Genomic DNA, 56,706 nt, shown 5'->3' on the forward strand with positions numbered 1-56,706 from the left:
GCCGTGTCACGAAAGATCTCGACACCGCAATTCGCGGTTTCACACTTAATCATGAATCGGCAGCGCTTGCTTTCAAAGAAATATGCACAGTAGCCATTGATGATGGTTTATCTTTTGAGGTGATTCGCTCAGAAGATATTCGTGAATTTGACGATTATCAAGGTATTCGCATATTTCTGAAAGCCCACTATCCGCCAATGAAAATACCGATTAGTATCGATGTGACCACGGGAGATGTGATTACTCCCAGTGCAATCACATATGAATACCCGCTTCTCTTTGATAACTACACAATCAGTTTAATGGCATACCCGATAGAAACTGTGCTCGCAGAAAAACTTGAAACTGTACTTTCACGAGGGATTGCCAATACCAGACCCCGCGATTTTTACGATATCTATATGCTTTGGCAAACCAAACGCATGCAGTTGATATGCCGACTTTGAGGTTAGCACTAGAAGCAACGTCAAAGAAACGTGGATCTTTTGGTGAAATCAAGACGTTTCCAGAAATACTAGAATCTATAACTCGCGATTCTAATATGCTGGCACGCTGGAAAATATACGCGCAAGAATACACATACGTAAATAATATTTCACTAGCTGAAACCTGCCTCACCGCACTCACAATTATGGAGAAAATCGTAAATGAAATTTAAAAATGAACAGAAAATTCTCTATAAACACAATCTAATACCGCGTTTGAGAACAGCGACGATTGGGCGTAGTGAAAGCGGCAAAACACATTCTCCTTGCCTGCGATAAAAGTGCAGCAGCAGATCGGAACATATTTCGCCCGGCTTCACATCCCTGATTACGCTTTTATCGGCGTAAGTTTTATCAGCACAAGCTTTATCAGCGTAAGTGTTATCAGCGTAAGTGCGAAAGCTGTTTAAAGATATTTTAATGTACGTAAAATACGGTGTGCGCGCTGTATCTTTCTATAAAATCTGCATCAGATGTATGAAATATAGATTATTTCTATTTTGGGAATTAATGTCGAAATATGGATGCGAACATGATTCTTGGTCGAGAGTATATGCCGCGCGTTGTCGATTCGCGGTTGCAGCGATTTCTTGGCGGGGGCAGGAGCTGTCATTATCGAAGGGGGCGCGGGCATGCGGAAAAACAATGACGGCATTACATCATGCTCGTTCTCATGTTTTTCTCGACTCGCTAGAAGCACAAAATATTGCAACTTTTGCTCCTGAAAATTTACTTGCAGGCGATACTCCGCGATTGCTTGACAAATGGCAGCTTGTGCCTGCTATCTGGAATCTTGCAAGAAGAACCGTGGATGCGAACCCGGATCCGGGTCTGTTTATTCTCACCGGTTCAGCAGTTCCGCAAGCAGACCCGATTCGGCATACGGGTGCCGGGCGTTTTCTGCGAATTAGGCAGCGCACTATGACTTGGGCTGAAAAATCAGGCTTACTTGCAGATCCGGGGGTCAGTCTTAATACGCTATTTAAAACTGGCAATATCAGCGGTTTTTCTACTTCGATTAATCAAGACGCCGTCGCTTTACAGAAGATTATCTACAACATTCTTCAGCCTGGTTTCCCTGGAATGCTCACCCTGGATTCTGATATTCAAATGGAGTTTCTGAAAAGTTACATTTCCGATATCGCATCTTCAGATGTGTATCGAATTTCAAAAATACGCAGCGAGCCTGAAGTTATAAAGCAGTTAATTATTTCTCTTGCGCGTTTGACGGCGAGTGAAGCTAGCATTGCTGCTTTACGTAAAGATATTTCAAGAGTGCTGCCAGAGCCTGATCCGCGCACTCTGGCGAAACTGCTTGAATTGTTACGCCGCGTATTTTTGTGGAAGAAATTCCAGCTTGGAGCGCGGCATTACGTTCTAAGGCGCAGTTACGAAAAGCCGCTAAATATCATTTAGCGGATCCTTCTCTCGCTGCAGCTGCGCTCAACGCTACATCGGTATCTTTAGCTAAAGATTTTGAAACTCTTGGATTGCTTTTTGAATCTGCCGTAATTCACGATTTGCAAGTATATACAGAAGCATTGAGCGGGAAAGTGGTGCATTATCGAGATTCTAACGGTAAAGAAATTGATGCTGTGCTGCTTTTTCCAGATGGTTCATGGGCTGGAATAGAAGTGAAACTAGGCGCTGCCCCAATTCTTGAAGCATCTGAAAAACTAAAACAAATCGCGCAAACAATAGATTTACCAGAGCCAAAATTTCTCGCTGTGATAACCGGAACTGGGCCAGTAGCGCAGCTAGATAATAAGGTACTCACTTTCCCTCTTAGCGCATTACGGCCATAAACCAACACTTGGGGAGAATGTGAGTCGGAACTAATCGCTGTTCAAAGTTCGCGGTTATCTCAACTGCGGGCTGCGAATTGTTTTGCCGCACTTGAAGATTCCGTGTCAATATTTCGAAAACGACGGCATGACCATCCGAAACAGCATTCCCGCGGTGAATCAAGCTCGTAAGCTCGGGGATTAGAAACTGCGGTGAATCGAAACTGCAGGGAAGCAGCAGAGCAAAACGTGTATAAATATTACGGCAAAAATATAATTATGTGTGCGCAAAGCATCAACGCAAAATAAATGAGCAGCACGGCGCCGCAAAAGCGTGAAACTAAATCCGCGGTAAAAGCGCAGTCTCCGGCACAGCAGAACGAAAACACGCGGTACCGCAAAACGTACCGGAATTTTCGTGTGAAATCCGGAAAAGATAAGCGGAAATTTAGCGGTGAAATTTGAACTGTATCGGTGAAACGCGAAATGTGTGTAAAGCGAGGAATATGTGCAAAGCAGAGGCGTAGAATATTAACGACGGAAAACAATAAACCCGTAGTGCGCGGCAAAATTGTTAAACAAGACGGACACGTCGAACGCCTTAAAATACTGCTGCCTTAAAATACTGCGAAAAATAAAACAAAACTTAATACAGCGCTGTTCGGCAATTAATTGCAAACCGAAAATAAACCTGAATTTTCAGCCTGAAAAATCTGGCTGAAAATTCAGACTGAAAATAAGTCTGAAAATTTAGCCCGCGAAACCGCACAGACAAAGAAGACTGAACAGACAAAGAATACCGAAAATAGCAATCCGAGAAAGAAAAGAGAAGAAATGCCAAGTTTTGCTGCCATAATTGCCGGAGCCGGAGCCGGAGCCAGGCTTGGCGCGAATATGCCGAAAGCGCTCGTCTTGCTGGATGGCGAAGCGCTGATTGTACACGCCGTGCGCGGAATGCTGGCTGCTGGTATTGCCGATATCGTCGTGACCGTACCGGAAGAATATACGAACACTTTCGCGAAAACGCTGCAAACTGCAGGTTTGTCGGCAAAACTCGTGACGGGCGGAGCAACTCGGCAAGAGTCCGTCGCTAATGGTCTTGCTGCGTGCAATGCAGACTATGTGCTCGTACATGATGCTGCCCGCGCATTGACTCCGCCGGAAATGATTCAGACGATAACTGCTGCACTGAAAGTGGGAAGTAATGCGGTTATTCCGGCAGTTCCCGTCGTAGATACAATCAAAAGCGGTACTATTGCGGCAGACTCTGCCGGCAGGGAAAAACTTTCCGTCGCCAAAACACTCAACCGTTCCGAACTCTACGCAATACAAACCCCGCAAGGTTTTTCCCGTGAACTTCTCCTGCGTGCGCATGAAGCCGGACGTTCACTTTCAGCGACGGAAGCAAATGCAGCACCTGACGACGCGGCACTTGTGGAATTACTCGGGGAGCGCGTCGAAATTGTGCCAGGGCACCCGAACGCGCTAAAAATCACAACACCGTTCGATTTGCAGGTTGCGGAGTTGATGGTTTGCGGGCGGCGGAGTTGATGGTTTGTCAGTCGCGGGATTGATATGCTGTTCGGTTTGTCGGTAGCTGGGTTTTTGTATCGCGTTTGGTTTTTCAGTCATAAGGTTTATCTGCCGACGGATATCGTTGGGTATTAGTTGCGTGTTGGATAAGTGCCAGTTCGGTGTTGGTTAGGTGATTAGCTGGTTGCTGCTGGGTGATGGCTGGGTATGGCTGAGTATTAGTGCGCTGTGAAACCTTGGCAAATTGCTGGTGCCGCAGCAGGCGGCGGAATCTCGTAGATTACGAAGTTTGCGTAAATAATGAAGTTTGCGTGAAGTTTGTACAAAGTAGAAGTTTGCGCGAAGTGTGAAACGCAAAATATTGAACAAAAAGTATTAAATAAAAAGTGCGGAACTGACTAGCGGTCCGAAATGCTCCGTGCTGCAATATTGCAGTAGTATTGCAGTGAAGCTGCGGTGATGCTGCAGTAATATTGCGGTGTTTGCACAGAGAGTGCTTTCCGGCAGCGGCCGCTGAAAATACGGCATAGCGCACCGCCGAATAAGCAATCATTGCGGCAATGATTGCGGTACATCTTGTGACGAACTTGCAGTGAACCTGCAATAACAGTGTATCTGTAACAACGGCGTATCTGGAAAAAGTGCGCCTGGAACAACAGTGAACTTGGAACAAAAGAGACGGAGTAAGCAATATGGAGATTCAGGATTTACGTACCGCTACGGCAATTGATGTCCATGCTTTTTCCCCAGTTTCGCCGGATTTTCTGGATTCTCCGAATTCTCCTGATTCTCCGGCGACTGCTAATTCGCTCAAGTCTCCGAGGGTGCCCGATTCTTCAGTTTTGCCCGATTCTCAAGGTGCTGCAAATTCTCCTGATTCCCGGCGTGTGCTGTGGCTTGCCTGCCTGCCGTGGGAGGGTGAACGTCCATTAGCGGGGCATTCCGACGCAGACGCAGCAGCACATGCAGCTGCAGATGCGCTGCTGATTGCGGCAGGTGTCGGAGAGCTGGGAAGCGTATTCGGCACAGATAAACCAGAATGGGCCGGAGCTTCCGGAGCAAGTTTGCTTGGCGAAGCAGTGCGCCTTGTGCGTGAAGCCGGATGGAAAATTGCGAATATTTCGGTGCAGATTATCGGGGAGAAACCGCGTTTTGCACCGCGTAAAGCTGAAGCAGAAGCTGCAATGACGGCAGTGGTTGGCGCGCCGGTCAGTGTTGCTGCCACCAGCACCGACAAACTTGGTACTCTCGGACGTCAGGAAGGGATTGCGGCAATCGCTACCGCACTCATCTGGAAATAGCCTGTTTATTTCGAAATGGCTTGTTCGTTTCGGAATATTTTTGTTATTTGGAAATGCTTGTTTATTTCGAAATTGTTTTCCGAAAATGTTTTCAGGCAGATTTTCTAAGCACTTAGTACTTATCGGATCAAAACTTGCCTAACGCCGTGTTCGACGGTTGCAGCTGTGTTCAATGATTATTGCTGTGCCTAGTAATTAATATTATTCCTGGCGGTTGATATTATGGCCGGTGGTTAATGTTGCGCCTAGCGATTAATGTTGCGCTGATGGACGGCGAATCCTGCGGAATTGGCAGCAGGAATCCGGTTTCGCCATACATTAACGACGGCTCTCCCGTCGTTAATTAAAAATGCTCATTTCGCCATCAGTTACGTGGCCATACAGGGAATTTCGCCACTAGTTACGTATGCTCGCGGGGATTTTGCCGCCAGTTACGTTAGTTGGGTCGATTTTTAGCGGGTTCCAAGCGGTGTTTTTGCACAGCGGTCAGGCTTGATCTATGCAAAAATACCGCTTTCCACCCAAACAAACACCGGCTTTTTATTCCGCTAAGCCGAACAAAAATGTGAAGAGCTGTCAAAGCAGATTTCGCCACCAGTTACGTAACATGCAAAGCATTCCGTCGTTACTTACGGCGCCCAGTGCCCGAATTCTGCCCGTATTGATTGGATTTGGTCTGCTGCGGGAGGGGGCGAATTAGCAGCCGATCCCGCCCCGCAGCCCGCATCGTTTTAAGCCGCGACTAAATATTGCCTTGAATCTCGGCCAAGTGTTGCCTTGGATCTTGATCGAATATTGCTTTGCATATCGGCCAAGCGTTGTTTTGAATCTCGACCGAATACTGCCTTAAATCGCAGCCAAATATCGATTGAATAGTAAGCGATTAGTCTTCGACTTCAGTTAAATCAATCTTTGCGAATGGATCGCTAATCTCATGCAGTCCTTGTACCGTGTATTGCACACGGCGGGCGACGGAAACTGCATGATCGCCGTAGCGTTCGAGATAACGTCCGAGAAGTACGATGTCAATAATTTCTTGACGATTCAAACTAATGTTTTCATCAAGTATCAGTTCGAATGTTTTCTCATGGAGGTCATCGAGCACATCGTCTTCGCGTTCAATCTCCAACGCAAGATCAAGATTTTCAGTTTCAATCAGCTGCGCCATCTTTTGCCCGGCATTACGCGCATGTTCTGCCATCATCAACAAGATTTCACGCACTTCTCCGGATACCACTTTCTCCGGATACCGCCCGCGAGCGATGTATGCAACGTGCCGGGCAAGATCACCCATCCGCTCAAGCGTCGACGAAAGACGCAATCCGGAAACGACTACACGCAAATCCGTCGCCACAGGAGTTTGGCGGGCAAGCAGCGACACACCCATTTCGTCAATCGCCCGCTCAAGAAGATCGATGTGCTTATCTGCGTCGATAACTCTTTCGGCTTTTGTGAGGTTTGCGTCGGCAAGCGCTGTTGCTGCACGATCCATTGCTTTCGCTGCTGCACGTGCTTCAGCGATAATAGTTTCATTCAATTGACCCATTTGAGCCTTAAATTGTTCACGCATTGGTACTCCTTTTTGAACTGATTAAACTGGTTTTGAATCGGAACTGGAACTGGTTTCTGGAACCAGGTTCTGGAACCGGAACCGGGTTTTGGTGAAAATTGTTCCGCCAACTGCTTTCTGAAATCCCGATACTTAATCCCAATACTTAAATTCCGGCATTCCGATATTTGCGGGGTGAGGCTTCGATTGCCGACGGTATCGGGATGTTAGTGATCTCAGAATATCGACGGTATAAATCGTCTGCTGCTTATTGCTATTAGGTACTGTCATTTTGCTATTGGGTATTGTCATTAATTATCGCATTATCGCCGGCGCCATTTTGCTGTTTTGCCATCTACTGTTTTACCGTTTTGCTGTTTTGCCGAAAGTAAAACGGTTTGCGGTCAAAATCATTTGCGGTCAAAATCATTTGCGGTCAAAAGCAAAAGAGTTTGCGTCAATAGTGATAGTGCCAAAATCAATCCATTTCTATCTCATTTTCTAACTGGCCCGTGTTCCGGGGTTAATCTTTGGTTCCGTGTTCCAGGTTCAATGTCTGGTTCCGTTTCCAGGGTTAATGTTTGGTGTTTATTAAACGTTAGCTTAATAAAATGTTCATTAAACCGTGTTCGTTAAACATTCTCAAAGTCTATTGAAACACATGAATTTAAACTTTTTCCCTCATGAAAGTTAATAGCAGGTGTACAAAACGCGGAACAAATATGTTTCCATTGCGGCAAGTTGTAGGCTAAAACCATGCACCCTGCATTACTCTTCTTTTTAGGTCTCTTCATTGGCGTAGTAACGATTTCTGGTATTTGGTATTCCGAATATTATATTCGTCATGCCAAAGAACGACGGAAAATCGAGCAGTTGAAAGAGGAAACTCAAAATCATGTGTTTCTGATGCTTGACTCGCTTCCTGAAGGCTACATTGTGGTAAATGGCGAAGGTGAGATTTTACGTGCAGCAAAGCTGGCGAAATCTTTTGGGCTAATTGTTGAAGATTCGCTGCGCGCTAACATTGCGGAAATGGTTCATTCTGTGATTGTGACCGGGAAGAGCCGCGATGTGGAATTTGATATGGTGAAAACTTTGAAGCGTGAACGGCGTGCACGGCGGATTTGGGTGCGGATCGCAAAAGTGACGGAGAATCGCGCAGTGATCTTTTTGAGGATCAGACTGAAAAACGCCGGCTTGCAGAAACCCGTCGTGATTTTATTGCAAATATTTCTCACGAATTAAAGACACCGATTGGGAGTATTAAACTTCTCTCTGAAACGTTGATACAGGTGAATGAAGAACCGGAGTTAGTGCGGAAATTTGCGGGAAAACTTGAGGAGGAGTCGGCGCGGCTTTCCGATTTAGTCCAAGAGATTATTCAACTTTCACGGCTGCAAGAGACGGATGCGCTTTCTGATCCGCAGGTTGTTTCAATCGACGGCGTGGTAAATGAAGCGCTTGAACGAATGGATGTGGAAGCGAAAGCACACAAGATTCATCTGAGCCGGGGCGGTGAGCGCGGACTCGAAGTTTATGGAGATTACTCACTGTTGGTGACGGCTGTGCGGAATCTGCTCGATAATGCGATTCGGTATTCGAAATCTCATTCTCGGGTTTCGGTTGGTGTTTCAAGCGCTAATGACACAGTTTCAATTGCGGTTGTTGATGCTGGGCAGGGAATCCCTGAGGAAATTCAGGGACGTGTTTTTGAACGTTTCTTCCGCGGTGACGCTGCCCGCTCACGGGATACTGGCGGCACTGGGCTGGGATTGAGCATTGTGAAACATGTGGTGCAAGATCACGGCGGAAAAGTTCGGCTTTGGAGTGAGGAAGGGCGCGGTTCGACGTTCACAATCGTGCTTCCAAAGGCTTATGAACAGCTTCGACAGCAAGCTGGAAAATCGCAGAGTGCTGATTCGGGTGATGAAGCTGGGGCGGCTGCGATTAGCCTGACGCAAACTGCGGAATCGCAGCAAGAGGAGGCGGATGGCACGATTGACTGATTTCGGATAAGTGCGGATGTGTTGGCTGGTCTGTTCTGGTTTGTGCTGGTTTGTTCTGTTCTGGTCTGTGCTTGACTGGTGTTGAATGTGCTGGTTTGTTCTGGGCCGGGATGTGCTGGTTCGGTTTGTTCCGGGTTGGCTGTTCGGAACGGATAACCCTGGAAATGGTTAACAGATAACCCGGAAACAGGTTGTCTGAAAAGATAGGAAAGATAGAAAAAGATAGAAAAGGCAGAAAAGACAGTTTGAAACGCCAGCCTGAAAACCGAAAACACAAGCCTGAAACAACTCGATAAAACAAAAAAATAAAATCCTGATAAAACCAACCCGAGAAAACTAAAACGCGAAAAGAGAAAAGATTTTTTAAAAATGACTACGCTCATGCTTGTAGAAGACGAACCGACGCTCCGTGAAACACTTGCCTTTAACCTTGAGCGTGAAGGTTTCACAGTGGTGCAGGCTGCCGACGGCGCGCAAGCCCTGGAAAAATTCAACTCGACAATTAACTTAGTGCTGTTAGATGTAATGCTGCCAAAAGTTTCTGGTACTGAAGTTTGCCGGCGCTTACGCCAAACTTCGCAGGTGCCGATTATTATGGTGACAGCGAAAGATTCCGAGATTGATAAAGTTGTCGGTCTTGAAATTGGTGCCGACGATTACATTACTAAACCGTACTCTTACCGTGAGCTTCTTGCCCGTGTACGTGCTTTGCTTCGGAGAAGCGGGAATGTGCTTGTTGATAAAAATGAACCCGCACTTGAGGCGCTGCAGGTAGGGCCGTTGGAACTCGACCCCGTCGCACATGACGTTCGGCTAAATGGTGTATCGATTACGATGCCCTTACGTGAATATGAATTGCTTGAATATTTGATGGAAAATCCTGATCGGGTGCTAACACGGTCGCAAATTCTTGACCGCATTTGGGGAATTGACTATATCGGTGATTCGAAAACGCTTGACGTGCATGTAAAACGAATTCGTTCAAAGATTGAAGCAGATCCGGCGAATCCGACCCTGTTGGTAACTGTGCGCGGTTTAGGGTATAAAATTGTGACGCGGCGGCATTCAGCATAGCGGCATTGGCATAGCTGATTTGATTAATTTTTGCTCGCTTTTGAATGCTGATAGTGGTTTTGGCGTCGGAAGTGCTTGCGTTTGCGCTGGTCACAGGATTAAGGTGGCGACGGCACCCCCGTCGGAAACACACTAGTTTTGGGTGTAGGACGCAGTCTCCCGCGCAATCGTAAATCCGTCGCCCGTCTTTTCACTCCAACAGTCCACACCGTTTTCGCTGACACTGCACGCATATCCGTTATTTTTCATCGAATTTCCGTAGGCAAGATCAACATTCGAGCCGACACGGTTTGCACAGTTCGCATTCGTGCCGTCGGAGTTGACCGTAAAAGTAATCGGAGAATCGGTACAATTTTCCGGAGCTTTGAAAGCGTATTCGTAGATTGTACAGCTCACGCCGGCGCTGAATTTACAAGCAATATTTCCCGACGGCGCCCGGAATTCGGTTCCCTCTTGAGCGTCGGCAGGAGCTGGGCGAAGGAGCCGCGCAGCCGAATCTGCTGCAGAATCTTCCGCGGTTTGCTGATTAGTCTTTTCGTTATTTTCCGGATTATTTTGGACTCCTTGCGAATCTTGAGTCTCTTTTTCTTTACTGAAAGAAATCGATTCTGTAGAGTTTTTGCCATTAACAATCTCAGAATTTGTGCGGAAAAGGAACGTAAAAGCGAGAATCAAGGCAACCGCACAGAGTGTGCCGGTAATTACTGCGAGAGTTGGAATCGAGACAATGCCTGCCTGCTGACGAGTTTTCTTACGCATTTTTGTCCTTGTTTTCTGAAAGCTGAGTGTGTTGATTGACACGGCTTACGCTGAACCAAATCAGTACAATAATAATACAGATAATACAACGCGAAGATAGCGATAATCATATTGTTCTATTTATTGTTATCGGGAAATTATCGGATTAATCGTCAGAAATTTACCGTATCGCGAAAATATCTGCTGGAATATGAAAATATCTGCTGGAATATAAAGGAAATAAGAAATAAATCAGAATGAAAATAAAGGAGGGAAGATGATTTTTGATGTTCCAAATCCTCCCTGCTTGATTGTGCCGATAACTGGCACTACCAGCGCGCAGCTGGTTGCGGAGGCGCTTGCAGCTGAGAATGCGGGAGCAGACGTAATTGAGTGGCGGGTCGATTTTCTTTTCGGCGCACATCAGAATTTGAGTTTCGCGGAAATCGGTCAAGAAGTCATTTCCCCAATTCTTGAACAAACAAAGCTGCCTTTACTCGTCACATTGCGCACCATTGAACAAGGCGGGCAGGCAAGGTTAAGCACCGGCAGGTATCGGCTGCTTTTTGCAGAAATGCTGGATACGCTAGTTCACTTGAACGCCGCCCCGGAACGGATTGGTGTCGATGTGGAACATCGCTTCACGCAAGCTCCGATGCTTGCGGAAAATGCGCGCGCGGCCGGATATACTGTGGTGGTTTCACATCACGACTGGAATGAGACTCCGGATGAGCTAATGATGCGGCTTATTTTTGAGGAACTGCTTGAAATTCCGGATGCGGTTGCAAAACTTGCTGTCACTGCAAATAGTGAGGATGACGTGACCCGACTATTAAAAGTGACACGGGAAACGGCGCAGATATCCGGGCGTCCGCTGATTTCGCTTGCAATGGGTGAACTGGGGAAGCGCTCGCGCCTTGTCGGATGGGATTACGGTTCCGTCGCTACTTTTGTGGCAGTAGGGAATGAATCGGCGCCGGGGCAGCCGCAGATGGAAGAAATAAAGGCAGCTCTCGGGCGTTTAGAATCCTAGCTGAACTCTGGGTTTGTTCCGGATTGTCGCTGACGCTGGATTATTTTTTAGTGTTGGTATCTGGTTCTGGCGTTGGCATGTTGATATGGCGGCGGGTTTGGTGTCGCTTCTGGTGCGGAAGTTGGTGTTGGCGTTGGTGTTGCGATGGGTCTGGTGTTGCTGATACGGGAGTTGGTGTGGCGGCGTGCGTTTGCGTGCGGGTGCGGCATATTAGAAAGCTTAGAAAGCGCGGAATAATGAAGTCTGTGAACGGGTGCAGGATAACTAAATCTGCGAACAGACGCGGAATAATGAAGTCTGTGGGCAGGCGCGGGATGATGAAAGCGGGACAATGAAAGCAGAAGCCGAACAGTTAACAGCCGAACGGTTAACAGCAGCAGGGATTAGCGCAGCGCAGCGCCGTGAATTTCTTGCAAAGCTGCCGAATTTGAGCGAAGAATATGGTTTTATCACGCAGAATGATGTTTCTGCGCAAGGTTTTCAAGCGCATATCGTCGGCGACAAATATATGCTTTGCTCACTGCCGGTGAAAGGAAATGCGCAGTATTACGGAATGTTTAATGGCGGATCGGCGGCATTGCTTGGCGAGACCACTGGCTCGATTGCAGCAAATCTGTTAGCGCGCGAAGGGACCGTCGCTGTTGGTATTGATATTAGCGTGCATCATTTGCTGCCGGCTCGGGAGGGGCGCGTCTACTGCCTGGCCGCTCGCTTAAACGAAGGGCGAATTGTGAATTATCGGCTCGATTTTTACCGCAGCGACGGCGAGCAAATTGCTGCCGGTTCACATTCATGTACTTTTGTGCGGATGCCGGAGTGAAATTAACTGGCGCAATCGCCGGTGTGATTTGTCTGGTCCGGCGCAACTGGCTGCAAAGTTCCTGCGAGGTTGCGTAACTGGCGGCAAAATGGATATGAACTAACGTAACTGGCGGCAAAATGTGCGGTTTTGATTAACGACGGAAATCTCGCCGCCGCAATCCCGTGACCAGCACAACTGCAATACAGACCGTACGTACAGAAGCGGGCGCGAATACGCTAAAGTAACTTATTTTTTGTTTTCTTTGGCGAAGAGAAAAATAAAACTCCGAAAATAACAGCTGCTGTGACACCTGCTGGCAAAGCAGTTCTGATCGGTGACGTTGTTGGAAATATATAATCAAGACTCCACGAAACAAGGAAAGTTATAACTCCGCCCAGTAAAGCAACAAGGAACGCAAGATATTTCTTATTCATAACTAACCAGCATCAAAATAGGGAACCTATCCCAGTTCCAATGCCGCCAGTAACAGCACCAACGCCTGCTCCGGTTGCGCAGGCAGCAGGCGTTGGTGCTAAATATCCTCCTACACAACCAGCTGCCGCTCCTCCAACTATTCCGCCAGCCATATTTTTGGCTACGCAATTGAAATAGTCACCCCAACCAGATCGGGAAAGCGGTACAGGATTAGCGGGGTTCGCGATGCTAAGGGCTGACGATATATCTGCATCTACCCGTAGTAGTGTTTTGTCGATAATAGAATATGTGAGTGCTAAAATCTTATTTGAGGAAGTTGTAATAGACATAGGCAGTACCTCAAGAATATTTCCCTGATTATCAAATGCTGCAACTTTTCCCGCGTGGTTATCAAAATATCCGTTGGTAATCGTAACTAAAGCCGAACCGTCGGCCTGTTTTACGGCTTTGTATGCTGCTGTATTTGCAGAAAAATTATTAGCTAATTCGTGATTAGCATGCAGATTGCTTTCTTGTGCGGAAGCAAAAGAAGATAAAGGAAACGAAAGAAAAAGACCGCTCAAAAGTGCGATGCCGGTTAATTTGCGAGTAATGCTCATAATTGAAACTCCTAAAAAGAAAGATTAATAATAAGAGTGCAAACGCAGAATAATGTCTACCGGCTGCTGTTAATGATAGCACTTCTTAATAATAAAAGTGTCGGCAACCAACATGAAACGATAAAAGATTTTCCAGTGCCTGTGAGTTCCCCTCCGGGTAACGTGAATATCCCTGAGCAACAAGGGTTCGGAAAGACGTTTGCGAGCCCTCATACGCATCGGTGAATACTTCACCATTCGCTAACGTATATTTCATGCTAATCTTTTTAAAGCTTGTTGTATTTTTTCCTCGTCTTTTTCGACGGTGAAAATCCTGGCCGGAGTTCTTTCCGCCAGTTGTGTGAAGAAATCTAGTTCTCGCCACCAGTTGCGTAATGAAAACGAGTCCGCACCATCGATCTTGCGATACTGCGGATTGATTGTTTGCGTAAGCACAACAAAGTCGGTGTTTATCTGGGTGGAAAGCGGTTTTTGTATAGAGCAAGTACACAGATCAAGCCTGACCGCTGTACAAAAAACCGCTTGGAATCGGCTAAACTGGACCCAAATAATTTGACCTCGGATAATATGCACCGCAGGAAATAGGAAACAACTCCTGTGTTCTGCTAAACGCATTCTGATTTTCTGCTAAGCACATTTCCGAGATTTTTCATTTTTTCTTCCTGCTAGCTCCTGCTGCTTCTTGTTTGTTGGTTTTCGGATTTACATTCTGGCAATGAATTAAGCTATCCAATTTTCATTCAATATCTTGTTCGTTAGATTGTTTATTAACTTGTTTTCTGTTCGTCAACTTGTTCAAAGACGGCAAGACATAAACCGCTATTGCTCTCATACAGCACATAGAGTTTTCCTGCGAAATAAGCAGCGTCGCTGTAGCCGAAACTTCCTGCAGGAAATTGCCCAAGAATTTTCGGGGATTCATGTACAGTTTTCGGCGGAAGCGAAGTTGACGAAAGTGAATTAACTGAAATTGAATCAACCGAAAGTGAAGTCTGCGAAAGCGAATCAACCGAAAGTGAATTCAGAGTCGGAACGGCGATAATTGCCCCATTTTCGCGCGCTGATATCGAATGCGGATGAATAAAAAGGTTTCCGATTTGTTTTGCATTGCATCCAGGATCGGCAAGATACCACGGAATTGGCTGCGAGAAATGTATTCCGTCGCTGCTTTCGGCAAGATAGCGGATTCCAGCTCCAACGCCGGCAAAACCCTGCACTCGCGAATTGAGATAGATTTTTCCGTCGAAAACTGCAAGTGCGGTTTCGTCCAGATTCGCATTATCGGCGTAGATTGGTTCAGAAACTGCGCTAATCGCGCCGTCTTGCAGGTGCACGACATAAATGAAAGTCTCGTTTGCCTTGCGCACAACATACGGAAATAAAGCCATCCCATTCCAGATAATTGAAGAACCGGAAGTTGCAAATATTGCATCCGGGCAAAGCGGTTTCCCTCCTGGATCTTTCAGGATTTCGTAAAGTTCAGTGAGTTCCCGATAGTCGAGTGCATGAAGATTTTTGCCGAAAAGCAAGGCGGGGATTAGCCGTTCTCCAGCGTAAGCAGAATCGAAATAGCCAATTTTGCTGTGCGCAGGAATCGTGGAAAAGGCAATATGAATCTCGCCATTTTTCGGATTTACAGCGACGGCAGCGTCACTTGAAATTTTTGGCATCTTGGGGTGCAGCGTGTGCAGAGGAGCGGGCGGTGAATCCGGGGTGAACTGGGCGGCGCAGGCGGTCGGATGGGTTTGGGCGGTTTGGATAGTTTGGGTAGTCGGGGAAAACAAAGCAGTCTGGGCCGTCGGGATTATCGTGCTCGTGCTGCGGGAATCGCTAATTTTGTTTTCGGTATTTTGGCGGTTGTGATTTGCGGTTTGACGTGCGTTTTCTATGCTGCAGTGTTCTTTTTCTGTATTCCGATATGTGTTTTCCGTACCGGGTTGGTTTTCGGTTGGGGCAGGCGTTTTCCCGGTTGGGGCAGATGCTTTCGCAATCTGATCCGCAGCGGGGTAATCCTCTTCCCGGGCAGACCAGTGACTAATTTTATCGGCTTTATTGCTTGTGTCGATTTCGCAGAAATAGATTTGATTCGGATTCGGAAGATCGGAGGCGAGAGTTTTCCCGTGAAAGCATCGCCGGCAAGCTCTCCCGCCGGTTGCGGGCGGACGTCGAAGAAAGCGTAAAGTTTGCCGGCAATTGGGGCGAGCGTCGGAATCCGCACTTCACCAATTCTCGGATTATCACAAAACGGCGGATTATTCGCTGCGGTAGGGGTGAGCGTTTGACTGAGATCTGGGATATTCGCTGCGGTAGGTATTTGTGCGGTAGGCGGGGTACGTGTGGTGTTTGGAGTTTGCGTAATGCTTGGAGTGTGCGTGTTGTTTGGGGTATGCGTGGTGTTTGAGGTGCGTGCAGTAATTTTTGCACGCTTTCAGGGCAGACCAGCTTCTTTGCTGAAAGGAGTGTAAAATTCAGCAGCTGATTAGGTTCTTCGCTCATAAATTAATCAAACTTTCGTGGCTCTTCGTGAATTGTGTGATTGCGTGCAATCTGGACGGGTAATATGACTCGCAGTGCAGTTTTTAGTGGCTATTATAGCTGGTGACAAAGCTGTTTTTAACGATTGCGCTCAGTGTTGGCTTCGCCGACGGTCTGCTGATTTCGCGGCATAATCTGCTCCCAATGGCGTAACCGACGGCAGAATAAGTCCGGGCATTACGTATGTGATGGCAAAGTGCTTGTGCGTCTACGTAACTGGCGGCAGAATCGGCTTTGACGGCTCTTCATATTTTTATCCGGCTTAGCGGAATAAAAAGCCAGTGCGTGTTCGGGTGGAAAGCGGTGTTTTTTGCAGAGATCAAGCCTGACCGCTATGCAAAAACACCGCTGGAACCGGCCAAACTGATCCAGTTCAATTGGACCCGGCTAAACTAGCCTAACTAAAAGAACTTTCGCATTTTCTGACTGCAGGACTGCATCCGTCGGCACTGAGATGGACACGAGCCTGCACGCGCAAATTACTCGGCGCATTCCGCACGCGCTATGCAGCATACTATTCTGCACACACTGTGCGACCTATTCCGCGCTTTCGGAACGGCAAAAATTAATGTAATCCTGATTCGTGGCGATAAGCGCTTCCAGCGGTGCATAATGCTGTTCAACTGCTTGAATATAGCTTTCTAAATCTCCAGCTTCAGCAGCTGCAAGCATTTTGCGGTGCGCGCCGGCGGTTGTCTGCAGCTCGCTGCCGTCGTTCCGGTTAATTTTCGTACTGCCGTCGTTCCGGTTCATTTTCGGAATAATTGTTTGATTAATTAACCACAGCGCAGACATTAACTGCTGCACTAAATCGTTGCGCAGGTAACAAAAAATTGCTGAATGAAATTCGATATCTTCTGCGAAATAAGACTCGCCGGTTGCGGCTTTTTCTGCCATCCGGTTTACGAGATCCCAAATCTCCGGATTTTTGGTGCCTTTCATTGCGTTTACGATTTCACGCGCAATTCCTAAATCCAATGCGCGCCGAACTGCGACCACTTCTGAAAGTGACTGGTCGCCAGTGGTGTGCTGCAGTGCAGTACGAAGCACAAGAGTTTCTACAAGCGGCTGCAGCGACATCTCACCGACAAAAGAACCGCGTCCCTGGTGCACGGTCACAATATCCAATGCTTCGAGTTTGCGGAGAGCTTCGCGTACCGAGGAGCGCGACACGCCGAGACTTTCGCAGAGTGCGGCTTCGGTTGGAAGCGGATCGCCTGGTTTTAAACCATTCGCCAAAATGTAAGATTTTATTGCATTCATCGTAGATTTTGAGCGATTTTCGTTACTTAATGCAACGCCGACATCTGAATGAGCTGCTAATTGCTGAGCACTCTTTGCGGCATTGTCAAAAAGTACTTGCAAATACTTGTCAGACAACATAGTCTTAATTGTACAAGTGGTGATGAATGAAATCTACCGCTTTTACTTACACTCAAAGGAGAGGAACGAATATGCGTTTGACTAAGCGCTGGGCAAAGGGAGCGGCAGTTCTTGCTGCTGCAGCACTCGCCCTTACCGCATGTGGCGGCGGAAATTCTGATAAGAAAGCAGATGCTCCGGAAGCAGGCGGACCAACTGGCACTTTGAATGTGTTTGCCGCTTACGACACCACAAACTGGCATCCATCCAACACATCTTCAGCTCTTGCCGTCGGTGCAAATCTGCAGGTTGTGGAAGGTTTGTACGAGTTTGATTACTCAACATTCAAAGCACATAAAGCACTCGCTACGGGAGATCCGAAGGAAGCTGGAGATCTTACCTACGAAGTGACATTGCGCGACGGTGCGAAGTTCTCCGACGGTACTCCGGTAACCACGAAAGACGTCGTGAGCTCCTACAAGCGCATTGTAGATGGCGAAAAGGATGCAAAAGGTAATGTGGTGAAGAGCCCGTATGCTGCCTTCATTACGTTCATTGAGTCAATCGAAGCTAAGGATGATTCCACAGTGACGATTAAGCTCAAGCACCCGCACGAATTCTTGAAAGAACGTCTGGCTGATATCAAGATTGTGCCAACCGGAAAGACTTTCGACGAGCTCACCGCAAAGCCAGTTGGATCCGGTCCGTACAAGTACGACGAAATCACTGACACCACGGTGGAAATGTCGGTAAATGAGAACTACAACGGCGATAACCCGGCAACCGTCGAAAAGATTCACTACGACTGCTCACGTGACGCTACCGCTCGTCTCACCGCAGCACTCGGCGGGACAACTGATGTTGTTGAATCTCTCGACCCGCAAGGCATTAAGCAGCTCGAAGGTGCCGGCTGGAAAGTTGATGCAGCTACCGCATACGGCATTGCAATGATGACTTTCAACACCACCAAAGCTCCATTCGATAAGCCGGCTGCCCGCAAAGCAATGCTGACCGCAATCGATACGCAGACGATGATTAAGACCGCGCTGAATGGCGCCGGTGAAGAACCAAAGTCTTTCCTTCCGGAAATGAACTCCATGTACAAGGAAGCTAAGACCCAGTTCGGTTACGACGTAGATAAGGCAAAGGCCCTGCTCGCTGAAGCAGGCGTAGCAGAGGGAACCACTGTAAACCTGCTCGTCACCACCGACAGCTGGATTGCTGCAATGGGACCGCAAATTAAGCAGAACCTCGAAGCACTCGGCTTGAAGGTAAACCTCGACACCCAGGCATCAGGCGATGTTTGGAGCAACTATGTGGCTCAGGGGAACTTCGATATCGTAGTTGCACCTGGTGACGCTTCCGTATTCGGCGCCGATCCAGGCGTACTTACCGCTGGTTGGTTCTTCTCGCCGCTTTGGATGAACGAGCGTTACCGCTTGAGCGAATCCGATCCGGCAGGTGCGAAAGCACTTGTGGATGCAATGACCGCTGCTGAATCTGCTACTGGCGACGAAGCCAAGGCAAAGTGGGGCGAAGTACAGGATATGATTGCAGATCAGGCTGCGCTCTACCCGCTCGTATTCCACACCTTGTACACCGCACACAATCCGAAGAAGGTTGAAAACCTGACCCCGATTGGCGTGACCGGTTTGCAGCTCATCGGCGCAAAAGTAAAGTAATCTAACTTAACTGTTGTTTAGCTGCTGCTAACTCCAATGGCGGGGCGAAGCACCCGCTTTCGCCCCGCCATTTTGCATTTCCCAATACCTAAAGGACTAACAGTGAATAACTTGTTAAGACTCATCGGGCGCCGTTTGATCGCCTTGCCAATTATGGCAATCGGCGTCACAGTTCTCGTATTCTTCTTGATGGAGCTTTCACCTACAGATCCAGCATGGTCCGCACTGGGCGATAATGCTGCAGATCCAAGCCAGGTGAAAGCCTTTAATGTCGCTCACGGATATGTCATTGACGACGGCAGTGCGACTGGACAGCCGGTACCGGTTCTGGTGCGCTATCTAAACTACTTATTGGCTCTCTGCCATGGTGATTTCGGTATTTACGGCGTGGGAACTTCCCACCATGTTACAGACCTGATTGTTCCGGCACTTCCAGTAACACTTCAGGTCACTTTCTTCGGATTAATTCTCGCAGTTCTTTTCGCATTCCCATTGGGCGTGCTTGCTGCACTATATCGTGATCGCTGGCCGGACCAGGTGATTCGCGTGCTTTCAGTAATCTTCATTGGCACCCCAAGCTTCTGGCTTGCGGCACTGCTTGTACTATTCGGTCTTAGCGTGGCAAAAGGGATTCCAGTATCTGGTCCGCTTCCCGGAATGTTTGACGATTTTGGCGGATGGGCGGCGCGAATGTTCCTTCCGGCTATTGCGCTGGCAACTCCGGTGATTGGGCAAATGACCCGTGTAGTTCGTACTTCCGTCGTGGAAGAGCTTGATCGTGATTACGTGCGGACCGCACTTGGCGCAGGTATTCCAAAACCAGTAGTTATTGGGCGCAACGTGCTGCGAAACGCACTCATTACCCCTGTTACCGTGCTTGGTTTACGAGTTGGATATTTGATGGGCGGTGCCGTCGTGATTGAAATTATCTTCGGCATTCAAGGTATGGGCAAGGTGCTTGTGCAAGGTGTGCAAAACAATCAGGTCGAGGTAGTGCAAGCTGCGGCGCTTGTAGTGGCGCTCGCCTTTATTGTTGTGAACATCATCGTTGACATGCTTTACCTGCTGATTAATCCACGTATTAGGTCTGTGTGATAGCCATGATAAATAAGACGAAAAAGTTGTAGCAGCTGTTGAAAGCGGGAAGAAAGTCCGTTTCAATCGCTGGAAGCATATGGGTATCGGATCGCAAACGGCGGTCTGCGTGCTCGCTCTGATTGCGCTAATTTCGGTTATCGCTCCATGGATTGCCCCGTTTAGCGCCGACTATGTGGATACGAATGCGATACTTTCAGCTCCAAATTCCGGTCATTTCTTCGGTACAGATTTTGCCGGCCGCGATGTGCTTTCCCGTCTGCTCTTAGGCGGACGTTATTCAATCGCGATTGGTTTATGTTCGGCAGTTATTGCGCTTGTTGTCGGTGCAATAATCGGTTCGATTGCTGCTGTTACCCGCAAATGGATTTCTGAAGTAATTATGCGCGTCATGGATATTGTGATGGCTGTTCCCGGCATTGCAATGGCTGCCGTAATGGTGCTTGTTTTCAGCGGACTTTTCGCAAAAGACAACAAGATTGGTCTGGTGACGGTAATTATTATCGCTATCTCGTTCGTCTACACTCCGCAGCTTGCGCGGATTGTGCGGGCAAACGTGATGGCGGCATACGGCGAAGACTATGTGCGTGCAGTAATCGTTTCCGGTGCGCGTGCTCCATGGATTCTGATTAAGCATGTAGTGCGCAATACGGCAGCTCCAGTGCTCGTGTTTGCAACCGTGCTCGTGGCAGACGCAATTATTCTGGAAGCGTCGCTGACTTTCATCGGTTCCGGTTTGAAGTCGGTGCTTGTCCCGACTTGGGGCAATGTTCTTTCGGACGCTTCCGCAAACGGCTCAATCATCTACGGTGCATGGTGGACCGCATTCTTCCCCGGCATCCTGATTATGATTACAGTGCTTTGCCTGAACATCCTTTCCGAAGGTATCACCGACGCAATGGTTGCAGCCCCGGCTTCTGTACCAGTGAAAGTGGAGCAAAATACTGCTGATCGTGAAGCTGACGCGCTGCTTCTTGACCCGCGCCGCGCCTATGCTGCACAAGCGCAGTCGCTGCAGGCACGTCTCGATGCATTGCGCAATGTCGAAACCCAACGCACCGACCGTTTTTCTGCAGACAAATTTGCTGCTGCCGCACCGCTGCTTGAAGTGAAGAACCTGAGCATTAAATTCCCGCGCCACGGGAATGTGAACGTGGTCGACAACGTGAGCTTCTCGGTCCGCCCTGGCGAGACAATGGGTCTCGTCGGCGAATCCGGCTGCGGTAAGTCAATCACTTCGCTCACCATTATGGGTTTGATTGATCCGCGTGCCGAATTCGAAGGCGAAGTACTCTATCAAGGCAAAGATTTGCTGAAGATGGGGGCGAAAGAGCGCCAATCGCTGCTCGGGCACGAAATGGCAATGATATACCAGGACGCACTCAGCTCACTGAATCCGGCAATGCTGATTAAGAGCCAGATGAAGCAGCTCACTTCACGCGGCGGCACCCGCTCGGCAGAAGAATTGCTGGAACTCGTCGGTCTTGATCCGAAGCGGACGCTCGAATCGTATCCGCACGAATTATCCGGAGGCCAGCGGCAGCGTGTGCTGATTGCAATGGCGCTGACCCGTGACCCGAAGCTGGTAATCGCCGACGAACCAACTACCGCACTCGATGTGACCGTGCAGAAACAAGTTATTGAACTGCTGAACTCGCTGCGGGAAAAGCTCGGTTTCGCAATGGTCTTTGTGTCGCACGATTTAGCGCTGGTGGCAGAAGTAGCGCATAAGATTACCGTGATGTACGCCGGTCAGGTGGTAGAGCAAGCACCGACTTCAGAGCTGCTCACGAATCCGACGCACGAATACACCCGCGGTCTGCTCGGAGCAGTGCTTTCAATCGAAGCTGGTTCAGGGCGTTTGCATCAAGTTCCGGGAACTGTGCCAAGTCCGAAAGATTTCCCAGTCGGCGACCGTTTCGCACCGCGCTCATCACACCCCGATTACGGTACCGATATTCCGCTCGAATTTGAGCTTGTCGGTCCGGAGCACGTCTATGCGGCATTGCCGGAGAAAGCCGGAGTCTATCAGCGTGCACCCCGCTACGTTCCGGCAGGAAAGGAGGCTTGATTATGGCACGACACAGTATTGCAGCTCCTGCGCCCGATAATTCCGGCGAGCAGCCAATCATTGAGTTAAAAGATGTGAAAGTTACATTCAAAGCCCGTACTGGATCAATTTTCAAACCAAACCACGTACATGCAGTACGCGGAGTAAACATGAAAATTCTGCCGGGGAAAGTTCTCGGAATCGTCGGTGAATCCGGCTGCGGAAAGTCCACAACCGCAAACGTGATGTGCGGTTTGCAGGTTGCCACTGCCGGTCAAGTGCTTTTCATGGGGAAAGACGTAACCAAGCGGACTGCTGAAGACCGTCGGCATATTGGAAAAGTAGTTTCGGTGGTATTCCAGGATCCGGCCACTGCTTTGAATCCCCGCATGAGCGTAGCAGATCAGCTTGCGGACCCATTGCGTGTGCATAAGATCGGTGATGAAGCTTCACGCGCAAAACGGGTTCGGGAACTGCTCAGCCTTGTCGGCTTGCCGCTTTCGGCGCTCGGGGCGCTCCCCGGGCAGCTTTCCGGCGGTCAGCGGCAGCGTGTGGCAATCGCGCGTGCCCTTTCACTTGATCCGAAAGCGATTATCGCTGACGAACCAACCTCCGCTTTGGACGTCTCGGTTCGTGCACAGATTTTAAACCTTTTGAGCGACCTGCGTGAAGAGTTAGGTCTGGCAATGGTTTTCATCTCGCACGATATCCAGACAGTTCGCTATATCTCCGATCGCATCGCCGTGATGAACAAGGGCCTTGTGGTAGAAGAAGGTCCAGCAGCTGAGCTACTGGCAAATCCAAAAGATCCATATACGCAGAAACTTCTGGGCGCTGCTCCGTCTTTGCTGCATCCAACACTCTAAGGAGAGAAAATGACTGCACCAATTCGTGGTGTTGTACCGCCATTAGCAATTCCGATTAAGAATGGCGAACTTGATGTTCCGTCACTTGAGAAGCATATTAACCGCATGATTGATGCGGGAATTCATGCACTCTTTGCTCTCGGTTCAAGCGGTGAGGTAGTGTTCTCGACGGCAGCGCGCCGACGGGAAATTCTCGAAAATACGGTCCGCATTGTCGACGGCCGGATTCCGGTAATGGCCGGCGTGATTGATACGGAAACAGAGCGCGTAATTGAGCACATCCGCCAGGCAGAAGAAATCGGCGTGGATGCTGTAGTGGTAACCGCTCCATTCTATGCGCTGCAAGGTGAAGCTGAGATTTACCGGCATTTCCGGGCATTGCATGCAGCAACAGAGCTGCCAATCTGGGCATATGATATTCCAGTGTGCGTTCATACGAAGCTTTCGCCGAAACTGCTGCTTGATTTGGCGCTTGAGGGCGTACTTGCAGGTGTGAAAGATTCTTCAGGCGATGACGTATCTTTCCGCTGGCTTGCTCGTGCAAATGCCGAAGCCGGACATCCGCTCCAGCTGCTTACCGGACACGAAGTTGTGGTCGATGGAGCATACCTCAGCGGCGCCGACGGATCCGTGCCGGGACTTGGAAACGTTGACCCGCACGGTTACGTCCGGATGTGGGATGCATTCCAGGCAGGCGACTGGGAGACGGTACGCAAAGAGCAAGACCGTCTCGCTGATTTAATGCGCATCGTCCAGGTGCAAGGAGTACAAGGATTCGGCGCCGGTATTGGTGCTTTCAAGACTGCTCTCCAGCTCCTCGGCGTATTCGAAACCAATGAAATGCCAACCCCGGTGCTTCCACTCGAAGGCGAGAACGTAAAGTGGGTTGAGAGCGTACTGCAAAATGCCGGAATGCTCTAAATCCGGAATGCGCTAAATATTGAATTGCGGTAAATGGTTCCGCTGCTTAGCGGAACCATGTGAAACATTTCAACTCTGCCAGGCATTTCAAATTTGAAGTCCGGGTTCGGATTCAGGATAAGGGTGCCGGCGTGAGCTGTTTTCAGCTTTGTTTTCAGCTTTCGCCGGCTCCATCCCTGCCGAAAACACGGCTTTTTTGCGGCAGAGATATTAATTTCAGGAAATATTCACGGGCGATAATCCAGGCACCGCCCGATTTTGAGCGGAAAAGATGCGCTCAAAACAGACAATAGACCAGATGGCAATAGATCAGATAGTAAAGACGGGAACAGTGAGCAACGTGGCTGAAATCCTTGCCCTAGATATTGGCGGTACAAAAATTGGCTGGGCAATTGTGCGGTATGTTGAAAATAACGGCACAAATCTGCAGAGTATTGCACCTTTTACATCACCGGCATCCGTCGAAACTATTCCCGACTTCGAAATTTTGCGTGAAGGATCAATTCCGACCTGTGCAATGGAAGGCGGCAGTGCGGTTCTTTCGCGGATAGTTGAACTTGCAGCACAAATACAAACCGAGCATCCGGAAATTGCCGGAGTGAGCGTAGCCAGTGCGGGGGTAATTGATCCGAATACCGGCGCAGTCATATCGGCAACCGGCACAATGCCTGGCTGGGGTGGTACTCCGCTTGGCGCCAGCTTGCAGCAAGCAGCCGGAATTCCGGTCGAAGTTATTAACGATGTGCATGCTCACGGTTTGGGTGAGGCAAAATGCGGCGCCGGAAAAGGCGCTGCCGGTGTGCTTTCAATTGCTGTCGGAACAGGAATCGGCGGCGCACTAATTACCGACGGAAAAATCGTTTTCGGCAATCATTTCCTTGCCGGGCATTACGGGCATATTCATCATTCATACGCTGCCGGGATGGAATGTTCCTGCGGGCGTGCCGGCCATATTGAAGCAATCAGTTCCGGTTCGGGCATTACTGCCTGGTATAATGCGCGGGCAAAAACAAGTTCCAGCACACTGCAGAACCCGATAGTTGCCAATGGCCGTGAACTGCAAGAACTTGCCGACAATGGGAACAAGCTTGCGAAAAAATGTTTTAAAGAATCTGCGTATGCGCTCGGTGAAGTACTCGGATCGCTCGCAAACTGTGCTGACCCGTCGATAATCGTTATCTCGGGTTCAATGACACGTTCCGGCAAGCGCTGGTGGCGGGCATTGGAAAAAGGATATGCAGCCAGCGCGATGGACGGTGTGGCGCAAGTTCCGCTCGTGCTTGGCGAACTCGGCGGAAACGCACCGCTGATCGGTGCAAGCATAAACTTTTTCCAAAAACATCTTTCCGTCGAGAATGAAATACTTTAGAAGTCCACGAAATACTTTAGAACTCAAAGCAACAAGTTTCAGAAAAGAGAGTTAGATGAATCCGATGAAAAAGAGTTATTGGAGAAACTGCGCGGGAAGCTGATTGTCTCTTCCCAGGCTTATCCGGGCGAACCAATGCGGCATCCGGAAACGATGGCGCAGCTTTCCCGTGCAGCTGAAATCGGCGGTGCTGCCGGAATTCGCTGTCAAGGTCTTTCCGATATTTCCGCAATTAAAGGCAGAGTGAAAGTGCCGGTGATTGGGCTGTGGAAAGAAGGCGACGAGGGAGTATATATCACTCCAACGCTGCGTCACGCCCGCGCATGTGCAATGGCTGGTGCAGATATTGTGGCAATTGACGCTACCGGACGCCCGCGTCCAGACGGCCGCACCTATGCGGAAACTGTAGCAAAACTCCATGAAGAAGGAATTATTGTGATGGCTGACTGCGGCTCGTTCGCAGACGCACAGCGCGCAGTGGACGCAGGTACCGATATCATCTCTACCACTTTGTCCGGTTACACCGGTGAACGCGAAAAACCGACGGGCCGGATATTGAACTGCTGAAAGAAATGATTGCGGCATTCCCAGATGTCCCGGTGATTTGCGAAGGGCGTGTGCACACTCCTGAGCAGGCTGCAGCAGTGATGGCAGCCGGTGCGTTTGCTGTTGTTGTCGGTACAGCGATTACACATCCGACTTCAATTACCGGATGGTTTAAGAATGCGGTAGAAAACGCGGCAGAAGGAGCAAAGGCCTAGCATTTTCGCAAAGAGAAGCGCACAATAGAGATAGCGAATGTGAGCGTGAAAACAGTTGGAGAATATTTCGGAATTATGCCGGAGGATTTTTCAGCAGCAATCGGTGAATCGCGGCGGATATTGTGCCGGATAAACACAATTTTCGCCCGCGGGAATCCGAACTCACAAACTAACTGACAAACAAACTCTCGCAAAGAAGCTGCGAACAGCAGTATCAGAAGTTACGAACAGCAGAAGTAAAGAACAGCACAAGAAACTGCACCGGCAGTCAGCAACAGAAAACAGTAAGACACAGAAAAGGTAGAAAAATGGAAGTTGGAATCTTCGCAACTGAATCAGAAGCAGCAGATGCAGCAGCTAAGCACCTCTTTGCTGCACTCAAAGCAGCAGACAACAAAGTGCTGGGTGTGGCAACTGGTTCCACTCCACTCCCGCTTTATGAACGGATGCGTGCAGCATACGCGGCAGGTGAATTTTCGCTCGCAGATTTTAAAGCTTTCGCACTTGACGAATATGTGGGTATCGATCCGGATCATCCGGAACGTTACCGCAATGTGCTGCGTGCTGAACTCGTCGGCGAAGACAAAACAGGTTTGAAAGATGAAAATCTTTTCACTCCAGACGGTAACGCTGCTGATCCGTCCGCCGCTGCAGATGAGTATGATGCAAAGATTAAGGAACATGGTCCGATTACGCTGCAGATTCTCGGCATTGGCGCCGACGGGCATATTGGGTTCAACGAGCCTGGGATTTCCCTTGTTTCCCGCACGCACACTGATGTGCTCACAGAACAGACCCGCAAGGATAATATGCGTTTCTTCGATGATGACATCGAAAAAGTGCCGGCAGGGTGTGTAACTCAAGGTTTGGGCACGATTATGGATGCAGCGGAAGTGCTGCTTATTGCCACTGGAGCAAATAAAGCTGCGGCAGTGCGGGAGCTTGTTGAGGGCGGAATTTCCGCACTGTGGCCGGCTTCGATTCTCCAGATGCATCCAAAGGCGACGGTGATTGTTGATGAAGCTGCGGCAGCTGAATTAAAGCTTGCTGAATTCTACCGCGGCCGCTGGGAAGCAGCACACAAGTAATGATTCGTTTAAGTGCACTCAAGGCGTGATGCGTGGGTGCACTTAATTTTCAATTTTAACTATTTGAATTAGGCGATGAAGAAAAGGCGTTTGAGAAATGACCACCTATATCGGAAAACTCTACAATGGCCGCGGTGAGCTTGTCGGCGGCGGCTTGCAGCTTGCAGCAGACGGTACCGTCGCAAAAATCCTGCCCGAAGATGAAAACACGCAAGGATATGTGATTCCTGGTGTGATTGATATTCACTGTCATGGCGGCGGGGAGCGTCGTTCCCAGACGGTACCGATCCGGAAGCAATCAGAACCGCAATCGCTGCGCATCTCGAAAAAGGTACGACGGCGATGCTTGCTTCACTTGTTTCGATGATTGATCCGCTGCCGGTGATTAAAGCACTCGTGCCTTTCTGTGAACGCGGCGAACTGCTGGGGATTCACATGGAAGGTCCGTATATTTCTCCGCATAAGTGCGGTGCGCAAAATCCGGCAGCTGTACGTAATCCCGACCTTGACGAGCTGCGGTCCTGGCTGGAAGCTGGTGCAGGCTGGATTAAGACGATGACGATTGCTCCGGAGGTGGAAGATGCTGCCGGCGCTGCGAAGCTGCTGCACGAGTATGGCGCTGTACCGTCGTGGGGGCATACTGCCGGTTTGAGTGCCGATACTTTGGCGCAAGTGCACGTCACCGCGGAACATGGGAAAGAAATTAAAATGGAAAAGGTGCCGCAAACGGCAACCCACCTTTTAATGCAATGCCGGCTCTTGCCCATCGGGAGCCGGGGCCGGTGCGTGAACTAATTCAGGCTGCCCGCCGCGGCGAATGTGTAGTTGAACTTATTGCCGACGGGGTGCATGTGAATCTTGATCTTGTTGGCGATGTGGCAAATTACGTGGCAGACGCTAATCCGAACGGTGTTATTTTTGTGACGGATGCGATGGCGGGTGCAGGGATGCCGGATGGTGATTATGTGCTTGGCTCGCTGCCAGTGAAAATCGTTGACGGTGTAGCGCGTCTTGCCGGCGGAGACAACAATATTGCTGGCGGTACTGCGCGTTTGGTTGAAGAAATTAAACACACAGTAAAGCGCGGAGTGATGAGTTTGCCGCGGGCAATTAATGCTTGTGTGGCTGCGCCGGCAGCTGCCATTGGCGCTGACGAGAGCGCATTGGGTGTAACCATCGATTTCAAGGTAGGCGAAAAGCCGAACTTGATTGTTCTTGACAGCGAGTTTGAAGTGCAGAGCGTAGTGCGGGAAGGTGAAGAGCTGACGTTCTGATTTGCGGTTGAGAGTTTTCGATATCGCCCTTCCCCGACTTTAACGGCAGGTACTTGTGTTTGCACAGGCGCCTGCCGTTATCTGTATCAGGTTTATTATGTAAGTCAGAGCGGATTCTGAAACTACTTACGTGAACGCACGAGCACTTTGCCGCCAGTTACGTGAATCCGCGGACACTTTTCCGCCAGTTACGTAAGGTAAGTCAGAGCAGATTCTGCAGTCAGTTGCGTGAAATGCTGAAGAACTCACCTCTGCTTATGCATGATGAGGGGAATCCGAAAAAATGTTAATTTGTTATTTTGTCCTGGATGTTATTTCATCCTAGATTTACGTATTTTCTTCGGGTAGCGGAAATCATTTCAACGATTCAGATTTTATAGATGATTGCTGGGAATTGCAGCTGAGACGCTGACGGATGAGCTATTCCGTCGCTTAATTACTAACGGCCTGAATGTGTCAATTTCCGGCACCGGTTTTCTTCCGGGATTTCTTCGCTGCGGTGCGATAGAAAATCGCAAGGAAGCCGGATGGGTGTAAATATTAGGAGTTTGCTTCCCCGCAGCCCGAAACGACGAGATAAATGATGAGATAATCAGGAAGTTTTAGGCTGGTTTTAGGTATGCTTCTAAAGCGTCTCGCATAATGCTTAGCTCTGAGGTTCCTTCTTCGTTTGCCCTGAGTCTTAGTGCATTTTCTAAATGTGTTGGCAGGAGCTGCAGAGCGGCTGTTTCCCATGTAAAGTCGGCTTTATTGAGCCTTTTATCATCCCAACCTTGTTCGAAATCGTTGGTCAGGTTCTGGATTTGCTGTTCGGATAGTTTCATGGGTGTCGTCCTTGTTCAAGTTTTGTAATATATTTCTTTCTAGCTGGCATTGCGTGAATAACTAGCGGTTTATCGCTTGCTGCTACAGCAATTTCCAGCGGTCTGGAATCGGTGTCTAATCCAATAATAAGTACTTTTTTAATGGATCGTCATATTCTACCCATCTGGCAACTCTTGTGGTGAGAGCATGGAGAATATCTTCCTTTTACAGCCATGACGAAAAGCTGCTTTATGAAAAGTCACTGTGTTAGATGAGATGGCTTCTAGTATGTCCCAAATATCCATTGTCATTCACCACCTGTGTTTTCTCGATAAGATATGCCGTTGTGATGCGTTCCAGCAGCTCCTGCCAGCAGAATCGCTGAAGAGTTAGCGGTTTCGGTTCAATGGTTGGCTGGAACGCAAATGCAGGATGAGAACGTTAGTCTGCAGGCTGCTGTGGATATTGTGGCGCGCGGAAGTAACCAACTTACACAAGAGCAGATAAATATCATCACCCACGCGCTTTTCAGGAGCAGTCGCGGTTGAGGTTGGTAAGTGACAAGCGATACGAAGAATTGCGGCAAATAGGTGCAGATATTATTGAAGATTACGCATTTTCTTATCCGCTAAATCCATACGAGATGGCAGCGCAATTCGGGTGTGAAATAGTGTTTTATAGTAGGCAGGTACTCTCGAAACTGTCCGATATTGAATTCGAATTTACGTGCAGTGACGGCATGAGCTTTCGATTTGTGGAGGGAAATAACTACCGCTACAAAGTTGCTTTGCATAGTTCAGAACAGTCTCCGCGTTCTCAATTCACGTTGATGCACGAAATAGCGCACATAGTACTCAATCATCATGGTTCTGATGCTCCGAATGAAGAACTGGAACAGGAAGCTAATTTTTTGGCGAGTTTCCTCATTATGCCTGAGATACTTGCATTATGGATATGCAAATACAAGTATGGCAATGAGTCTTTTGATTGGATAGCAGATTTTTGCGGGGTAAGCGCAGAATGCGCAAACTGGATGCAAAATCGAATACAAAAACGCAAAAAACGTTCGAAAACAATCCTCCCGTACGAAAAACAGATTCTCGATTCGGTGCAAAACGGTATTATTAAGATTTCTTAATTTTTTTACTCACAGTGTATTCCACAGTGTTTATGTGAACTATTTTCAAATTTTCTTAAAAATCTACGCGGAAAAAATTAAAGGTGCGGCAGTTGCCGAAGTTGTGGAAAGTATGCTGACACCTGCACGGCTGGCGGCGGCGGATTGCTTGCGGTGTGTAAGTGGTGAGGGCTTGTTTGTGCGGCGTGGTTAATGGAAAAGCGGATAAGTTTACGTAACTGGTGGCGAGAACTTGGGCTGGGATTTTCACCGTCGGAAGTGCTCGTGTTTGTGCTGGTAACAGGCTCGCGATAACGACGGCTCTCCCGTCGTTACGTAAAACTGCGCATTTTGCCATCAGTTACGTAACCGTGCAGAGCGTTTTGCTACCAGTTACGTTGAAAAATGCGGATTCCGCCTGCGCAGGCTGCACGGGTATCTAGGCGCTGCGGCACAATTCTCGTGTCTGCAAATGTTAGGGATATTAAGTAAATTGCTCTACTATTTACTGTAGATGAAAAATATTTGTTGTAAGTAGAAATTTACTTGTAGCCGCAGCTTGATTCGCAGGCTCGGATTTGGATTTAGGTTTTCTTAATTTTGCAAGTTCGCAGTTCAAAAGTTGATTTTCAAAAGTGCTAAAAGTTATTCAAAAGTACGAAAAAGTTGATTTTCAAAAAGTTGTTCAAAAGGTAATCAAAAAGTTCTGCCGTAAAAACGGAAAATACGGCGAAAGCAGGATGGCCGCAAAATGTACTTCGTGCTGCGGGGGCGTGTCTTTCGCACACTGCACGGGTGTCTTTCGCACAGTGCAAGGGTACGTTTCGTGTAGGGCGAGGATGCGTTTCGCATTACGGGAAAATTTGCGCAAAGAAAAAAATACAGAAAAATCTGGAAAATACGGGCATAAACTAAAAGACAAGACAGCAGAAAGGTGCATTGAGATGAATCAGAATTTGCATTATGAAGTTACTGGCACGCCGGTGCGCGGCACGATGATTTGTTTCCCTGGAAATAAAAAGACCCGTCCGCACGGTCTAATCAAGCAAATTCAAGATGCTTTCAGTGCGCGATGGCGTGTGATAATCTGCACGGATCTTGGCGTTGAAACTGACGAAACAGAATACTCGCTTTACGACGCAGCTACAGATTTCGTCGCACAAATCGAACGTGAAACACCGGGAATTGGGGTGGTGCTTCTCGGGATAAATCGCGGGGCGCGGATTGCGTTGAAAGTTGCGCAGCGAGTACCGCAAATCGTGAATGCGGCTGCTGTGATTGGGCGGTTAATCGAGAAGCCGGGCGTAATTAAAAAACTGGTAAAAAAGATGCCGACGGATTTGCCGCAGCTTTGGCTGCCGTCCCTTGCCGACGGCGGTAATTTTGAAAAAGTACAGGAATTCTTGAATATTGCCTGCCCGGAGTTTCCAGCAGCAAATCCGTGGATTGAACCGGCGCTTGCGGAAGTGCTGAAAGTAAATGTGCCGATTCCGAATCCGACGATTCAAGAGCAGCGGGAAAATGGGAAACGGATACATCCGCCGTTCCCGCTTCCGAAAGAGATTACGGCACGAACTGTAACTGTGAATGTAGATAATCCGCGGGTGCCGGAAGCTGCGGGTGAAATGCTGACCCGGGTGCTTTCCCGCGACATTGCTGCGGGCGCAGGAGTAACAATAGCAGGAGCAGCAACAGAAGAAACAACAACTGCAATAACAACAGCAACAGCTGCAGATGATACTGCTGCCGTCGGTAAGAACGCTGTTAGTACGAACGCTGATTCCGGCAGCGATTCGAACCGGAAAACAGGAGTGGTGCTGTTCTGGATTCACGGCGGCGGGTACGTGGCTGGTTCGGCAAAGTTTGAAGATGACCGCGCTTTCGATTTAATGCAGGATTTTAGTGCATTTCTGCGGGAAGACCATCCGGAATTACAGTTAACAGCATTTGAGAATCCGGAAATTTCCGTCGTAATTCCAGACTATCGGTTAGCTCCTGAATTCCCGCACCCGATTGGGCGTGAAGATACGCTTGCGTCGCTGCGGTGGACTTTCACCGAGTATCCGGGAGTGCCGGTACTAATCTATGGAGATTCGGCTGGATCTGGAATGGCGTATCAGGTACTTTCGCAGCTTTCACACACGGAGCTTGCCCGGATCGCTGGCGTGATTGCGCTCGAACCGTGCCTTGATCCGCAAATTCAAACCAATTCTTGCTATAACTACGCGTGGGGTCCGACCTGGAATCGTGCAGTGGCAAGAACCGCATGGGAGAATTATCGGCAAGGAACAGCCGCAGTTTGCGATATCTTCCCGCCGATTGGTGCTGAGCTTGACCCGGCGTTTCCGCCGGTGCTTGTGGTAGTTAACCCGGCAGATACGCTGCGTGATGAGGGAACTGTGTGGGCATACCGCTTGATGGATGCGGGCATAAAAGCGCAGCTGGTCACAATTCCCGGCACTTATCATGCCTCACTGGCGGTTGTCGGAACAAAGGCGTGGGAGCTGGTAAAGCGGTCGATACGCCCATTTGCGGCTGAATGTCTGGCAGAATTCGAATAGTTTCCGGGCTGATTCCAGATTCGGCTGAGAGCTGCAAACTTTTGCACAATTATTGCGTGAGTGTACATAATGACCGTATGAGTTTACGTACGTACACCTGTAATAATTCCACACTTGTAATTGATACGCTTGGCGGGCGTGTGCATTCTTTTCAAACGGCTGCTGCCGGTGAATTTCTCTTTCAATCCGGCGACGGCACAGCGCATTCCGGAATTCCGCTTTGTGCGCCGTGGTTCGGGAAAGGGCAGATTGGCGCAGTGCACCCGCGTACGCATGGTTTAGTGAAGCATGTTGAATGGGAAGTGGCGGCAGAAACGGTTACCGAAAACGAAATCAAGCTGGAGCTTGCACTCTCCGCAGAGGCAGTGCGGGATTTGCCGGGATTTGCCGGATATGAGGGGTTAAGTTACCGGCTCTTTGTGAATGCGGCTGATACATTGCAGCTAACCTTACAGTTTTGTGCAGATCGGCGCGTGAGTGTTGATACTGCGTTCCATACCTATTTTGCGGCGCCGCTTCCGGCAGATGTACACCTTGCAGTATCGACTCACCGCGACTATGTTGCCGGTACGGAAGGTCGTTTCTCCGGCGTTTTTCAGTAGCGAATTACCGTGATTCGGTGTTCCTCGGCGGGGCGGCAGAACCGATTAAGCTTTCTGCCGGGGAGCGCACTTTCACCATCACTTCGAGTCAAAGCGCTCCGGACGCGGTAGTCTGGAATCCGGGTCCGGATGATATTCGCCTTGCGAAAGGCGAATGGCAGAACTTTGTTTGTGTGGAGACGGGTGCAGTTCAAGACCATGCGTTTACTCTTGAAGCGGGGAGACGAAAGAAATCGCGGTCGAGATTGCGCTCGCGGTTAAGGAATAGCTGTATTAAAAGTTAGCTGCTGCCGGAAAATTTCGTTTTTGGTTTAACTGTATGTGGTTGCTGCGGGCGCTGTATGCAGGTATTGGTGCGTATGTGTGGGCATCTGCGGGCGCTGCGCTATTTGCGCGTGCGCAGGCACTGCTCGCGGGAATGAAACATTCAGCCGAAGCCGTAGGCGTTATTGGCAGCGTGCGCGGGATGTCAGTGAGATATTGTGCATGGGATGCCGGCGCGAGCTGCGGCGGGTTAATCGTTTTCTGCTGTGTCAGGTGCGGAGAGCGTTCTCGGGTTGGGTTCTTGCAGCTTTGCCTGGTTTATCCGAGTGAATAGCGGTTTGTAATGGAGTTTTATTGCATTCCGATATGCGGTAACGTCTCCGTCTTGTGCCGCGTTAAGTATTAACCGGTGGGCAAGGGCGGTGTCGATTGCCTGCTGTTTGGTTACTGCTGGTAAATGAAATGCAGCAGCGCGGTGAACTGCCCAAAAGATGAAATTACCTGTCGGGTAACATCGTTGTCTACGAGTGCAAGAATTCCGTCGTGGAAAGCGAAGTCGTTTCGGGAAAAATCTTCATCGTGTTCGGCTTTTTCGAGCATTTCTTCGACTAACGCTTCTAGACCGGCTTGTTCGGTTCCATCCAGGCGGGCACACACTGTTTCGGCGAGTCCAAGTTCCAGGTAGTATCGGGTTTGCACCATTTCCGGCAGCCGCAGCCGATTGTGTTTTGCGACTACGCCTGCGCGGAATGAGAGCGCTTCAACTAATGGCGAGAGCGACATTTTGCCGACGAACGTGCCGTTTCCATGCTGAACTTCAACAATATCTAAAGCTTCGAGACGTTTAATTCCTTCACGTAAAGACGAACGTGAAATGCCGAGTGCTTCACACAGTCTGGCTTCTGACGGGAGCGGGCTGCCGGTTTGTAATTGGTGGGAAAGGATGAATTCCTTTATTAAATCAGAAGCTGAATGCAAGCGCGATTGCTCGGTGCCCGTCGTTCTGTCTCGGGTTCGCATGTTCATTTGGCTGCCTTATTTTCTGTTGTGCTGCAGAGTTTACGTATTTATCTGAATTCTGATTATTGCACAGTGATATAACAATCTAGCTCAATTGTATTGAAATTGGAAAGTTTATTTCTATTCAAAGTGCGGTAATTATTTATTAAAAATTAATCTTGGCATATGCTGTGCTTCCCGCGCCGCGCGGGTGAAATTAACTGGCTCCGCATTATATGCAGAGAAGTCTGCTGTGTGCGGCGGAAAGTTAAATTATTTCATAATAGAGATGTAGGATGACTCTATTGGTTAAATTATTTCCGAAATAGAATTTTGCAGCTGAAAATAGCTTTATTTAACACGTATAACTAATATGCGAGAAGAAAATTTTAAAACTTTTCAAAAAACGCTTGACGCATATTGTGCTGTAGAGATACGATGTCTGATAACTCGTAAAGAGTTCAGATAGAAGAAGTGTTCCTACGTCGGAGCGCTGATGTCAACGGTGACAAGCCGCTCAAGCGGCTAATCTGAAAGGTTTTATCATGGCTATTCGAAGCAATAAATTTTTTGCGGTATTAACCGCAGCAGCGGTTTCGCTTTCCCTTGCAGCGTGCGGAGGAAAATCTGCGTCAAGTGAGCAATCTTTGCCTGCAGAAGGGCAGGAACTCTCTGGCGACATCACAATGTGGTCATCATTCACTCAAGGTCCGCGTGCTGAATGGATGCAGCACATGGCTGATAAATTTATGGAAAAAATCCAAAAGTGAAAGTGAAAATTGAAGAGTTTTCCTGGGATGAATTCAATACTAAGTGGACTACCGGATTGAATGCCGGCCAAGTTCCGGATATTGCCACAGCGCAGCCCAATCAGGTAATCGACATGCTGAACGCGGAAGCAATTGTTCCGCTCGACGACGTGATTGATCGTGTCGGCAAGAATCGTTTCAATGCGCCGACTTTGAAAGAGGGTGAAAAGAGCGGAAGCCATTATTCGATACCGATTTACTCTCATGCGCAAGTGATGTGGTATCGGAAAGATATTCTCGATCAATATGGAATTGCAGTCCCAAAGACGTGGGAAGAACTCGCAGCTGCATGCGCGAAAATTGGAAAGTCGGCAGACCTATATCCGATTTCGGTTCCGATGGGTGCCAACGATATGCTGGCAACCCGCTACATTAATTTCTATCTTCGGGCAAAAGGTGAAACCTTGCTTAATGAAGACGGCAGTGCGAATATCACTTCTCCCGCTGCAATTGAGGCGATTAATTATTGGGCGGAGATGTATCGGAAATACTCTCCGGAAGGTTCAATAAACTACAAGATTCTTGATCACGCGAAACTTTTCTACCAAGGAAAGACGGTGTTCGATTTCAATTCCGGTTTCCATATCAGCGGTACTTTGGCAGACCGGCCTGATCTGGATGGAAAGATTGCTGCTGCGCCAATGCCGCGTGCTGCTGCAGGTGATCCGGAGATTTATCCGAGTGAAGTTTCAAATATTGCAATGGTGGTATGGCAGGCATCGAAACACCAAGATGTTGCAAAGGCATTCCTCGCCAGCCTTTATGAAAAGGATGAGTATGTTAAGTTCCTGCATTCGGTACCGGGCGGGATGCTTCCGAGCCTGCAGGATATTAACCAAGATCCGGTTTATAACGATAATGAAACGATGCAGAAGTACAAGGATTCAATTGCGGTGATTGCCAAAGAGGTTGCAGTCGGGTCGGCGATTGGGATGGAAGACGGGCCGAAAGTGCAGGCAGGTGTCTTGATTTCGCAGGGTGTGCTTGAGCGAATGCTGCAGTCGATAGTCCTGGACGGCAAGGATACTGCGGAAGCTGCTGCAGAAGCAGAAAAGAAGTATAACGAGCTTTTCAAAGCTGCCGGCGCAGCCATTAAGTGAAAACAGTTTCCAGAGGGGCGGAAAGATCAGAAAAATGACGGTGGAAGTTGGACTTCCTTAGGGTGAATCACTGGGGGCGGGCTTTCTGCCCAAGATTGATCCATTCAAGGATATTCCTCTCCAAAGTCGAACTTCCCGCCGCCGGGCATCCGCCCCTCTTGGTAATCCTCATAGGAGTACTTTAATGCTGAAAAACAGACGGAAAATCACCGGATTATTGTTTGTTGCACCGGCAATACTTTTAGTTGTTTTGCTGCTGATTTATCCGGTAATTTCTTCGATATTCTTCTCGTTTACGAATAAAAATTTAATTCGGCAAAGCTGGGATTTTGTCTTATTTGATAATTTTGCTTTGCTTCTAACTTCGCCGGAATACTGGGCATCCTTTTTCGCGTCGGTTAAATGGACGTTATTCTCGATTATCGGTCAGCTTTTTGTGGGATTGATTCTTGCTTTGGCATTGAATTCAATTCGGCGTTTTGCTGGTTTGTATCGAACTTTGCTGATTGTGCCGTGGGCTTTCCCGCCGATTATCTTGGCATTTGCCTGGAAATGGATTTTTAACGACGTTTACGGTTTTTGCCTTCATTGCTAACGGCTCTGGGAATTACGGAAACTAATGCTGCGCCGTTAGCTGATCCGCAGTTGGCGTTTTGGGTTGTGTTGGGGATTAATGTCTGGTTTGGCGCGCCATTGTTTATGGTGAATATCCTTTCGGCGTTGAAAACTATTCCGCAAGAACAATATGAAGCTGCGCGGGTTGACGGTGCAACTGGGATACAGCAGTTTTTATTTATTACTGTAAACCACATTCGGGAAGTTATCGGCTTGCTTGTGATTCTAAGAACGATTTGGGTTTTCAACAATTTCGATATGTTGTATTTGCTCACCGGCGGCGGGCCGGGAACTATGACCACCACGCTGCCAATCTATGCATACCAGACAGGGTGGAATCTGCGTTTATTGGGAACTGCTTCGGCAATTACTGTTTTGCTGTTGATTTTCCTGCTATTCGTGACCGGGCTATGTTTCAAACTGCTAAGTAAATGGGAAAAGGAGCGTGGGTGATATGGCAGATAAAGCTACTAAAGTTGGAGTGAAGCCGATTTGGACCTGGCTGACGTACCTGTTTTTGACCGTGTTTGCTGTGATTGCAGTATTTCCGCTGTTTTGGATTGTGCTTTCTTCAATTAAAAGTTCCGGAGAGCTGGCAGCAAATCCGCTTAGTTTTTCCCGAAGCAATTCACTTGGGAACATTATAAAACTGTGATTTATGATCTTGGTTTTCTTACAAATATGAAGAATTCTTTGATTATTTCCCTTTCAGCAACAGTAATCACGATCGTCGTTTCGCTATTGGGTGCTTATGGTATTGTGCGGTTTTTCCCGAAAGTTGGGAAGTATCTAACGAGATTGCTGATTACCACATACATGTTTCCGCCGATTCTGCTGGCTGTGCCGTATACGGTCACGATGGTTTCACTTGGTCTGATTAACAGTTATATCGGGCTGGTGATTGCGTATCTTTCTTTTTCGATTCCGTACGCAATTTGGATGTTGATTGGCTTTTTCCAAACTGTGCCGTTGGAGATTGAAGAAGCTGCTGCAATGGACGGGTTGGGTCCTTTCAACATATTTTTCCGAATCGCGTGTCCGCTGATTTTACCGGGGATTGTCGCAACTGCCGTTTATACATTTATTAACACGTTTAATGAGTTTTTGTATGCGCTGCTGTTTATTAATTCAAGCGATCGGATGCCGGTGGCGGTAGCGCTGTATTCACTTACCGGGTCGGAAGTTTTGAATTGGGGAGCAATGATGGCGGCGTCGGCTTTGGTGATTATCCCGTCGGTGCTTTTCTTTATGCTGATTCAAAAATATATCGCAGCAGGGTTGGCTGAAGGGTCAATCAAATAAGGATTAATTAAATAAGCTGCGGAAAGAGTTTAAAATGACGATTGAAATTATGAAGATTGATTCCGATTTGTGTAAATCGGACGAGCTCACACTTACTGCAAATTTTCGGGCAAATGCCGACGGGGGATTGCTGCGGGCAGCAGCGGATGATGTGCTTTTATGGACGCTGGAGCTCCGCAATGGCAGTCCGTATCTTGCTGGCGGAACAGTGCAGGAAGTGCGGTTGGATATTGAAGACGCGGTTGGATTGACCGACGGAACCTGGCATTCTTTTGCGATTACTTGCGGAGAGTTTGGGAGCAGGATTTTTCTCGACGGTTATCAGTGTTTTTCTGGTACGGCTTCTCTCGCTTTTGGGGTACTTTTAGCGGATTCTGCTGCGGATGTGCGGCTGCAGATTGAAAATAGTGCCGGGATTTCTGTAGAAAATCTTGAGTTGTTTGGATTGGAGCTTTCCGCGGATGAAATTATTGCGCGGGCGCTGCCGCCGCAGTCGCTGATTGATTTCGCTGCTACGGAATTGTCTGCATATGACGCGCATTTGCTGCAGAAATATCGCAGCGGTTCGGTGTTTTTGCGTTATCGTGTGCGCGGACCAGGGCAGGAAGGGCCGATTTTGGCTGCTTCCGGCGGAGGAAACAGCAATTGCAGCTGGTGCTCAGCAGCGGAGGTTTGGAGTATTCGGTTCTTGCTGCAAATGGGCAGCAGCGGAAATTTTGCTGCCGGGGAGTGGAATGAGGGCGAATGGCATGATGTGGTTTTGCGGGTCGCCCGCGGCGCTGTAGATATTTATGTTGACGGATACCAGGAAGTGCATATTCCGGGGCAAACATTTTTGCCGATGTGGATTCGCTTGATTCGGTGATAATCGGGCAAGATTTTTCCGGCTGGAAACTGTTTGGGGAAGTGCGAAATGCGTCAATCTATGATTTTCCTTTGACTGACGGGCAGATTCAGCGTCTTTCCGGTGTGAAGCCGCTTTCGACGCAGTGTTTGTTTGACTACGGTTATCATGGAGCGGCTTCGTATCGGATTCCGTCGCTGCTGATGACGCAAAACGGGGTGTTGATTGCCGGAGCTGATCAGCGGGAAGTAAATCCGAATGATGCCCCGAATTCCATTAATTTCACAATCAGGCGTTCGTTCGATGGCGGGAAAACCTGGAAAGATTTAGAAACTGTTTTGCAGTATCCGGGTGAGGGAATTGCGGGAGCCTCGGTGATTGATTCTTGCCTGGTGCAAGATCGGGATACTGGGCGGATATTTGCTTTTATTGACCAGTATCCGGGCGGGGTTGGGCAGCCGAATGGGATGCTTGGTAAAGGAGTAACTGATCAGGGTGAATACTTGCTTACGGATGGTGCGGGGCAGGATTTTATCTGGAAAGCTGACGGGTCGGTGACAACTCTTGAAGGGAAGCTACCGAATATCGAATTTTAAGCAATGGCGATGTGTTTTTCGCCGGTGAAGCGCGGGGAATGTTTTCCTTTGCGACGGTGAAGATCCGCGGCAAAGTTTGCTGATTCACCGCACCTGTTTTCTGATATACACGTATTCTGATGATGATGGGGAAACGTGGGCGCCGCCAATAAATATTAATCATCTGGTGAAAGAAGAATGGATGGCTTTTTCGGGACTTCGCCCGGCAGCGGGATTCAAATTCGTTACGGGAAGTATCAGGGGCGGCTAGTCATTCCGGTTTATTTCAATACAAAGCACCAGCAGTCATTTTCATCTGCAGTAATCTATTCCGATGATCATGGGCTGACATGGCATCGTGGAAAGTCTCCGAATGATAATCGGATGTTTAACGGTGAAGTGCTGCAGGTGCAGGAGTTTGATAACCGATTGGCAGCTACCCACGAATCGACGATTGTAGAACGTGCAGACGGGTCGATACTGGTAATGCTGCGGAATCAAGATCCGCATCGGCTGGTTGAGTGTGCGGTGAGTACTGATGGGGGAGAATCGTGGGGAGAGGTTGGTTTTGCGCAGGGGGTTCCGGAAATATTCTGCCAACCGCATATGATTGCGATTCCGAGCGAAGCATATCCGGATCGGGTTTTGTTTGCGAATGCGGCGCAGCTGCTTCCGTATCGCGGCCGAGGTGTGTTGCGGATTTCGTTCGACGGCGGTGAGAGCTGGAGTATTTCGCGGACTTTCAACCCCTATCATTACGTTTATCAGTGTTTGACGCGGATTGATGAAAATCGGGTTGGTTTGCTGTGGGAACGTGAGACGCAGGGGCTTTACTATACTGAAATTCCATTATCTTGGTTTGGAGAAACTGATTTTGTTTCCGAGCTGGATCATGCACTTGCTTAATTGCATGATTCGCCTTTGCTTGAGAATGTGGCTGTAGTAAATCTGGGATTTTGGTGATTTAGAGATGCGGTGTGTCTGATTATCATTTTTGTGCTCTTTTTATGAACCGCATTTTCGTAGTGTGCTGCACCTTGCTGTTAATTGCAGGTGCAGCACACTATTAGGTGTTGTTCTGAAATGTTTTATAACATCAGCTAAAAGGTACTGAAAAATTTTCTGATGTTAATTTGATATTTTAGTGCTCTGTTTTCTTTATTCTTCACGCTGGAATGACATCGTTGCTGCGTAAGTGTTTTCAGACGGCCAACGGCTGGTGATTACCTTTGTGTTGGTGTAGAAGTTCACGCCTTCTGGGCCGTGCATATGGTGATCGCCAAGTAATGATTCTTTCCAGCCGCCAAATGAATAGTATGCAACTGGTGTTGGGATTGGTACGTTTACTCCAACCATGCCTGCTGCAACATCGAGTTGGAAGCGGCGAGCCATCCCGCCGTCATTTGTGAAAATTGCCGAACCATTGCCGAAGGGCTGCGCATTTACGATCTCGATTGCTTCTTCGTAACTGGCTACTTCCATGATGGTGAGTACCGGGCCGAAAGTTTCTTCAGCGTAAATATCCATCTCGAAAGTAACGTCGGTAAGGATTGTTGGACCAATGAAGTGGCCGTCTTCATATCCTGGGACTTTAATATTGCGACCGTCGAGGATCACTTTTGCGCCGGCTGCTTCAGCTGCATCAATTTGTTTGATAATGCGTGCTTTCGCTTTTGCGTTGATCACTGGCCCCATCTGCACGCCCTGATCCAGCCCCATCCCGACGTGAATTTTTTCAGCGTAAGATTTTACTTTTGCTGCCAGAGCTTCGCTGATCCCGCCTACTGCAACTACTGCTGGTAATGCCATACAGCGTTCGCCAGCTGCGCCGAAAGCAGCTGCAGAAATATGCTGGGCAGCAAAGTCGAGATCAGTATCTGGCAGCACTATTGCATGATTATTTGCTCCGCCGAGTGCTTGTACGCGTTTGCCGTGTGCGATGCCGGTGCGCTGAATGATGTGTGCTACTGGTGTGGATCCGACGAAAGAAATTGCATTGATTCTGGGATGTTCAAGGATGTTCGTGACGAGATTTCGTCCACCGGAAACAACATTGAATAATCCGTCAGGCAAACCGGCTTCCTGATAAAGACGGGCGATAATCAGGGAAGCGGTAGGGGTGCTGGATGCTGGCTTGAGGATGAATGCGTTTCCGGTGGCGAGTGCGATCGGGTGCATCCACATTGGTACCATTACTGGGAAATTGAATGGGCAGATGCCGGCGACTACACCGATTGGCTGGCGGATCGTGTGTACGTCCACTCCGTGTGATACATCAAATGAGTATTCGCCTTTCAGTGCGGTATTGATATTGCAGGCGAAATCGAGAGTTTCGCGCCCGCGTTGAATTTCGCCGATTGCGTCAGAATAATCTTTGCCGTGTTCTTCCACGATTGCGTGGGCAAGTTCGTCCTGATTTGCGAGTACTAGCTCGCGCATTTTGAACATGATCGCGGTGCGTTTGGCGAGAGAGGTGTTTGCCCATTCCTTTTGTGCTTTTTCGGCGATTGTTACCGCGTGATCAAGATCGGCTGCTGAGGCGACGGCGAGTTTTTGGTTACTCTGCCTAAGGCTGGGTTTTCTACGTCTTTATATGATTCGGGATTGCCCTGATATTCTTTGCCGTTGATCCATTGGTAGATTGTTTCCATCAGAACTCCTTTGTTACTGGTCTGGCGATGTGTATTGGGATAGTTACAGCCGATGGAGAATGAAAGATTGCGGATGCATAAAATCTCCACGTTTCGACATTACAAATATAACATAAAATATTGTAAATGTTAGAACAATTGGACGTTTGTCCCATAATGTGTTTTGTGTGGATCTGGACGGTAGCTGAAAATGCTGCATCTCCTACGATAAACAAGGTCCGTCATTGATTGCGAAGCACATTCAATGACGGACCTTTTGCGGGAGAAAAATAGCTTTATGAAAACGGATCAGAAATAATGCCGTTGCGGGGCAATTCCCTGCTGATATTCGGCATACGCCTTTTGCGTAGACTCAATCCGGGAAACTTGCGATACGGGCACATCCCAATACGAAGACGATGGCGGGTTTGGGCCGTAAAGATCGGTTTCAATGAAAATCATCACGGCGGTTTCCATTGCACAGGCTTCGCGATAAGCGGCTTTGAACTCCGCAATCGTCTTTACTTTCAATACTTTCAACCCCCAGGATTCAGCATTTTTCGCAATGTCTACCGGCAGTAAGTCTCCTTCTTGGTTATGCGGATGCCCGGCTCCAGCGCGGTAACGAGTTCCGAAACGCTGTGAACCATGTGATTCGGATAAAGCCCCAATGGAAGCAAAGCCATGATTTTCCAAAAGTACGTAAATAATTTTCAATCCCTCTTGTACGGCTGTGGCAAGTTCCATCGGGAGCATTTGATAGGTGCCGTCGCCGACTATTGCCACGACTTCCGAATCTGGAAGTGCCATTTTCACGCCAATTCCTGCGGGAATCTCATATCCCATTGTGGAAAACGCGTATTCGACGTGATATTGGACGGGAGTTTTTGCCTGCCAAAGTGCTTGCAAATCTCCCGGCATGGAACCTGCCGCGTTGATGAGTACATCGTTTTCTTCCATCATCTCATTTAAAGCGCCGAAGACTTCGATCTGTGCCGGCAGCGGGCCATGCCCGAGATGATAAAGTTCTGCAACTTTCTTCAACCAGGCTTCACGTTCAAGAGCAATTTTCTGCGTATATTCGTCGGATACGTGATAATCGCTGAGCAGTCTGGTGAGTGCAGTAAGTGCTTCACGGGCATCCGCTACCATCATTTCCCCGCCATTTTTCACTGCGTCAAATGGTTTGACATTGATATTGATGAACTTGACTTTTTCGTTTTTGAATTGGGTGCGGGAAGCCGTAGTGAAATCAGAGTAGCGGGTGCCGATTCCAATCACAAGATCGGCTTCGTCAGCTAAGTGGTTTGCACTATCGCCGCCAGTTGCTCCAACTCCGCCGACAGATTGCGGATGGTCGCAGTTAATTGCCCCTTTTCCAGCTTGCGTATCGGAAACCGGGATTCCAGTGACACGGGCAAATTCGCGCAATTCTTCCGCGGCTTGAGAGTAAATTACGCCGCCGCCAGCAATAACCAGCGGTTTTTCAGATTTGCGGATAATCTGCGAAACTTTTTCAAGCTGTGTTTTTCTGCCGGCGGGCGGCGAATATGCCAGACGCGCTTTGCGAATGCTGCTTCTGGGAAATCATAGCTTTCAGCTTGCACGTCTTGCGGCATTGCAATCGTAACTGCGCCAGTATCGGCAGGATCAGTGAGTGCGCGCATTGCCTGCATGAGCGAGGGAGAAGCTGCTCAGGGCGGTTGATTCGATCAAAGAATACTGAAACCGGTCGGAAAGCGTCATTTACTGAAGTATCCAAGGTTTGTGCATTTTCGATTTGCTGCAATACTGGATCGGGCAAACGGCTCGCGAACTGATCCGATGGGAAAAGCAGCACTGGGAGTCGGTTTGTTGTGGCAAGCGCCGCACCTGTCACCATATTTAATGCGCCTGGTCCAATCGAGGAAGTACACATAAAGGTTTGGGTGCGATTTTTGCCTTTGCGTAGGCTGCTGCCGCGTGAACCATACCTTGCTCATTGCGCGGCATGTAGTAGGGCATTGCTCCGCCGTCGGGAGCGGGGTCGATTTCATTTTGTAAAAGCGCCTGCCCGATTCCGGCAACATTTCCGTGTCCGAAAATTCCAAAAGCTCCCGCAATAAGGCGCTCTTCCGCGCCGTCCAGTTCTGAATATTGGTTGATAAGGAAGCGAATAGCTGCTTGTGCGACTGTCAAACGTATCGTTTTCATAGATTCTCCTGAGTTAGCGGTAGAAAAGGCAAACGCGGGTCAATATTTTCGCCCTCCCAAGATTGGCGCTGCCAAGTGTGAACTGGGTCGTCGGTCATCATCCAGACGGAATCTTCGGCAGGTCCCGCCATTACGTTGAGGTAATACATGTCGTGTCCGGGAGCAGCAACGGACGGTCCATGGTATCCGTGCGGAACCAGCACGGTATCGCCGGAGCGAACTTCCGCGCAAACATCAATTTCTTTTCCTGGAGAAGAATAGACGCGCTGTAATCCAAATCCGCGGGTTTCGCGTGCTGGACCGCCGCCGCGCAATTCGAAATAGTAAATTTCTTCGAGAATCCGCTCATTTTCGCTGTGCGTATCGTGCTTATGGGGCGGATATGAAGACCAGTTTCCGCCCGGAGTGAGTACTTCGGTTACCAGCAGGCGGGAAGTTTCGACGGTGTTGCCAAGTGCGTAATTGCTTACTTGCCGCGAACAAATTCCAGCGCCGCGGATCCCGGAATTTACTTCATTTGCCGGGCAGTAGCGCACGGGGAGGTCTTTTGCTGATTTCGCACCGGGAAGTGCAAAGCGTCCGGCATTGACGGATGTGAGTGTAAAAGTAGTATTGCGTGGGATATAGAGATAATCGGTGACGGAGGTAAATACGCTCTGGCGCCCGTTAAGGAAATAGTTCGCGGCGTTTACATCAACTTTTGCACTTCCGAAAAGCGGCAGAATTAGTATTTCTTCCATTTCAGTGCTGAAAGTAAGCTGTTCCCCAGGTTGTAAGTTCGCAATCCGCAAGCTGGAAAATTCCCACCCGGCTTTTTGCGCAGTGATATGTGTGTCGAATTGTTTGGCTGCAGTACTTCCGGCAGGAAGTAAATATTTTGCATTATCGCTCATAGTAACTCCATTGCGTTGTCGACGGCGGTTTCGATATTTCCATCTGGTGGAAAGAGCAGGGATCTTCCAATTACAAGGCCGCAAACATTTGGGAGTTTTATTGCTTTTTCCCAGTCGTTTAGTGCGGCGTCCAGGTCTTTGGCGGCTTCCCCGCCGAGAATTAGTGCCGGGAGAGTGGTGCTGTTCATGACTCTTTCCATGTCTTTTACACATGGAAGTTTCAGCCAAGTGTAGGCGCTATTTGTTCCAAGAGCGGAAGCGATCGTAATCGATTTAATTACCGCATCCGGAGTGAGGTCGTTAACTAAGCGCCCATTTTCCCAATGTGAAATAAACGGCTCAATCATTGCAATTTTTCTTCGCGCGGATAGTTCATCGACGGCTTGTGCTGTGGCCTGCAGTGTACGCGGAGTGTTTGGGTCGTCGAAGCAAATACGGGTGAGGGTTTTTCCGCCGTCGAGTTTTGCTTTTTCAATCATCTGCGGGCTGTAGCAGTTGAAACGGTCGTCGATTTCGAATACGGATCCCTGCAATCCGGTTCTGTTCATTGAACCGAAAACTAGTTTTCCTTCCAGTGCTCCGGCGAGAGTTAAATCTTCAACCAGATCGGCTGTGCCGAGAAATCCGCTTACTCCTGGGCGGGAGAGCGCCCGGATACAGCGTTCAAGAAGTTCGTGACGGTTTGCCATTGCCATCGGATTTTCGCCAGCCCCAAGAGCTCCGCGTGCGGGATGATCGCAGGCGATAATCATTAGCTTTCGCCCGTCTGCGGGAAGCTTTCCTGGTTTTCGCTTCATCAGGGCTGCGGTGAGATATTCGGGATGTTGGAAGCGGATTTTTGAAATTTCTGAAATATTGCACATATTTGCTGTCTCTGGAGTTGCTGTAATCATAGTTGCGATACTTTCGGTTCAGTTTCCGGATGGTGCTGCATTAAATCAAATACTTCCGATTCGGCGGCCATTGCTGTGGAGCATTCCAATCTTGAGCAAACAATTGCTCCTGCTGTTGAAGCAAAGTGAATTATTTTCGGGATTTCCCAACCTGAAATGAGACCGTGGCAGAGCGCTCCCGCAAATGAATCTCCTGCGCCGAGTCCGTTAATGGTTTTTACTTTAGTGACCGGTACTTCAATTCGCTGTTCGCGGGTTTTAGCGAGTGTACCTTTCGGACCTTGTTTCACAATTGCCAGTTTTACTCCGCGTTCCAGCAGTGCGTCTGCTGCGCGGTCCGGATTGCTCTCGCCTACTGCAATGCGGCATTCCTCTCTATTTCCGACGGCGACGTTCACGTATTCAAGGAGTGCTCCGATTTCGCGGGCGGCGGTTTCTTCACGATCCCAAAACATCGGACGATAATCAAGATCGGCAATAGTCCAGCCAGGCTGATTTTTCCGTGCTTTTAAAGCGAAATAATGTGCGCTGCGTGAGGGTTCGTTCGATAAACCAGTTCCGGAAACGAGAAATACTTTTGCAGCTTTTACTGCCAGTTCTGGCACATCTTCCGGGCGCAGCTGTAAATCGGGGGCAGATGGTTCGCGGTAGAAGTAGAGCGGGAAATTATCCGGCGGAAAAATCTCACAAAAAGTTACAGGTGTTTTATAGGTGTTGGTGGTAATTACGTATTGGTCAGATACTCTAAGCCGGTGCATTTCGTCGCGGACAAATTTTCCGAACGGGTCTGCTCCGACACCTGTAACGACGGCTGCGGTGTGCCCCATTTTTGCTGCTGCGACGGCAACATTTGTGGGTGAACCGCCGAGAAATTTTCCAAATGTTCTTACCGATTCCAGCCCTACGCCCGTCTGCAGTGGGTAAATGTCTACTCCTGAGCGTCCCATTGTCAGTACTTCCGGAGATGTTAGAACTTGCGGAGATTGTAATTCACGCACCATTGCGCACTTCCTTTCGTGTATAAATATATTTTCGCAGCAATTCAGAATTTGTCAACTATTTGTCTTGACAATGTTAGTTACAAATATTTCAGGAAGTTATTTTTAGAATATCCACAAAGCGGCTTAACAGTTTGCAACATATCGCCGGAAACTGCATTATGTGGAATAATACTTACTTGAATAGCTTCACTTAGCTGTCTTTTATTGTGCTATTTAGCTGTGACATTAAGGAATACATTTTGGTGGAAAAAGATTTGTCAATAGATTCTCCGTACGTGTTAGAGATTTCCCTGGACCGCGATTCTGCAGAGCCGCTGTATCAGCAAATTCTTGATCCGATTTCACAGTTGATTAAAAACGGCACCTTACCTCCGAATCAGCTTTTAGAAGACGAGATTTCGATGGCGAATCGGCTGAAAATTTCGCGGCCGACGGCACGGCGCGCGCTGCAGGAGCTTGTTGATTCGGGCTTACTTGTGCGTCGGCGCGGTGTGGGGACGAGAGTTTCTCCCTCGCATGTGCATCGGCAGCTTGCATTAACGTCGCTCAATGATGATTTGGTGAAGGCTGGGCATGCTACCCGCACGGAAGTGCTGAAATATGAGATTCATCTGGCTTCTCCGGAAGAGGTTGAGTTTTTGCACTGTGAACCAGATGAAGAACTGGTTACAATTCGGCGTTTGCGGTGGATTGATGATCAGCCGCTTGCGCTGATGTGCAATATTGTCCCAAGCCGGATTGCGCCGAGTCTTACTGAACTTTCGCGGTTTGGGCTTTATGAATGTTTTGGGCGTTACAATATTTTCCCTGCTTCTGCGGTTCAGACGCTTGGGGCAAAGAACGCTTCGAAAGAAGAGGCGGAAATTTTGAATGTTGAGCTGAATACTGCGCTATTTACAATGCAGCGTACTGCCTATGATGCTGACGGCAAGGTTATTGAGCATGGCGATCATGTGTACGATGCACGGCAGTATAAAATGACTTTTCCGCTTGTTTCATCTTCGAAGTAATTTCGCAGCGATTAGCTCCGCCATTGCCCGGGCGGGGTAATGGCGGAGTGCTGTTTTTGGTGTATTTTTTGGAAAGCGGCAAAGCGGAAAAATTTCCAGCAAAATGACATAACAAATGTTTCACATGTTCTTGACATGTGGTGAATATGTTATTAACATATATTTCACAAGGTATGTCACCAACGAGGGTGGCTGTGAGTTGACTCAATTTGCGTGCTTACCGCAATAAGTTGAGGGAAACATGGAAATGTCAAAAAGAATACATCTCTGGTTCTTTGCGAACTGCAACCCAGAAATTCGATACAGTTTTATGGAATGATTCTTCCGATTTGGAAGAGCTTCGGCAGTCAATCGCTTTCGGCAGCGTTGGAGCAACCTGCAATCCGGTGATTGCCTATACGACGATTGCGAAACACCCGGAGATTTGGGGAGACCGCATTCGGAAGATTGCAGCAGATCATCCAACGTGGAGCGAATCGCGGATTGGGTGGCAGGCCGTAAAAGATATGTCTGTTGAAGCGGCAAAACTTTTCGAAGATACTTTCGAAAAAACAAACGGACGCGACGGGCGGTTATCGGTGCAAACTGATCCGCGTTTGCACCGGGATGCGAATGCCTTAGCTGATCAAGCTGAAGAATTTCATAATCTTGCAAAGAATATTATTGTAAAAATACCTGCCACAAAGACCGGCATTGAAGCCATTGAGCTCGCTACTGAACGCGGTGTGTCCGTAAACGTCACCGTTTCTTTCTCGGTGCCGCAAGCGGTAACAGCTGCGGCTGCAATCCAGCGCGGGCTTGAAAAACGTGAAAGTGCCGGGCAGGATACTTCCCAAATGAGTCCGGTAGTAACAATTATGGTCGGCCGTCTTGATGATTGGCTGAAAGCTGTCGTGAAACGCGACAATATTTTCCTTGATCCGTCGGCACTTGAATGGGCTGGTATCGCTGCGGTAAAACGAGCCTACAAAATTTTCAACGAGCGCGGATATCGGGCGCGAGTGCTCGTGGCGGCTTTCCGAAATGTGCTTCAATGGAGTGAATTCCAAGGCGGCGACCTAGTTGTCTCTCCGCCATTTGCATGGCAGCAGATTGTGAATAATTCCGATTATGATCCGGTGGAAAAAATGAGTGCAGACGTAAATCCGCACTATATTAAGCAGCTGCAGCGAATTCCCGATTTCAATCGGGCGTATGAAGTCGATGGTATGAGCCTGGAAGAATTTGAAAACTTCGGACCAACTGTGCGGACGCTGCGGCAATTCCTCGCTGCTGATAATGATTTAGATGTTCTGATTCGCGACATCTTAATTCCAGTGCAATAAGCAATTTTTCGCACGATAAATTTTTGAAAAACAAATTCCGAACAAAGAAGTAAGGACGATTATCATGATTCGTATTGGATTAGTAGGCGCAGGGCGTATTGCGAATGTACATGCACGCACAATTGCAGCACATCCGAATGCGGAACTTGTGCTGGTGGCAGACCCATTTGCCGACGCCGTAAAGGAACTGGCGGCGAAGTATCACGCACGTTATTCATTAAATCCCGACGATGTGTTCCAAGATGATGAAGTGGATGCGGTAATTATTTGTTCGCCGACACCGCTCCATGTTGATCACGTCTTGCAGGCGGCAAAAGCCGGTAAGCCTGCGTTATGTGAAAAACCGGTTGCAATGGAGACATCGGCAGTTTTAGATTTAATGGAGAAACTCGAAAGTATTGAACACACTACAATGCTTGGATTTAACCGTCGTTTTGATCCGACTTTTGCGCGGATGCATAAGATGGCAGAAGCGGGAGTAGTTGGAAAAGTTGAGCAGGTGACTATCATCTCGCGCGATCCGGCTGCGCCGCCAAAAGAATATATTGCCGTATCCGGTGGGATTTTCAAAGATATGACGATTCACGATTTTGATACTGCACGTTTCTTCTTAGGGGATATCACTTCGGTCTATGCTGTCGGCCAAAATCTCGATCCGGAGTTGAAAGATACCGGAGATTTCGACGGCGTGGTGATAACTCTTACCAACGCCGTGGGTGCGACGGCAACAATTACAAACTCGCGTCATTGCGCTTCGGGATACGATCAGCGTCTTGAAATTTTTGGAGATAAAGCCACGATTAATGCGGATAATCTGCGTGCGAATCAAGTTCGCGTCTCGAATAGCGAATATACAGATGCAAAGGATGTTTACCTGGACTTCTTCCTAGAACGTTATGAAGAAGCGTTTGCGGCGGAGCTGAACGAATTTTTGCGGCAATTGCCGAAAAACGCAATCCTGCCACTTCAATTGACGACGGCGTGAAAGCGCTGCAGATTGCCGAAGCTGCTGAAGAATCTGCACGTACTGGAAAAGTAGTTTATCTCTGAACGGTGCTTGGCTCTTGAGGTATCCGGGATTATGCAATCTTTGCGATGTTTGCAGTGTCTGGCCGGGACTTCGCTTCGCTGCGAATATTGCTTAATTTGGATTGAGCTCAGCCTTGCTGAAGCGTTCAAAACATTAGCGCGCAGAGTATTCGGGCGCTAATTTGCAAAATTAAAAACACAGAAAATCAAAGGAGACTTTCGATGAAAATTGCCGGTGCACCAATTAGCTGGGGTGTTTGTGAAGTACCGAATTGGGGATATCAGCTTTCTCCGGATCGGGTACTCACTGAAATGAAAGAGATGGGTTTAACCGCCACTGAATTTGGTCCGCAGGGATGGCTGCCGCAAGAGCCGCAGGCACGCGCAGAAGCAGTATCTGGCTACGGGCTTGAACCAGTGGGCGCATTCTTCTTAGCGATTATGCATGATCCGCAAGTGGATCCAATTCCTGCTGTGCAGGCCGAGCTGGCTGCGTTTGCAGTTGCCGGCGGGACGAATCTGATTTTGGCTGCCGATTCTGGGCAAGATGGATATGATTCACGTCCGGTATTGGATGAAACTGGTTGGGAGACGCTCTTTAATAATCTCTCGCGGATAACTGAAACAGCTGCTGCGCATGGTGTGACCGCTTCGCTTCATCCGCATTGGGGTACAATGGTGCAAAATGTGGATGAAGTTGAGCGTGTTTTAGATAATTCCAGTGTGGGGTTGTGCTTAGATACTGGGCATTTGGCTTGCGGCGGTGCGGACGTTGTCGAGCTTGTAAAGAAATATGCTGACCGTGTGAAGATTGTGCATGCAAAAGATATTCGCAAAAGCATGACAGATAAGCTTCTTCCAGGCATAATCACCTGGGGCCAAGGGGTGAAAGAAGGGATGTTTGTTCCAATCGGGGAAGGTGATATCGACTTTGCGGCGATTGTTTCCGAGCTGAATAAGGTTGGGTTTTCCGGATATTATGTGCTTGAGCAAGATATTATGATTGACGGCGAGCCGGCTCCTGGTGCGGGTCCGATTATCGATGCAAAGAAATCTTTTGCAGCTTTGCAAGCTCTTGCAAAGTGAGTGGTATTTCATCCTAATATCCCGTCTTAGTTTTTGGCGCAGTACATTCTAAATATCCGAATATTCTCACCGTTAAAAGTGGTGTTTTATTTGCAGATTCGCAGATAAGACACCACTTTTGCCGGTTTTGAGGTTTAGAGAGTTTTGTAGGTGCGGGAAGATGCTTTGCTTTGTGTTTTGCCGGTTTCGATATTGGGAAAGCTGCGGTGTTTCTGGGGATGAGGTTAGGTTGATGTGTCATTATGGGTGGCAGTATTTGTTAGTAATAAAACATAAGTAATGTGACATTTAGCGCGAAAATTTGTATCTATGTAAATAACAAAATAAAGTAAGAATCGAAAACAACGAAAGAAAATAAGAGAAAAGAAGAATAATGACACTCTCAGCTTATATTGAAGAAACCCGCACGAAATATGTCCGAATCGCACCGGCCGATATTAGCTTCCGTTTTATTTCAGCCGATGCAGAAGTGTCTTCCGATAATTACGCCGATGAAGTCCAATTAAATCTGGTTCCGGCAATCTTTGCAGTCGGAATGTTATTTGCGGCAGTTGTGCTCGGCGTGGCTGCAAATGCGGCTGCTGTAGTTTTTCTGGCGGGAACTGCAGCTGCGGCAGTAGTTTCGGTATTTGCGTTTGTAAGTCTTTATGCAGTTAATTCAGCGGCTTCATCTTCACAAAACGATAAAGATTATGTGAACTAGATTCAGCTTGAAATTAGCTGGCGCTATCATTTGCGCTGGATTTTACTGCGGATTTCGCAGTTAATCTGAAATAACTGAATCGCAAGCTAAAGTAGATAAAAGTGTTCCCTAGATGAATATTTCGAAATATTCGCCTAGGGAACAGTTTGCTATTTGCTGCTGCAGGGCTGCAGGAATTTATCTGCGGATATTCCGCGTAATTCCCAGAGCTGCCTTTTATTTCGCATACTTTTCTTCCATGTAGGATTCGATTTCTTCAAGTGATTTATTCGAAGTTTCCGGCATAATTTTCCAAAGAATTACGGCAATTATGAGATTGAGAATGCCGTAGATGCTATACGTCATACCGCCGCCGAGACTGTTCATCATCGTTGGGAAAGTCCAGGTGATTGCGGCGTTGACCATCCACATGCAGAATATCGCAGTGCCATTCATTACTCCGCGGGCTGAAGCGGGGAACATTTCGCCGAGCATTGTCCAGACCACTGTGCCGTTAGAGGATTGCACCACCAGCATAAAGAATGCCATCAGGGCGAGAATTACATAAGCGGCCCAAGCCGGAGGTACTTCTCCGGCATTCATATCTGGAGCAATCATAAATTGGAAAACTCCGGCAATAGCGAGGAGAGTTGCTCCAACAAGAGAGACATCCCAAATTAAGATTGCGCGGCGGGAGAACTTGGTAATCAGGATTAGACCAATGGCAGAACCAATTACGGACATCACACCATTTGCAACTTGTGCACTGATAGCGGCAGACGTACCCATTCCCGCATAGCCAAGAACTTTCGGAGCATAATACATTACTGTATTTACCCCGGTGGTCTGATTTACAATTGCCAAGAATATGCCGACTAAAAGCAGTTTCCGCAGCCATGGAATCTGCCAAACTTCGCGTAAATTCCTTGTCTGAGTAGCTGGCGAACCTGTTTGCTTCTTTTCCACCATTTCATACAGTTCGTTGGTAACTGCTAAATCGCTTTCTCCGCCGCGAACTGTCTTCAGTGCGCCAATCGCATTGTAAATTTCAGAACGCAACACATACCAGCGTGAAGACTCTGGCATGAAGCGCATTCCAATCCAAAGTAAAATTGCCGGAATTGAGCACAATACAATCATCCAGCGCCAGGCAGCGCCATTACCGGATCCATCTTGAATTACGAGCTGCGCCGCAAAATCGCGGATTGTGTTCATATCAGTGGAATTTGCCGCTTGCTCGATAGCTTTTTGCAGTGTATCCCAAGTGTATTCCCCAGCTGCAATCTGTCCGTTTGGATCGGATGTGACCGTTAGCTGCGGTCCGCCATGCAGTGCATTGATTCCGGCGTTCATTGCAAAAGCGAGAAGCTGACCGGTAACAATCATTAACTGGTCGAGGGCGACGATTGTGCCGCGAATTCTTTTTGGCGCAGTTTCAGCCAGATAAACAGGTACGGTAGCTGAAGCTCCGCCCACTGCAATTCCGAGAATTAACCGGAAAGGATACATTATCCACACATTCGGGGCAAAAGTATTTCCGAGTGCGCCGATAAAGAAGAGGATTGCAAGTGTGATGATATTATGGCGCCGGCCGAAGCGGTCGGAAAGACGCCCGCCGAATAAAGCGCCAAATGCAGCTCCAACGGTGAGAATGCCGCCAATTGCTCCTTCTTCTCCAGCGGTTAATCCCAAGCCTCCAGCTCCTGAGGGCATATACATATAAGGCAGCGCACCCGATATTACGCCGGTGTCATATCCGAATAGCAGTGAGCCGAGTGTCGCAACTCCGGCAATAGCGATAATGCCGCGATGTTTTCCAGATGCTGGAGTTTCTTGCACCATTGTGCCGAGCTGTTCTTTGGAAAGCTGCTGCGGATTTATTTCTCTATTTTTATTTACCATCACATCTCCTTTGATGATGGTGCGGTCTCTGCTTATTTTGAAGCTAATCGCAATTCGCAAAGCTGATACACCAATATTTGTTTGTCATGTTTGTTTTTCTATTTTTTGTTTTAAGAACGCAATAAGAATGCGAAACATCTTCGTTTCAAAATATACGAGCTAATTGTAAGAACAAATTTAATATTTTGTCTATACAAATATTTTATATGTTTACAATATGTGCTTTAGAGCGACATATCTACTACGGCACGTCCCTGGATTTTTCCCTCAGCAAGCAGTGAGTATCCTATGCCTGCTTCTTCCAGTGAGAATTTACGGGTGACGATATGGCGGTAATCTATTTTCCCTTCTGTTGCCATTCGAATTACTGCTGGTAAATCTTGGCGGGTACGTGCACCATACGACCCGAGGATGGATTGTGAGCGCCGAACTGTGCGGTTAATTTCCACTGCTGCACTCTGCACGCCTGCACCTAAACCGATTGGCACCATCCGCCCGCCGTCGCGCAATGCGTCAAGAGCCGCAGTCCAGGTTTCCGGGCGTCCCAATGCTTCAAAAGCTACATCTACTCCGCGGCCGTTCGTGAGTCTGAATACAGCTTCATGCACATCTTCTTTAGCGGAATTCACGGTATCGGCGGCGCCAAGTTTTTTGGCTGCCTGAAGTTTTTCGTCGGTAATATCGATGGCGATAATTTGTGCTGCGCCAAATGCTTTTGCAACTTGGATAATATTGGACCCGATTCCGCCAGTTGCTACGACGGCAACTGTTTCGCCGTATTGGAGGTTTGCTCCGCGCCGTACGGCGCCGTAGCCGGTCAGAGCTGCGCATCCGAGAATTGCACCGGCGGTCATATCGATATCTTCATTCAGCACACTTACGGAAGTGGCTGGGATTACACAGTATTGCGCAAGTGCGCCCATTGAATACATTGCAATTGGATTGCCGTCGATATCAAAAAGCCGGGTTTTACCATCGTAAAGCTGCCCTTTAAGCCGGTTTAAATCGAAAAACGGCGCACAAAGATCGTCGCGGCCTGCAGCGCAAAACTCGCATTGGCCGCAAGGCATTAAAAATGCGCCGGCGACACGCTGACCGGTTTTAAGGCCGAAATGTTCAGTGTCTGGACCGATTTCGACAATTTCGCCAGTGACTTCATGGCCAAGCACTGCGGGGAGCGGGAATGCGATTTTTCCGCCGATAACGTGCAGGTCTGAATGGCACATTCCGCATGCGGTGACTCTAATCAGCACTTCTCCGGCTTGCGGACACGGAGTCCGAATAGTTTCAATTTGCAAACCGGTCTGCGGGTTGCGAAGCACTGCTGCGCGCATTGTAGGCGGTATTTGTATAGACATATTTCCTCCATTGGAATAATGAATGTGACAAAAATTAGTAATGTAATGCGATAAGTTTAACTTTGTTAATCTTGTTTGTCATCTATTTTTTCAAATTCCGCTAAAGTGTTTTTTAATTTATTCGCTCCTGTTGTCTGCCTAGCGTGCTGTTTGCCCACTTCAAGGGCGTGTTTTTATTTTAAAAGTACTTATTAATTGCTGTAATACTAAGTTTTTATAGGTATTACATATTTTTATATTGTATGGACATTTTAATGTGCAGAATGTATCCTGAGTTTCAATAGTTCAGTAATTTTGCATGGAATACGCAGTCAGCGCCATAGAGATGCTGCAGATAAAGCTGCTGCAGAGATAACCTCGGGGAGGTAGCGAAAGTATTAAAATTTAACGAGCGGGAAAAGTTTTGCGCGTTAGCGTAATTAGTGTCAAGTAGCTGGGCTTGAGCGATATTGATACCAGTCCGGATTCGTGAGACTTGGCTTTTCGTGTCATATTCGGATTTATCTTTGCCGCAATACTTGATGATGTATCGGCTGACTATTCCTTTTATATTTGTCTGCCGATTAACTGCTGGGCAGATTTGGATTTTGGATTAATGCGCACCAACTCTCTTTTGGAAGAATTGGGCGCAAAAGGTCCTACAGGTTTCGCTGCTGGAAGTGATTATGTGCATTTTGCCGAAATCAATTATGCAAAATTGTGCATTCAACTATTGTCAGACAAGAGAAAATGTTCTAGAGTGGTGCATGTCTTAGGTGTTACTGTTCGGC

Annotated in this window: 59 protein-coding genes and 4 pseudogenes (2 of these 63 cut by a window edge); 46 read left to right on the plus strand and 17 right to left on the minus strand. The window is 48.3% G+C overall.

The features are described 5' to 3' along the window. From RQN30_RS08395 to RQN30_RS08420, 6 genes are all read left to right on the plus strand, one after another. A protein-coding gene (locus RQN30_RS08395; protein WP_353060085.1) for a nucleotidyl transferase AbiEii/AbiGii toxin family protein crosses the window boundary here: on the plus strand, positions 1 to 446 show its 3' portion. The gene continues 115 nt to the left of window position 1, outside the view; only the last 446 of its 561 coding nucleotides appear in the window; its start codon lies off the left edge, out of view; it ends in the stop codon at positions 444 to 446. After that, complete coding sequence (locus tag RQN30_RS08400; protein ID WP_353060086.1) at positions 434 to 658, plus strand: hypothetical protein; 225 nt, start codon at positions 434 to 436, stop codon at positions 656 to 658. The genes RQN30_RS08395 and RQN30_RS08400 overlap by 13 nt, the downstream gene beginning before the upstream one ends. Positions 659 to 1,130: 472 nt before the next feature. Beyond that, positions 1,131 to 1,901: a DUF8612 domain-containing protein gene (locus RQN30_RS08405; RefSeq protein ID WP_353060087.1), complete on the plus strand. Its 771-nt coding sequence runs from the start codon at positions 1,131 to 1,133 to the stop codon at positions 1,899 to 1,901. After that, positions 1,826 to 2,290, plus strand: coding sequence for a DUF4143 domain-containing protein (locus RQN30_RS08410; RefSeq protein WP_353060088.1), 465 nt, complete (start codon positions 1,826 to 1,828; stop codon positions 2,288 to 2,290). Before RQN30_RS08405 ends, RQN30_RS08410 begins: the two co-directional genes overlap by 76 nt. A gap of 813 nt (positions 2,291 to 3,103) precedes the next feature. Then, complete coding sequence (ispD, locus tag RQN30_RS08415) at positions 3,104 to 3,820, plus strand: 2-C-methyl-D-erythritol 4-phosphate cytidylyltransferase (RefSeq protein WP_353060089.1); 717 nt, start codon at positions 3,104 to 3,106, stop codon at positions 3,818 to 3,820. Between the two features lie 674 nt (positions 3,821 to 4,494). Continuing rightward, positions 4,495 to 5,103, plus strand: a complete 609-nt coding sequence (locus RQN30_RS08420) for a 2-C-methyl-D-erythritol 2,4-cyclodiphosphate synthase (RefSeq protein ID WP_353060090.1) — start codon at positions 4,495 to 4,497, stop codon at positions 5,101 to 5,103. Positions 5,104 to 5,986: 883 nt separating this feature from the next. Here the strand turns inward: RQN30_RS08420 and phoU are convergent. Then, on the minus strand, positions 5,987 to 6,673 hold the full coding sequence (phoU, locus tag RQN30_RS08425; RefSeq protein WP_353060091.1) for a phosphate signaling complex protein PhoU: 687 nt from the start codon (positions 6,671 to 6,673) through the stop codon (positions 5,987 to 5,989). Positions 6,674 to 7,408: 735 nt separating this feature from the next. Between phoU and RQN30_RS08430 the strand changes: the two genes are divergently transcribed. The 3 genes from RQN30_RS08430 (at position 7,409) to RQN30_RS08440 (ending at position 9,732) form a co-directional block, all read left to right on the plus strand. Further along, entirely contained in the window at positions 7,409 to 7,897 is a 489-nt protein-coding gene (locus tag RQN30_RS08430; protein ID WP_353060092.1) for a hypothetical protein, read from the plus strand. A gap of 17 nt (positions 7,898 to 7,914) precedes the next feature. After that, positions 7,915 to 8,658, plus strand: a complete 744-nt coding sequence (locus RQN30_RS08435) for a sensor histidine kinase (RefSeq protein WP_353061819.1) — start codon at positions 7,915 to 7,917, stop codon at positions 8,656 to 8,658. Positions 8,659 to 9,027: 369 nt separating this feature from the next. Then, the gene (locus RQN30_RS08440) at positions 9,028 to 9,732 is read left to right on the plus strand and encodes a response regulator transcription factor (RefSeq protein WP_353060093.1); all 705 of its coding nucleotides are present in this window, start codon (positions 9,028 to 9,030) and stop codon (positions 9,730 to 9,732) included. 132 nt (positions 9,733 to 9,864) lie between these two features. Here RQN30_RS08440 and RQN30_RS08445 read toward each other — a convergent pair whose 3' ends face one another. Continuing rightward, a complete protein-coding gene (locus RQN30_RS08445; RefSeq protein WP_353060094.1) occupies positions 9,865 to 10,491 on the minus strand; it encodes a hypothetical protein in 627 nt (208 codons plus the stop codon). Positions 10,492 to 10,747: 256 nt separating this feature from the next. Between RQN30_RS08445 and aroD the strand changes: the two genes are divergently transcribed. Then, the gene (gene aroD, locus RQN30_RS08450) at positions 10,748 to 11,503 is read left to right on the plus strand and encodes a type I 3-dehydroquinate dehydratase (protein ID WP_353060095.1); all 756 of its coding nucleotides are present in this window, start codon (positions 10,748 to 10,750) and stop codon (positions 11,501 to 11,503) included. 331 nt (positions 11,504 to 11,834) lie between these two features. Beyond that, positions 11,835 to 12,323, plus strand: coding sequence for a PaaI family thioesterase (locus RQN30_RS08455; RefSeq protein ID WP_353060096.1), 489 nt, complete (start codon positions 11,835 to 11,837; stop codon positions 12,321 to 12,323). Positions 12,324 to 12,751: 428 nt separating this feature from the next. On the opposite strand, the gene RQN30_RS08460 is transcribed toward RQN30_RS08455, so the two are convergent. The 3 genes from RQN30_RS08460 to RQN30_RS08470 all read right to left on the minus strand — a co-directional run bounded on the left by RQN30_RS08460 (position 12,752) and on the right by RQN30_RS08470 (position 15,009). Next, a complete protein-coding gene (locus tag RQN30_RS08460; RefSeq protein WP_353060097.1) occupies positions 12,752 to 13,339 on the minus strand; it encodes a hypothetical protein in 588 nt (195 codons plus the stop codon). Between the two features lie 252 nt (positions 13,340 to 13,591). Then, positions 13,592 to 13,954 carry a hypothetical protein gene (locus tag RQN30_RS08465; RefSeq protein WP_353060098.1) on the minus strand — a complete coding sequence of 121 codons (363 nt, stop codon included), beginning with the start codon at positions 13,952 to 13,954 and terminating at the stop codon, positions 13,592 to 13,594. Positions 13,955 to 14,106: 152 nt separating this feature from the next. Further along, a complete protein-coding gene (locus tag RQN30_RS08470) occupies positions 14,107 to 15,009 on the minus strand; it encodes a sialidase family protein (RefSeq protein WP_353060099.1) in 903 nt (300 codons plus the stop codon). A 13-nt stretch (positions 15,010 to 15,022) separates the two neighbouring features. On the opposite strand from RQN30_RS08470, the gene RQN30_RS08475 reads away from it, so the two are divergent. Beyond that, the gene (locus tag RQN30_RS08475) at positions 15,023 to 15,202 is read left to right on the plus strand and encodes a hypothetical protein (RefSeq protein ID WP_353060100.1); all 180 of its coding nucleotides are present in this window, start codon (positions 15,023 to 15,025) and stop codon (positions 15,200 to 15,202) included. 22 nt (positions 15,203 to 15,224) lie between these two features. Here the strand turns inward: RQN30_RS08475 and RQN30_RS08480 are convergent, their stop codons facing one another. Further along, positions 15,225 to 15,557, minus strand: a complete 333-nt coding sequence (locus RQN30_RS08480) for a hypothetical protein (RefSeq protein ID WP_353060101.1) — start codon at positions 15,555 to 15,557, stop codon at positions 15,225 to 15,227. A gap of 121 nt (positions 15,558 to 15,678) precedes the next feature. Between RQN30_RS08480 and RQN30_RS08485 the strand changes: the two genes are divergently transcribed. Beyond that, positions 15,679 to 15,804: a hypothetical protein gene (locus RQN30_RS08485; protein ID WP_353060102.1), complete on the plus strand. Its 126-nt coding sequence runs from the start codon at positions 15,679 to 15,681 to the stop codon at positions 15,802 to 15,804. Between the two features lie 607 nt (positions 15,805 to 16,411). Here the strand turns inward: RQN30_RS08485 and RQN30_RS08490 are convergent. Further along, the gene (locus RQN30_RS08490; protein ID WP_353060103.1) at positions 16,412 to 17,257 is read right to left on the minus strand and encodes a FadR/GntR family transcriptional regulator; all 846 of its coding nucleotides are present in this window, start codon (positions 17,255 to 17,257) and stop codon (positions 16,412 to 16,414) included. Between the two features lie 71 nt (positions 17,258 to 17,328). Between RQN30_RS08490 and RQN30_RS08495 the strand changes: the two genes are divergently transcribed. The 13 genes and pseudogenes from RQN30_RS08495 to RQN30_RS08555 all read left to right on the plus strand — a co-directional run bounded on the left by RQN30_RS08495 (position 17,329) and on the right by RQN30_RS08555 (position 28,879). Continuing rightward, complete coding sequence (locus tag RQN30_RS08495) at positions 17,329 to 18,918, plus strand: ABC transporter substrate-binding protein (RefSeq protein ID WP_353060104.1); 1,590 nt, start codon at positions 17,329 to 17,331, stop codon at positions 18,916 to 18,918. A gap of 102 nt (positions 18,919 to 19,020) precedes the next feature. Beyond that, positions 19,021 to 20,013 carry an ABC transporter permease gene (locus RQN30_RS08500; protein WP_353060105.1) on the plus strand — a complete coding sequence of 331 codons (993 nt, stop codon included), beginning with the start codon at positions 19,021 to 19,023 and terminating at the stop codon, positions 20,011 to 20,013. A 79-nt stretch (positions 20,014 to 20,092) separates the two neighbouring features. Next, positions 20,093 to 22,084, plus strand: a complete 1,992-nt coding sequence (locus tag RQN30_RS08505; protein ID WP_353060106.1) for a dipeptide/oligopeptide/nickel ABC transporter permease/ATP-binding protein — start codon at positions 20,093 to 20,095, stop codon at positions 22,082 to 22,084. Between the two features lie 2 nt (positions 22,085 to 22,086). Beyond that, positions 22,087 to 22,929, plus strand: a complete 843-nt coding sequence (locus RQN30_RS08510; RefSeq protein WP_353060107.1) for an ABC transporter ATP-binding protein — start codon at positions 22,087 to 22,089, stop codon at positions 22,927 to 22,929. 9 nt (positions 22,930 to 22,938) lie between these two features. Next, entirely contained in the window at positions 22,939 to 23,850 is a 912-nt protein-coding gene (locus RQN30_RS08515; RefSeq protein WP_353060108.1) for a dihydrodipicolinate synthase family protein, read from the plus strand. 340 nt (positions 23,851 to 24,190) lie between these two features. Beyond that, the gene (locus RQN30_RS08520) at positions 24,191 to 25,219 is read left to right on the plus strand and encodes an ROK family protein (protein ID WP_491608723.1); all 1,029 of its coding nucleotides are present in this window, start codon (positions 24,191 to 24,193) and stop codon (positions 25,217 to 25,219) included. Between the two features lie 78 nt (positions 25,220 to 25,297). Beyond that, a pseudogene (locus tag RQN30_RS08525) lies at positions 25,298 to 25,980 on the plus strand (N-acetylmannosamine-6-phosphate 2-epimerase). 39 nt (positions 25,981 to 26,019) lie between these two features. After that, complete coding sequence (locus RQN30_RS08530) at positions 26,020 to 26,157, plus strand: hypothetical protein (RefSeq protein WP_353060110.1); 138 nt, start codon at positions 26,020 to 26,022, stop codon at positions 26,155 to 26,157. 131 nt (positions 26,158 to 26,288) lie between these two features. Next, on the plus strand, positions 26,289 to 27,068 hold the full coding sequence (nagB, locus tag RQN30_RS08535) for a glucosamine-6-phosphate deaminase (RefSeq protein WP_353060111.1): 780 nt from the start codon (positions 26,289 to 26,291) through the stop codon (positions 27,066 to 27,068). A gap of 97 nt (positions 27,069 to 27,165) precedes the next feature. After that, positions 27,166 to 27,435, plus strand: coding sequence for a hypothetical protein (locus RQN30_RS08540; RefSeq protein ID WP_353060112.1), 270 nt, complete (start codon positions 27,166 to 27,168; stop codon positions 27,433 to 27,435). After that, complete coding sequence (locus RQN30_RS08545; RefSeq protein ID WP_353060113.1) at positions 27,411 to 27,863, plus strand: hypothetical protein; 453 nt, start codon at positions 27,411 to 27,413, stop codon at positions 27,861 to 27,863. Before RQN30_RS08540 ends, RQN30_RS08545 begins: the two co-directional genes overlap by 25 nt. Continuing rightward, positions 27,851 to 28,342, plus strand: coding sequence for a hypothetical protein (locus RQN30_RS08550; RefSeq protein WP_353060114.1), 492 nt, complete (start codon positions 27,851 to 27,853; stop codon positions 28,340 to 28,342). The genes RQN30_RS08545 and RQN30_RS08550 overlap by 13 nt, the downstream gene beginning before the upstream one ends. A 384-nt stretch (positions 28,343 to 28,726) precedes the next feature. After that, positions 28,727 to 28,879 carry a hypothetical protein gene (locus RQN30_RS08555; protein WP_353060115.1) on the plus strand — a complete coding sequence of 51 codons (153 nt, stop codon included), beginning with the start codon at positions 28,727 to 28,729 and terminating at the stop codon, positions 28,877 to 28,879. Positions 28,880 to 28,944: 65 nt separating this feature from the next. Here RQN30_RS08555 and RQN30_RS08560 read toward each other — a convergent pair whose 3' ends face one another. Further along, the gene (locus tag RQN30_RS08560) at positions 28,945 to 29,166 is read right to left on the minus strand and encodes a hypothetical protein (RefSeq protein WP_353060116.1); all 222 of its coding nucleotides are present in this window, start codon (positions 29,164 to 29,166) and stop codon (positions 28,945 to 28,947) included. Between the two features lie 524 nt (positions 29,167 to 29,690). Between RQN30_RS08560 and RQN30_RS08565 the strand changes: the two genes are divergently transcribed. Continuing rightward, entirely contained in the window at positions 29,691 to 30,284 is a 594-nt protein-coding gene (locus RQN30_RS08565; protein WP_353060117.1) for an ImmA/IrrE family metallo-endopeptidase, read from the plus strand. Between the two features lie 55 nt (positions 30,285 to 30,339). On the opposite strand, the gene RQN30_RS08570 is transcribed toward RQN30_RS08565, so the two are convergent. Beyond that, positions 30,340 to 30,621 carry a hypothetical protein gene (locus RQN30_RS08570; RefSeq protein WP_353060118.1) on the minus strand — a complete coding sequence of 94 codons (282 nt, stop codon included), beginning with the start codon at positions 30,619 to 30,621 and terminating at the stop codon, positions 30,340 to 30,342. 586 nt (positions 30,622 to 31,207) lie between these two features. Here RQN30_RS08570 and RQN30_RS08575 point away from each other — a divergent pair. The 4 genes from RQN30_RS08575 to RQN30_RS08590 all read left to right on the plus strand — a co-directional run bounded on the left by RQN30_RS08575 (position 31,208) and on the right by RQN30_RS08590 (position 34,024). Next, positions 31,208 to 32,824 (plus strand): alpha/beta hydrolase, encoded by a 1,617-nt coding sequence (locus RQN30_RS08575; protein WP_353060119.1) that lies wholly within the window; start codon positions 31,208 to 31,210, stop codon positions 32,822 to 32,824. A 77-nt stretch (positions 32,825 to 32,901) separates the two neighbouring features. Further along, positions 32,902 to 33,426, plus strand: coding sequence for an aldose epimerase family protein (locus RQN30_RS08580; protein WP_353060120.1), 525 nt, complete (start codon positions 32,902 to 32,904; stop codon positions 33,424 to 33,426). Positions 33,427 to 33,443: 17 nt separating this feature from the next. Continuing rightward, the gene (locus RQN30_RS08585; RefSeq protein ID WP_353060121.1) at positions 33,444 to 33,710 is read left to right on the plus strand and encodes an aldose epimerase family protein; all 267 of its coding nucleotides are present in this window, start codon (positions 33,444 to 33,446) and stop codon (positions 33,708 to 33,710) included. Between the two features lie 35 nt (positions 33,711 to 33,745). Continuing rightward, the gene (locus RQN30_RS08590) at positions 33,746 to 34,024 is read left to right on the plus strand and encodes a hypothetical protein (RefSeq protein ID WP_353060122.1); all 279 of its coding nucleotides are present in this window, start codon (positions 33,746 to 33,748) and stop codon (positions 34,022 to 34,024) included. Positions 34,025 to 34,134: 110 nt separating this feature from the next. On the opposite strand, the gene RQN30_RS08595 is transcribed toward RQN30_RS08590, so the two are convergent. After that, positions 34,135 to 34,716 carry a FadR/GntR family transcriptional regulator gene (locus RQN30_RS08595; RefSeq protein ID WP_353060123.1) on the minus strand — a complete coding sequence of 194 codons (582 nt, stop codon included), beginning with the start codon at positions 34,714 to 34,716 and terminating at the stop codon, positions 34,135 to 34,137. Positions 34,717 to 35,234: 518 nt separating this feature from the next. On the opposite strand from RQN30_RS08595, the gene RQN30_RS08600 reads away from it, so the two are divergent. From RQN30_RS08600 to RQN30_RS08640, 9 genes are all read left to right on the plus strand, one after another. Beyond that, a complete protein-coding gene (locus RQN30_RS08600) occupies positions 35,235 to 35,459 on the plus strand; it encodes a hypothetical protein (protein WP_353060124.1) in 225 nt (74 codons plus the stop codon). Then, a complete protein-coding gene (locus RQN30_RS08605; RefSeq protein ID WP_353060125.1) occupies positions 35,456 to 36,598 on the plus strand; it encodes an ABC transporter substrate-binding protein in 1,143 nt (380 codons plus the stop codon). The genes RQN30_RS08600 and RQN30_RS08605 overlap by 4 nt, the downstream gene beginning before the upstream one ends. 184 nt (positions 36,599 to 36,782) lie before the next feature. Further along, positions 36,783 to 37,193: a carbohydrate ABC transporter permease gene (locus tag RQN30_RS08610; RefSeq protein WP_353060126.1), complete on the plus strand. Its 411-nt coding sequence runs from the start codon at positions 36,783 to 36,785 to the stop codon at positions 37,191 to 37,193. Beyond that, the gene (locus tag RQN30_RS08615; protein WP_353060127.1) at positions 37,178 to 37,666 is read left to right on the plus strand and encodes a carbohydrate ABC transporter permease; all 489 of its coding nucleotides are present in this window, start codon (positions 37,178 to 37,180) and stop codon (positions 37,664 to 37,666) included. Before RQN30_RS08610 ends, RQN30_RS08615 begins: the two co-directional genes overlap by 16 nt. Position 37,667: 1 nt before the next feature. After that, entirely contained in the window at positions 37,668 to 37,868 is a 201-nt protein-coding gene (locus tag RQN30_RS08620; RefSeq protein ID WP_353060128.1) for a hypothetical protein, read from the plus strand. Beyond that, a complete protein-coding gene (locus RQN30_RS08625; RefSeq protein WP_353060129.1) occupies positions 37,865 to 38,515 on the plus strand; it encodes a carbohydrate ABC transporter permease in 651 nt (216 codons plus the stop codon). Before RQN30_RS08620 ends, RQN30_RS08625 begins: the two co-directional genes overlap by 4 nt. A gap of 34 nt (positions 38,516 to 38,549) precedes the next feature. Further along, positions 38,550 to 39,380, plus strand: a complete 831-nt coding sequence (locus RQN30_RS08630; RefSeq protein WP_353060130.1) for a hypothetical protein — start codon at positions 38,550 to 38,552, stop codon at positions 39,378 to 39,380. Then, complete coding sequence (locus tag RQN30_RS08635) at positions 39,359 to 39,955, plus strand: sialidase family protein (protein WP_353060131.1); 597 nt, start codon at positions 39,359 to 39,361, stop codon at positions 39,953 to 39,955. Before RQN30_RS08630 ends, RQN30_RS08635 begins: the two co-directional genes overlap by 22 nt. A 177-nt stretch (positions 39,956 to 40,132) precedes the next feature. Beyond that, a complete protein-coding gene (locus tag RQN30_RS08640; RefSeq protein ID WP_353060132.1) occupies positions 40,133 to 40,840 on the plus strand; it encodes a sialidase family protein in 708 nt (235 codons plus the stop codon). A 252-nt stretch (positions 40,841 to 41,092) separates the two neighbouring features. Here RQN30_RS08640 and RQN30_RS08645 read toward each other — a convergent pair. From RQN30_RS08645 to iolC, 5 genes and pseudogenes are all read right to left on the minus strand, one after another. Further along, positions 41,093 to 42,585, minus strand: a pseudogene (locus RQN30_RS08645) (CoA-acylating methylmalonate-semialdehyde dehydrogenase). A 288-nt stretch (positions 42,586 to 42,873) separates the two neighbouring features. Beyond that, a pseudogene (iolD, locus tag RQN30_RS08650) lies at positions 42,874 to 44,757 on the minus strand (3D-(3,5/4)-trihydroxycyclohexane-1,2-dione acylhydrolase (decyclizing)). Beyond that, entirely contained in the window at positions 44,754 to 45,650 is an 897-nt protein-coding gene (iolB, locus tag RQN30_RS08655) for a 5-deoxy-glucuronate isomerase (RefSeq protein ID WP_353060133.1), read from the minus strand. The pseudogene iolD and the gene iolB overlap by 4 nt, the downstream one beginning before the upstream one ends. Next, complete coding sequence (locus RQN30_RS08660; protein WP_353061820.1) at positions 45,647 to 46,513, minus strand: Cgl0159 family (beta/alpha)8-fold protein; 867 nt, start codon at positions 46,511 to 46,513, stop codon at positions 45,647 to 45,649. Before RQN30_RS08660 ends, iolB begins: the two co-directional genes overlap by 4 nt. Before the next feature lie 26 nt (positions 46,514 to 46,539). Further along, positions 46,540 to 47,544 carry a 5-dehydro-2-deoxygluconokinase gene (gene iolC, locus RQN30_RS08665; RefSeq protein WP_353060134.1) on the minus strand — a complete coding sequence of 335 codons (1,005 nt, stop codon included), beginning with the start codon at positions 47,542 to 47,544 and terminating at the stop codon, positions 46,540 to 46,542. A gap of 242 nt (positions 47,545 to 47,786) precedes the next feature. Between iolC and RQN30_RS08670 the strand changes: the two genes are divergently transcribed. The 5 genes and pseudogenes from RQN30_RS08670 (at position 47,787) to RQN30_RS08690 (ending at position 52,697) form a co-directional block, all read left to right on the plus strand. Further along, complete coding sequence (locus RQN30_RS08670; protein ID WP_491608724.1) at positions 47,787 to 48,554, plus strand: GntR family transcriptional regulator; 768 nt, start codon at positions 47,787 to 47,789, stop codon at positions 48,552 to 48,554. Between the two features lie 230 nt (positions 48,555 to 48,784). Continuing rightward, positions 48,785 to 49,879 (plus strand): transaldolase family protein, encoded by a 1,095-nt coding sequence (locus RQN30_RS08675; RefSeq protein ID WP_491608725.1) that lies wholly within the window; start codon positions 48,785 to 48,787, stop codon positions 49,877 to 49,879. Positions 49,880 to 49,943: 64 nt separating this feature from the next. Then, a pseudogene (gene iolG, locus RQN30_RS08680) lies at positions 49,944 to 50,929 on the plus strand (inositol 2-dehydrogenase). Positions 50,930 to 51,130: 201 nt separating this feature from the next. Further along, positions 51,131 to 51,994: a sugar phosphate isomerase/epimerase family protein gene (locus tag RQN30_RS08685; protein WP_353060136.1), complete on the plus strand. Its 864-nt coding sequence runs from the start codon at positions 51,131 to 51,133 to the stop codon at positions 51,992 to 51,994. 373 nt (positions 51,995 to 52,367) lie between these two features. Next, positions 52,368 to 52,697 carry a hypothetical protein gene (locus RQN30_RS08690; RefSeq protein ID WP_353060137.1) on the plus strand — a complete coding sequence of 110 codons (330 nt, stop codon included), beginning with the start codon at positions 52,368 to 52,370 and terminating at the stop codon, positions 52,695 to 52,697. 216 nt (positions 52,698 to 52,913) lie between these two features. Here RQN30_RS08690 and RQN30_RS08695 read toward each other — a convergent pair whose 3' ends face one another. Both RQN30_RS08695 and RQN30_RS08700 read right to left on the minus strand, forming a co-directional pair. After that, positions 52,914 to 54,578 (minus strand): MFS transporter, encoded by a 1,665-nt coding sequence (locus RQN30_RS08695; protein ID WP_353060138.1) that lies wholly within the window; start codon positions 54,576 to 54,578, stop codon positions 52,914 to 52,916. Positions 54,579 to 54,802: 224 nt separating this feature from the next. Next, positions 54,803 to 55,936, minus strand: a complete 1,134-nt coding sequence (locus RQN30_RS08700) for a zinc-binding dehydrogenase (protein WP_353060139.1) — start codon at positions 55,934 to 55,936, stop codon at positions 54,803 to 54,805. A gap of 475 nt (positions 55,937 to 56,411) precedes the next feature. Between RQN30_RS08700 and RQN30_RS08705 the strand changes: the two genes are divergently transcribed. Further along, a protein-coding gene (locus RQN30_RS08705) for a hypothetical protein (RefSeq protein ID WP_353060140.1) crosses the window boundary here: on the plus strand, positions 56,412 to 56,706 show its 5' portion. It continues 8 nt past the right edge of the window; only the first 295 of its 303 coding nucleotides appear in the window; the start codon lies at positions 56,412 to 56,414; its stop codon lies beyond the right edge, outside the window.

The organism is Arcanobacterium hippocoleae (assembly GCF_040360365.1).
Taxonomy (GTDB): Bacteria; Actinomycetota; Actinomycetes; order Actinomycetales; family Actinomycetaceae; genus Arcanobacterium_A; species Arcanobacterium_A hippocoleae_A.

What these genes read in the sequence shown, in the direction of transcription:
- RQN30_RS08400 (WP_353060086.1), top strand. Translation starts at nt 434, where the DNA reads ATGCCGACTTTGAGGTTAGCACTAGAAGCAACGTCAAAGAAACGTGGA.
- RQN30_RS08405 (WP_353060087.1), top strand. Translation starts at nt 1,131, where the DNA reads ATGACGGCATTACATCATGCTCGTTCTCATGTTTTTCTCGACTCGCTA.
- ispD (WP_353060089.1), top strand. Translation starts at nt 3,104, where the DNA reads ATGCCAAGTTTTGCTGCCATAATTGCCGGAGCCGGAGCCGGAGCCAGG.
- RQN30_RS08420 (WP_353060090.1), top strand. Translation starts at nt 4,495, where the DNA reads ATGGAGATTCAGGATTTACGTACCGCTACGGCAATTGATGTCCATGCT.
- phoU (WP_353060091.1), bottom strand. Translation starts at nt 6,673, where the DNA reads ATGCGTGAACAATTTAAGGCTCAAATGGGTCAATTGAATGAAACTATT.
- RQN30_RS08430 (WP_353060092.1), top strand. Translation starts at nt 7,409, where the DNA reads ATGCACCCTGCATTACTCTTCTTTTTAGGTCTCTTCATTGGCGTAGTA.
- RQN30_RS08440 (WP_353060093.1), top strand. Translation starts at nt 9,028, where the DNA reads ATGACTACGCTCATGCTTGTAGAAGACGAACCGACGCTCCGTGAAACA.
- RQN30_RS08445 (WP_353060094.1), bottom strand. Translation starts at nt 10,491, where the DNA reads ATGCGTAAGAAAACTCGTCAGCAGGCAGGCATTGTCTCGATTCCAACT.
- aroD (WP_353060095.1), top strand. Translation starts at nt 10,748, where the DNA reads ATGATTTTTGATGTTCCAAATCCTCCCTGCTTGATTGTGCCGATAACT.
- RQN30_RS08455 (WP_353060096.1), top strand. Translation starts at nt 11,835, where the DNA reads ATGAAAGCAGAAGCCGAACAGTTAACAGCCGAACGGTTAACAGCAGCA.
- RQN30_RS08460 (WP_353060097.1), bottom strand. Translation starts at nt 13,339, where the DNA reads ATGAGCATTACTCGCAAATTAACCGGCATCGCACTTTTGAGCGGTCTT.
- RQN30_RS08465 (WP_353060098.1), bottom strand. Translation starts at nt 13,954, where the DNA reads ATGCGTTTAGCAGAACACAGGAGTTGTTTCCTATTTCCTGCGGTGCAT.
- RQN30_RS08470 (WP_353060099.1), bottom strand. Translation starts at nt 15,009, where the DNA reads ATGCCAAAAATTTCAAGTGACGCTGCCGTCGCTGTAAATCCGAAAAAT.
- RQN30_RS08490 (WP_353060103.1), bottom strand. Translation starts at nt 17,257, where the DNA reads ATGTTGTCTGACAAGTATTTGCAAGTACTTTTTGACAATGCCGCAAAG.
- RQN30_RS08495 (WP_353060104.1), top strand. Translation starts at nt 17,329, where the DNA reads ATGCGTTTGACTAAGCGCTGGGCAAAGGGAGCGGCAGTTCTTGCTGCT.
- RQN30_RS08505 (WP_353060106.1), top strand. Translation starts at nt 20,093, where the DNA reads ATGGGTATCGGATCGCAAACGGCGGTCTGCGTGCTCGCTCTGATTGCG.
- RQN30_RS08510 (WP_353060107.1), top strand. Translation starts at nt 22,087, where the DNA reads ATGGCACGACACAGTATTGCAGCTCCTGCGCCCGATAATTCCGGCGAG.
- RQN30_RS08515 (WP_353060108.1), top strand. Translation starts at nt 22,939, where the DNA reads ATGACTGCACCAATTCGTGGTGTTGTACCGCCATTAGCAATTCCGATT.
- nagB (WP_353060111.1), top strand. Translation starts at nt 26,289, where the DNA reads ATGGAAGTTGGAATCTTCGCAACTGAATCAGAAGCAGCAGATGCAGCA.
- RQN30_RS08540 (WP_353060112.1), top strand. Translation starts at nt 27,166, where the DNA reads ATGACCACCTATATCGGAAAACTCTACAATGGCCGCGGTGAGCTTGTC.
- RQN30_RS08545 (WP_353060113.1), top strand. Translation starts at nt 27,411, where the DNA reads ATGCTTGCTTCACTTGTTTCGATGATTGATCCGCTGCCGGTGATTAAA.
- RQN30_RS08560 (WP_353060116.1), bottom strand. Translation starts at nt 29,166, where the DNA reads ATGAAACTATCCGAACAGCAAATCCAGAACCTGACCAACGATTTCGAA.
- RQN30_RS08570 (WP_353060118.1), bottom strand. Translation starts at nt 30,621, where the DNA reads ATGGCAAAATGCGCAGTTTTACGTAACGACGGGAGAGCCGTCGTTATC.
- RQN30_RS08575 (WP_353060119.1), top strand. Translation starts at nt 31,208, where the DNA reads ATGAATCAGAATTTGCATTATGAAGTTACTGGCACGCCGGTGCGCGGC.
- RQN30_RS08580 (WP_353060120.1), top strand. Translation starts at nt 32,902, where the DNA reads ATGAGTTTACGTACGTACACCTGTAATAATTCCACACTTGTAATTGAT.
- RQN30_RS08590 (WP_353060122.1), top strand. Translation starts at nt 33,746, where the DNA reads ATGTGGTTGCTGCGGGCGCTGTATGCAGGTATTGGTGCGTATGTGTGG.
- RQN30_RS08595 (WP_353060123.1), bottom strand. Translation starts at nt 34,716, where the DNA reads ATGAACATGCGAACCCGAGACAGAACGACGGGCACCGAGCAATCGCGC.
- RQN30_RS08600 (WP_353060124.1), top strand. Translation starts at nt 35,235, where the DNA reads ATGGCTATTCGAAGCAATAAATTTTTTGCGGTATTAACCGCAGCAGCG.
- RQN30_RS08610 (WP_353060126.1), top strand. Translation starts at nt 36,783, where the DNA reads ATGCTGAAAAACAGACGGAAAATCACCGGATTATTGTTTGTTGCACCG.
- RQN30_RS08620 (WP_353060128.1), top strand. Translation starts at nt 37,668, where the DNA reads ATGGCAGATAAAGCTACTAAAGTTGGAGTGAAGCCGATTTGGACCTGG.
- RQN30_RS08630 (WP_353060130.1), top strand. Translation starts at nt 38,550, where the DNA reads ATGACGATTGAAATTATGAAGATTGATTCCGATTTGTGTAAATCGGAC.
- RQN30_RS08640 (WP_353060132.1), top strand. Translation starts at nt 40,133, where the DNA reads ATGGATGGCTTTTTCGGGACTTCGCCCGGCAGCGGGATTCAAATTCGT.
- iolB (WP_353060133.1), bottom strand. Translation starts at nt 45,650, where the DNA reads ATGAGCGATAATGCAAAATATTTACTTCCTGCCGGAAGTACTGCAGCC.
- RQN30_RS08660 (WP_353061820.1), bottom strand. Translation starts at nt 46,513, where the DNA reads ATGTGCAATATTTCAGAAATTTCAAAAATCCGCTTCCAACATCCCGAA.
- iolC (WP_353060134.1), bottom strand. Translation starts at nt 47,544, where the DNA reads ATGGTGCGTGAATTACAATCTCCGCAAGTTCTAACATCTCCGGAAGTA.
- RQN30_RS08685 (WP_353060136.1), top strand. Translation starts at nt 51,131, where the DNA reads ATGAAAATTGCCGGTGCACCAATTAGCTGGGGTGTTTGTGAAGTACCG.
- RQN30_RS08690 (WP_353060137.1), top strand. Translation starts at nt 52,368, where the DNA reads ATGACACTCTCAGCTTATATTGAAGAAACCCGCACGAAATATGTCCGA.
- RQN30_RS08695 (WP_353060138.1), bottom strand. Translation starts at nt 54,578, where the DNA reads ATGGTAAATAAAAATAGAGAAATAAATCCGCAGCAGCTTTCCAAAGAA.
- RQN30_RS08700 (WP_353060139.1), bottom strand. Translation starts at nt 55,936, where the DNA reads ATGTCTATACAAATACCGCCTACAATGCGCGCAGCAGTGCTTCGCAAC.